The 53,546-nt window shown below is 42.9% G+C and carries 43 protein-coding genes, 1 tRNA gene and 1 pseudogene; 26 read left to right on the top strand and 19 right to left on the bottom strand.

Translation table 11 applies throughout. The features are described from left to right. Positions 1-122 precede the first annotated feature (122 nt). Genes ACEWB7_RS09775 through epmB form a run of 3 tightly spaced genes read right to left on the bottom strand, consistent with a single transcriptional unit; the run spans position 123 to position 5,041 of the window. Complete coding sequence (locus tag ACEWB7_RS09775; protein WP_411580674.1) at positions 123-2,282, bottom strand: EAL domain-containing protein; 2,160 nt, start codon at positions 2,280-2,282, stop codon at positions 123-125. Then, positions 2,264-4,009 (bottom strand): GTPase, encoded by a 1,746-nt coding sequence (locus tag ACEWB7_RS09770; protein ID WP_312316953.1) that lies wholly within the window; start codon positions 4,007-4,009, stop codon positions 2,264-2,266. The genes ACEWB7_RS09775 and ACEWB7_RS09770 overlap by 19 nt, the downstream gene beginning before the upstream one ends. 9 nt (positions 4,010-4,018) lie before the next feature. Further along, positions 4,019-5,041, bottom strand: coding sequence for an EF-P beta-lysylation protein EpmB (epmB, locus tag ACEWB7_RS09765; RefSeq protein WP_034702075.1), 1,023 nt, complete (start codon positions 5,039-5,041; stop codon positions 4,019-4,021). 378 nt (positions 5,042-5,419) lie between these two features. On the opposite strand from epmB, the gene efp reads away from it, so the two are divergent. The 9 genes from efp to ACEWB7_RS09720 all read left to right on the top strand — a co-directional run bounded on the left by efp (position 5,420) and on the right by ACEWB7_RS09720 (position 18,360). After that, positions 5,420-5,989, top strand: a complete 570-nt coding sequence (gene efp / locus ACEWB7_RS09760) for an elongation factor P (RefSeq protein ID WP_004782608.1) — start codon at positions 5,420-5,422, stop codon at positions 5,987-5,989. Between the two features lie 170 nt (positions 5,990-6,159). Further along, positions 6,160-8,259 carry a carbon starvation CstA family protein gene (locus tag ACEWB7_RS09755; protein ID WP_034702078.1) on the top strand — a complete coding sequence of 700 codons (2,100 nt, stop codon included), beginning with the start codon at positions 6,160-6,162 and terminating at the stop codon, positions 8,257-8,259. Positions 8,260-8,269: 10 nt separating this feature from the next. Beyond that, a complete protein-coding gene (locus ACEWB7_RS09750) occupies positions 8,270-8,572 on the top strand; it encodes a YbdD/YjiX family protein (RefSeq protein ID WP_004782606.1) in 303 nt (100 codons plus the stop codon). Between the two features lie 396 nt (positions 8,573-8,968). Further along, on the top strand, positions 8,969-9,919 hold the full coding sequence (locus ACEWB7_RS09745; RefSeq protein ID WP_312316957.1) for an AAA family ATPase: 951 nt from the start codon (positions 8,969-8,971) through the stop codon (positions 9,917-9,919). 12 nt (positions 9,920-9,931) lie between these two features. Further along, positions 9,932-10,837 (top strand): DUF58 domain-containing protein, encoded by a 906-nt coding sequence (locus ACEWB7_RS09740; RefSeq protein ID WP_034702081.1) that lies wholly within the window; start codon positions 9,932-9,934, stop codon positions 10,835-10,837. 11 nt (positions 10,838-10,848) lie between these two features. Continuing rightward, positions 10,849-12,846, top strand: a complete 1,998-nt coding sequence (locus ACEWB7_RS09735) for a DUF3488 and transglutaminase-like domain-containing protein (protein WP_312307538.1) — start codon at positions 10,849-10,851, stop codon at positions 12,844-12,846. A 47-nt stretch (positions 12,847-12,893) separates the two neighbouring features. Beyond that, positions 12,894-12,970: transfer RNA gene (locus ACEWB7_RS09730), tRNA-Val, on the top strand. 1,872 nt (positions 12,971-14,842) lie between these two features. Next, positions 14,843-17,080 (top strand): NADP-dependent isocitrate dehydrogenase, encoded by a 2,238-nt coding sequence (locus ACEWB7_RS09725; protein WP_034702083.1) that lies wholly within the window; start codon positions 14,843-14,845, stop codon positions 17,078-17,080. A 236-nt stretch (positions 17,081-17,316) separates the two neighbouring features. Then, a complete protein-coding gene (locus ACEWB7_RS09720; RefSeq protein WP_262735633.1) occupies positions 17,317-18,360 on the top strand; it encodes a metallophosphoesterase in 1,044 nt (347 codons plus the stop codon). Positions 18,361-18,403: 43 nt separating this feature from the next. Here ACEWB7_RS09720 and ACEWB7_RS09715 read toward each other — a convergent pair whose 3' ends face one another. Further along, a complete protein-coding gene (locus tag ACEWB7_RS09715) occupies positions 18,404-18,826 on the bottom strand; it encodes an OsmC family protein (RefSeq protein ID WP_034702088.1) in 423 nt (140 codons plus the stop codon). A gap of 147 nt (positions 18,827-18,973) precedes the next feature. Here ACEWB7_RS09715 and crp point away from each other — a divergent pair, with 147 nt between their 5' ends. The 4 genes from crp to clpB all read left to right on the top strand — a co-directional run bounded on the left by crp (position 18,974) and on the right by clpB (position 24,267). Then, a complete protein-coding gene (crp, locus tag ACEWB7_RS09710) occupies positions 18,974-19,681 on the top strand; it encodes a cAMP-activated global transcriptional regulator CRP (RefSeq protein ID WP_411580672.1) in 708 nt (235 codons plus the stop codon). 193 nt (positions 19,682-19,874) lie between these two features. Then, a complete protein-coding gene (locus tag ACEWB7_RS09705; RefSeq protein WP_004782522.1) occupies positions 19,875-20,924 on the top strand; it encodes an NADP(H)-dependent aldo-keto reductase in 1,050 nt (349 codons plus the stop codon). 144 nt (positions 20,925-21,068) lie between these two features. After that, the gene (locus ACEWB7_RS09700; protein WP_034702094.1) at positions 21,069-21,434 is read left to right on the top strand and encodes an antitoxin Xre/MbcA/ParS toxin-binding domain-containing protein; all 366 of its coding nucleotides are present in this window, start codon (positions 21,069-21,071) and stop codon (positions 21,432-21,434) included. 253 nt (positions 21,435-21,687) lie between these two features. Then, complete coding sequence (clpB, locus tag ACEWB7_RS09695; RefSeq protein WP_034702097.1) at positions 21,688-24,267, top strand: ATP-dependent chaperone ClpB; 2,580 nt, start codon at positions 21,688-21,690, stop codon at positions 24,265-24,267. A gap of 67 nt (positions 24,268-24,334) precedes the next feature. Here clpB and rlmKL read toward each other — a convergent pair whose 3' ends face one another. After that, entirely contained in the window at positions 24,335-26,539 is a 2,205-nt protein-coding gene (rlmKL, locus tag ACEWB7_RS09690; RefSeq protein WP_312316962.1) for a bifunctional 23S rRNA (guanine(2069)-N(7))-methyltransferase RlmK/23S rRNA (guanine(2445)-N(2))-methyltransferase RlmL, read from the bottom strand. A 657-nt stretch (positions 26,540-27,196) separates the two neighbouring features. Between rlmKL and ACEWB7_RS09685 the strand changes: the two genes are divergently transcribed. From ACEWB7_RS09685 to ACEWB7_RS09670, 4 genes are all read left to right on the top strand, one after another. Continuing rightward, complete coding sequence (locus tag ACEWB7_RS09685; RefSeq protein WP_034702100.1) at positions 27,197-27,529, top strand: hypothetical protein; 333 nt, start codon at positions 27,197-27,199, stop codon at positions 27,527-27,529. A gap of 222 nt (positions 27,530-27,751) precedes the next feature. Next, complete coding sequence (locus tag ACEWB7_RS09680) at positions 27,752-28,768, top strand: aspartate carbamoyltransferase catalytic subunit (RefSeq protein WP_034702102.1); 1,017 nt, start codon at positions 27,752-27,754, stop codon at positions 28,766-28,768. 10 nt (positions 28,769-28,778) lie between these two features. Next, on the top strand, positions 28,779-30,017 hold the full coding sequence (locus ACEWB7_RS09675; RefSeq protein WP_034702104.1) for a dihydroorotase: 1,239 nt from the start codon (positions 28,779-28,781) through the stop codon (positions 30,015-30,017). A gap of 193 nt (positions 30,018-30,210) precedes the next feature. Further along, positions 30,211-31,704: an OmpA family protein gene (locus tag ACEWB7_RS09670; protein ID WP_312316966.1), complete on the top strand. Its 1,494-nt coding sequence runs from the start codon at positions 30,211-30,213 to the stop codon at positions 31,702-31,704. Between the two features lie 57 nt (positions 31,705-31,761). Here the strand turns inward: ACEWB7_RS09670 and ACEWB7_RS09665 are convergent, their stop codons facing one another. The 8 genes from ACEWB7_RS09665 to ACEWB7_RS09630 form a co-directional block, all read right to left on the bottom strand. Beyond that, entirely contained in the window at positions 31,762-33,174 is a 1,413-nt protein-coding gene (locus ACEWB7_RS09665) for a short-chain fatty acid transporter (protein WP_034702106.1), read from the bottom strand. Between the two features lie 97 nt (positions 33,175-33,271). Next, positions 33,272-33,910, bottom strand: coding sequence for a CoA transferase subunit B (locus ACEWB7_RS09660; RefSeq protein ID WP_004782495.1), 639 nt, complete (start codon positions 33,908-33,910; stop codon positions 33,272-33,274). A 2-nt stretch (positions 33,911-33,912) separates the two neighbouring features. After that, entirely contained in the window at positions 33,913-34,617 is a 705-nt protein-coding gene (locus ACEWB7_RS09655) for a CoA transferase subunit A (RefSeq protein ID WP_034702109.1), read from the bottom strand. A 100-nt stretch (positions 34,618-34,717) separates the two neighbouring features. Then, on the bottom strand, positions 34,718-35,620 hold the full coding sequence (locus tag ACEWB7_RS09650) for a hydroxymethylglutaryl-CoA lyase (RefSeq protein ID WP_034702110.1): 903 nt from the start codon (positions 35,618-35,620) through the stop codon (positions 34,718-34,720). Then, the gene (locus ACEWB7_RS09645; RefSeq protein WP_034702113.1) at positions 35,617-37,611 is read right to left on the bottom strand and encodes an acetyl/propionyl/methylcrotonyl-CoA carboxylase subunit alpha; all 1,995 of its coding nucleotides are present in this window, start codon (positions 37,609-37,611) and stop codon (positions 35,617-35,619) included. The genes ACEWB7_RS09650 and ACEWB7_RS09645 overlap by 4 nt, the downstream gene beginning before the upstream one ends. Positions 37,612-37,630: 19 nt before the next feature. Next, on the bottom strand, positions 37,631-38,425 hold the full coding sequence (locus ACEWB7_RS09640) for an enoyl-CoA hydratase/isomerase family protein (RefSeq protein WP_180139268.1): 795 nt from the start codon (positions 38,423-38,425) through the stop codon (positions 37,631-37,633). Positions 38,426-38,437: 12 nt separating this feature from the next. Further along, the gene (locus tag ACEWB7_RS09635; RefSeq protein ID WP_034702118.1) at positions 38,438-40,039 is read right to left on the bottom strand and encodes a carboxyl transferase domain-containing protein; all 1,602 of its coding nucleotides are present in this window, start codon (positions 40,037-40,039) and stop codon (positions 38,438-38,440) included. Positions 40,040-40,074: 35 nt separating this feature from the next. Next, positions 40,075-41,247, bottom strand: a complete 1,173-nt coding sequence (locus tag ACEWB7_RS09630) for an isovaleryl-CoA dehydrogenase (protein ID WP_004782484.1) — start codon at positions 41,245-41,247, stop codon at positions 40,075-40,077. 146 nt (positions 41,248-41,393) lie between these two features. Here ACEWB7_RS09630 and ACEWB7_RS09625 point away from each other — a divergent pair, with 146 nt between their 5' ends. The 5 genes from ACEWB7_RS09625 (at position 41,394) to ACEWB7_RS09605 (ending at position 46,451) form a co-directional block, all read left to right on the top strand. Then, complete coding sequence (locus ACEWB7_RS09625; RefSeq protein ID WP_004782481.1) at positions 41,394-42,029, top strand: TetR/AcrR family transcriptional regulator; 636 nt, start codon at positions 41,394-41,396, stop codon at positions 42,027-42,029. A 99-nt stretch (positions 42,030-42,128) separates the two neighbouring features. Next, on the top strand, positions 42,129-43,817 hold the full coding sequence (locus ACEWB7_RS09620; RefSeq protein ID WP_034702124.1) for an AMP-binding protein: 1,689 nt from the start codon (positions 42,129-42,131) through the stop codon (positions 43,815-43,817). 242 nt (positions 43,818-44,059) lie between these two features. Beyond that, positions 44,060-44,731, top strand: coding sequence for a class I SAM-dependent methyltransferase (locus tag ACEWB7_RS09615; protein ID WP_034702126.1), 672 nt, complete (start codon positions 44,060-44,062; stop codon positions 44,729-44,731). Positions 44,732-44,793: 62 nt separating this feature from the next. Beyond that, positions 44,794-45,591: a thioesterase family protein gene (locus ACEWB7_RS09610; RefSeq protein WP_034702127.1), complete on the top strand. Its 798-nt coding sequence runs from the start codon at positions 44,794-44,796 to the stop codon at positions 45,589-45,591. An 83-nt stretch (positions 45,592-45,674) separates the two neighbouring features. Beyond that, positions 45,675-46,451, top strand: a complete 777-nt coding sequence (locus tag ACEWB7_RS09605; protein ID WP_034702129.1) for a Rossmann-like and DUF2520 domain-containing protein — start codon at positions 45,675-45,677, stop codon at positions 46,449-46,451. A 43-nt stretch (positions 46,452-46,494) separates the two neighbouring features. Here ACEWB7_RS09605 and trmB read toward each other — a convergent pair whose 3' ends face one another. Continuing rightward, positions 46,495-47,211: a tRNA (guanosine(46)-N7)-methyltransferase TrmB gene (gene trmB, locus ACEWB7_RS09600; protein ID WP_004782474.1), complete on the bottom strand. Its 717-nt coding sequence runs from the start codon at positions 47,209-47,211 to the stop codon at positions 46,495-46,497. Between the two features lie 150 nt (positions 47,212-47,361). Next, a complete protein-coding gene (locus ACEWB7_RS09595) occupies positions 47,362-48,807 on the bottom strand; it encodes a SulP family inorganic anion transporter (protein WP_312307566.1) in 1,446 nt (481 codons plus the stop codon). Between the two features lie 216 nt (positions 48,808-49,023). On the opposite strand from ACEWB7_RS09595, the gene ACEWB7_RS09590 reads away from it, so the two are divergent. The 3 genes from ACEWB7_RS09590 (at position 49,024) to ACEWB7_RS09580 (ending at position 50,701) form a co-directional block, all read left to right on the top strand. Beyond that, positions 49,024-49,635: a glutathione binding-like protein gene (locus ACEWB7_RS09590; protein WP_004782472.1), complete on the top strand. Its 612-nt coding sequence runs from the start codon at positions 49,024-49,026 to the stop codon at positions 49,633-49,635. Between the two features lie 157 nt (positions 49,636-49,792). Further along, the gene (locus ACEWB7_RS09585; RefSeq protein WP_034702134.1) at positions 49,793-50,374 is read left to right on the top strand and encodes an NAD(P)H-dependent oxidoreductase; all 582 of its coding nucleotides are present in this window, start codon (positions 49,793-49,795) and stop codon (positions 50,372-50,374) included. A 15-nt stretch (positions 50,375-50,389) separates the two neighbouring features. Continuing rightward, positions 50,390-50,701, top strand: a complete 312-nt coding sequence (locus tag ACEWB7_RS09580; protein WP_034702136.1) for a putative quinol monooxygenase — start codon at positions 50,390-50,392, stop codon at positions 50,699-50,701. Between the two features lie 42 nt (positions 50,702-50,743). Here the strand turns inward: ACEWB7_RS09580 and ACEWB7_RS09575 are convergent, their stop codons facing one another. From ACEWB7_RS09575 to ACEWB7_RS09560, 4 genes are all read right to left on the bottom strand, one after another. Next, a complete protein-coding gene (locus ACEWB7_RS09575; RefSeq protein ID WP_411580669.1) occupies positions 50,744-51,469 on the bottom strand; it encodes a hypothetical protein in 726 nt (241 codons plus the stop codon). A gap of 307 nt (positions 51,470-51,776) precedes the next feature. Next, positions 51,777-52,559: a thiazole synthase gene (locus ACEWB7_RS09570; RefSeq protein ID WP_034702140.1), complete on the bottom strand. Its 783-nt coding sequence runs from the start codon at positions 52,557-52,559 to the stop codon at positions 51,777-51,779. Positions 52,560-52,576: 17 nt separating this feature from the next. Continuing rightward, the gene (thiS, locus tag ACEWB7_RS09565; protein WP_005235073.1) at positions 52,577-52,774 is read right to left on the bottom strand and encodes a sulfur carrier protein ThiS; all 198 of its coding nucleotides are present in this window, start codon (positions 52,772-52,774) and stop codon (positions 52,577-52,579) included. 39 nt (positions 52,775-52,813) lie between these two features. Further along, positions 52,814-53,179, bottom strand: coding sequence for a DUF423 domain-containing protein (locus ACEWB7_RS09560; protein WP_004782466.1), 366 nt, complete (start codon positions 53,177-53,179; stop codon positions 52,814-52,816). Positions 53,180-53,340: 161 nt separating this feature from the next. On the opposite strand from ACEWB7_RS09560, the pseudogene ACEWB7_RS09555 reads away from it, so the two are divergent. Next, a pseudogene (locus ACEWB7_RS09555) lies at positions 53,341-53,546 on the top strand (IS3 family transposase); the annotation flags it as partial.

Below are 53,546 nucleotides of genomic sequence, written 5' to 3'. Positions count from 1 at the left end.
GCCCGGACTTAAATCCTATAGAAAAAATGTGGTCACGAGTAAAAATGATTCGCAATAAATTTAGAGTTAAAGATATTGATAAATTGTTTAAAGATTACTGTAATGATTTATTTAGTATTTAGCTATAGTACATCAATCAGATGATCCAGTTTTTTCTGGAAATAATCACCCTGAATAAAGCGGGCATCCACGTTCCAGGCATTCGCAAATAAGGTCATGTCATTCAGTTCACGAATCATGATATTCACTGGTTTGATTTCATTGTACGTGGTGATTTTTTCCTGTAACTGTTCAATTTCAGCATCATTGTTTAGCATCTTGGTCAGTTTGCTATCCAGACTCAGACCATTGATATCGAACTCACGTAGTAAGGTTTCACTATACATTGAGTGACCAAAGTTACGAATCGCAATCCGCGCACCATGTTCACGTAAAGTACGTAGATATTTCTGCGCATCCTGCTGGTTCATCAGGATATCTTCTTCTGAGAACTGTAAAGTTAAAGGATACTCGACTTTACTGCGAATAATGGTAATCAGTTTGGAAATAAACTCAGGGAAAGTACGGTCCTTAAATAGCACAGCACGGTTCAGGTTGACGATTAAACGGGCATCCGGATACTGGGTAATGAAGTTGTGCAACTGTTTGCTTGATTCAACCAGAATCCAGCGGTCCAGTTTAATAGACAATTCATCATCTTCATTGAGTTCCATCAAGGAAGAAATATCTTGCCATTTATTTTCAAAGATAAAACCACTAGTCACCTCATACATATAGAGGTTGGTATCTTCTTTATCATAGAGCTGTTGATATTTCAGATGAATTTCACCACGTTCCAGACATTCACGCAGTGATTTTAATACTGGAGAGGTTGTGAGTGGTACAGTGCTGACTGCTGGACTGACCGGTATGGACTCAGACGCTGGAATAACGGGTTCTGAAACCGTGAAGTCAATGCTCGGCATTGAAATCGATTCCTGAGTCGTTGCAGGAATATCCAGAACAAATTCAGACGTTTTTTGTGCTTGTGGTAAAGGAGTAGAGAAGGCCCGACCGACTAATTCATTACAATGGCTTTCATCACGCAACTCACCGTCAAGCAGGGTATAACCGATGCGTAGATTGAGCGGATAAGTTTGCTGATTCACTGTAATGAGCTGTGGTTTGGTTAATGAACCTAGTCCGACCAGTTTGGATTCCAGGATGTCTTGCGCATCTGCCTGAATGATCCCCACCAGAACGTCATGTTCCAGTTTGAAGAGCGGAATACGAACCTGATCTTTTAGAAATTTCTCAACTTCATGGAAGTAACCCATGTAGGTCGCCCAATCACCATTCAGGACTTGCGGCTCATACGCAGCAAAGGAGAAGGTGATCAATGCATTGGCTTTCGCCGGTTCACGATTAAGTTCACGCTTGAGTGACTGTAATGTGCTTGGTTTGTTGGCAACTTTTTCAGAAGAGGCACTCGCCTGAGTAGTCGCTGTATCAATCGTAATTTGTAGTGCATCTTCTTCAGCACTAGATGCCAGAAATTCCAGTTTTAATGGATTGGCAGCAGCAACATTTGGATTCGAAGAAGTAATATCAAAACGACCTAAATCAAACTGACCCTGAGAAATCTTTTTAAAGCGGGATTTAAAATCATTCAAATCTTGCGGCTGTAACAGGTCTAAAAGTGGCAGACCGATAATATCGTCCTCGCTTTTAAGGCCAAACAGTTTGAGATAATCGGCATTGGCCTGAATATGGATGCCTTCCTGAATGGTTGCGACTGCACGGTTACTATCTTCTACCAGTGATTGTGCCTGGCTTTGTGCAGTTTCCAGTTCTTCCATTAAATGGCGCTGGGCTTGCATGGTACGGCTAAAGGAAAGGGCACGCACCAGATTCAGGAAGAAGCGGTCTGGATAATCCAGATTCAGAATGTCAAAAATGCCTTTACGGATATATTGGGCATATTGTTCAGCCTGATAATCTTCTGGTTTTAACAAAAGAATAGGAAGGTCAGGTTGCTGCGAAAGTTGAACCAGACTTAAGGCCTGTTCATATTTCAGATCATACGCACGACCAAAAATAATCAGGTCCCAGTTAAAGTTTAACTGTTTTTCAAAAGATTGCAGATCATCAAGCAGAACGGCATCGACCTGATATTCATTGCTGGTTAAGAGATCACGGATTTGGTTATATCTAATTTGATTATCATCAATGATCAGTAAACGTGTTTCAGTACGTTTTAACTTTTTAGACAATAATGGATTTCTCACTTCAATGCTTCCCATAAATCGTGATTTCTAGTTTCATTCAATTGCTTATGTATAAAGTTTTCGATGACATCTTCTTCTTGATCATTTAATAATTCATAGTCAAAACGGATAAAACTTTGTGTAATGAGCTGTGCCTTGGTCAGGTAGATTCTGAGTTCTTTTTGGCCAAGTCGTAAATGAATGGTCTGTTTTTCCCTAAACATTTGTGAGCCAGAGACAATAATACTGGTTGAGACCTGATCGAGCTGGGTCATCTGTACCAGAATGGCCGGCTGATAATTGATACTGTGTTTGTCGGTACGGGCATAGACTGCGCAAGGGAACAGTTCCTGTGCCAGAATTTCCAGACCAATTTCCAGACTTTTATCTGCTGACTGTTTGATCCAGCGAATGACACCGCCACGCCACTGGCTTTGAGATTTTTCCTGAACCAGAATAAATTCGCCAGTTTTCAGATTGGCAGGTGTGATACCTGGCCATTTAATCCGGTAACCATTAACACTGATATCGAGAACTTCAGCGGTATGAATCTGTTTGGCTTCGCGATCGAGCGCTTTGATACTGCTGAATCCGCTTGGAACGGTATTATGCATTGAGCTGATAAAACTGCTTTCGCTCTGGAAACCATAATTGCCTTCCAGTTCCAGCGTTTCATTAAAGTTTTTACCCTTAGACAGATAAAAATGCGCCACCGTTAAGCCAAAGCAGATATTGATCTGTGCGGAATATTCATAACGTTCATGACGGCGTTCGACATTATTCGAAAGCAGGTTATAGATATGAAAATGCAGGGCAGGCGTCAGGAACAGCTTTTCATTACGTGACAGATACTGGGCATTTTTGCTTTGAGTACCGGTCAGGTGTTCCATCAGGTTTTGTGTCGAAATATAGAAACTTGGCTGGAAATGCTGACCCTGATGAGAATTTAATAAAGGTGGATGATCTTTGCTGGCATCGACCACATAACGTGATAGCGTGGTTTCTTTCGGTAGAATCTGAACCAGTTTCGCCCAGTCTGCACTACATAAATATAAGCCCTGAATTTCAGCAGGACGAATCTGATGAGTATTAAAAATATCTAGTAAGATCAGTCGTGCATAGGCTTGGGCAATATTCTGGATTTCGTGCTGGGTGCCAAGAACCTGATTGATGTTGGTCTGATAGAAATTATTTTCCATCGCACATTCAAGCAACTGATGTGCTGCCAACCACTGGCCGGCGCCAGGTGTGCTATACAGCATATGTTGTTGATAGAGCAGCAGGCTTAACTGTTGCAGACCATAGTAAATGGACACCATCCGGGCACTTTGCAGACTTTTCTTTTTGCCCAAGGAAAATAGTGAAAACTTTTGATGATTCAGCTGATGATTACAGCGTTTGGCAATATCTATATAGATTTTGGCAAAATAGCTGCGTAACAGCATAGCCAGCTCAATGATCTGGTCATTGCGATCCGTCGTGATCAGACCCTGATTGACGAAATGTTTCTCAAGACTGGCCAGAACATTTTCAAGGGTAGGGTGCAATACCTGGATCAGGTCAAAACGCAAGGTTTCCGCACATTTCAGTTCGGAAATTTCCAGTAAAGCACTGAACAGAGACTTGGATGAATTCCCCAATTGCAGGATTGAAATTCCTGCGACCCATTCCTGCAATGCTTTGGCATTTGTAGGACAAAAACTTAGCTGTTCTATGGTGAGTTCAGCCGTTGTCTGAAAAATGTCTGCAGTATGCTTACTCATCTTTATTATTTAACTCAAAAATGTTGAAACCCCAAAAAGCGGTGTCTTATTCTTCTCGCCCGCTATTTCTCGAACTAGTTTAGGAACCAGATACCCCGGTAGGTTCGCTAAAACTTCTGTATAAATCTCATTGATGTGCTCAGCAGGTAAATCAAAATGATGCGCACCTTTTACTTTATCAAGTACATGTAAATAATAGGGCATCACGCCAGCATCAAACAAGCGATAGCTTAAATCAACCAAAACTTGAGCAGAATCATTAACTCCTTTTAATAAAACTGCCTGATTGAGTACCGTGATCTGATGCTGAACCAGCTGATTAAGCTGCTTGCAGGTCAGGTCATCCAGCTCTGATGCATGGTTCGAGTGTACCACTAGAATAATACGTAGCCTACTGTTTTTTAACATGCTTAGTAGCTCTTCGTCGATCCGGTTTGGGATCACAATAGGAACTCGTGAATGTATTCTTAAAAATTTGAGATGTGGTACCGATTCTAGTCGTTCAATCCAGGTTTTTAATTTTCGGTTCGATAAGGTTAGTGGATCGCCACCACTCAGAATTACTTCATTAATATCCGGCTGGCTTTCCAGATATTGTTTGATATTGATCCAGTCCTCATTTTTAGGCAGGTTTTCCTGATAGGGGAAATGGCGTCGGAAACAGTAACGACAGTGGACAGCACAGGCACCAGTTAAAGTCAGTAAAAAACGTGACTTATATTTATGTAGAACACCAGGCTGCTGATTGGCTTGTTCTTCACCTAGGGGGTCGGTGACAAATCCCGGATGATCTTCCAGTTCCAGATGATGTGGCAACACTTGTAATAAAAGTGGATCTAAAGGATTGCCTGGCTGCATTCTGGAAACAAAAGCCCGTGGCACACGTAATTTAAAGGCCTGAGAGGCCAGAAGAGCACCAGATAACAGCTGATCTGGAGAAAGCTGTAAAATCTGTAGTAGTTCCTGTGGATCAGTGATCAGATCACTCAGTTGCGATTGCCAATTTGCTTCTTGATATAAATACTGTGTCATGCCGGAAGATCAAAAAAAGATGAAGGCGATAGCCAGAAGTGCGCAGTTTAGCAGTTTGTCTACAGATGGGAATGTGAAAGCTGGCTAAAATTTCTCTAAACACTATCAGTTTGCTATGGTATGCAAAAGCATAGAGACTTTTATATGCTTGGAAGACTGGTTGTGCACCAGTATTGGAATAGCTGATGCTAAGTTAAGCAGTGTCAGCAAGTTAAAACCGATTTTTTCGTTGCGACTTGGTGTATTGCTCATTTAGAATACGCAACATTAAATGAATGTGCATGTGGCAACTCATGTTCGTGTCAGACTTGCTAAATGACATTGCAACAGCCCATAGCATCAATAGCTTAAAGTTAGTAAGTTTGGAGTGAGCCAATCATGGCCTATTATTCTACGAACGATTTCAAGTCTGGCCTGAAGGTTATGCTTGATGGTAACCCATGTTCAATCATGGAAAACGAATACGTTAAACCAGGTAAAGGCCAGGCGTTCAACCGCGTTAAATTACGTAACCTTCGCAGTGGTAAAGTTTTGGAAAAAACTTTTAAATCTGGTGATTCTCTAGAAGCTGCAGACATCGTAGAAGTAGAAATGGAATACTTGTACAACGATGGCGAAATGTGGAACTTCATGGATCCTGTAACCTTCGAACAGATCGCTGCTGATAAAACAGCAATGGGCGATGCTGCAAAATGGTTAAAAGACGATTCAAATGAAAAATGTACTATCATGTTGTGGAATGGCGTACCTTTAACAGTAAGCCCACCAAACTTCGTAGTATTAAAAATTGTTGAAACTGATCCAGGTGTTCGTGGCGATACTTCTGGCGGTGGCGGTAAACCAGCGAAACTTGAAACAGGTGCAGTAGTACGTGTTCCATTATTCGTTCAGCAAGAAGAAAGCGTTCGCGTAGACACCCGTACTGGTGACTATTTAGAACGTGCATAATGGTCGGAAAATAGACTATTATCAAAGGGGATGACTAAAATCATCCCTTTTTTTATGCCAAAGTCTTAGAGGAATTCGAAAGGAACAAGCGTAAAGTCGCAAGGGAAAACAGCAGTACCTCGAATAAAAAAATCACGCTGATTTATATGCTTCACAAAATGAGGGATTGAATGGAAACTTTACAACAGAAGTCAACCATGACTTCGAAAATCATCTGGCTCCTGGTAGCCATAGTCGGGGCAGTCTCCTTCGGGATACTTGCACTCAGTCGTGGTGAGCATGTGAATGCAGTCTGGCTGGTACTGGCCGCAGCCTGTGTGTACAGCATCGCTTACCGTTTCTACAGTTTATTTATTGCCAATAAAGTTTTTGAACTGAATGCACGCCGTTTAACACCTGCCCATCGTCTGGGTGATGGTCTGGATTATGTGCCGACCAATAAAAGTGTGTTATTCGGTCACCATTTTGCCGCGATTGCCGGTGCGGGTCCTTTAGTCGGTCCAATCCTTGCAGCGCAGATGGGTTATCTGCCAGGCACGATCTGGTTACTGGTCGGTGTGGTACTGGCAGGTGCGGTACAGGACTTCCTGGTACTGTTTATTTCTACCCGTCGTGACGGCCGTTCACTGGGTGAAATGGCAAAACAGGAACTGGGTACCTTTGCTGGTATTATCGTGATGCTTGGTGCGCTGGGTGTGATGATCATCATCCTAGCAGTATTGGCGCTAGTGGTTGTCAAAGCACTGACCAATAGTCCATGGGGTGTATTCAGTATTGCCGCTACGATTCCGATCGCCATCTTCATGGGTATCTACATGCGATTTATCCGTCCGGGTAAAATTGCAGAAGTTTCGATCATTGGTTTCGTATTGATGATGCTTGGCATTATCTATGGTGAAAACGTTGCACAGCATCCATACTGGGGGCAGCTATTTACCTTAACGGGTACTGAGCTGACTTGGGCACTAATCATTTATGGTTTTATTGCATCGGTATTGCCCGTCTGGTTATTACTTGCACCACGTGACTATTTATCGACCTTCCTGAAAATTGGTGTGATTGCCGGTCTGGCGATTGGTATTCTGTTCGCGATGCCGGAAATGAAATTGCCAGCGATTACCAAATTTGTCGATGGTACAGGCCCAGTATTCGCTGGTTCAATGTTCCCATTCCTGTTTATTACCATTGCCTGCGGTGCGATTTCCGGTTTCCACGCACTGGTTTCTTCAGGTACGACACCGAAACTGGTCAACAACGAACGCGATATCCGGATAATCGGTTATGGCGGTATGTTGATGGAATCATTTGTTGCGATCATGGCTTTGATCTGTGCCGCGATTCTTGATCCAGGTGTGTACTTCGCGATTAACTCACCAGCAGCACTACTAGGTACAACCGTAGATACTGCAGCTGAAGCAGTACGTAATCTTGGTTTTGTGGTAACGCCTGAAGCGCTGACTCTCTTGGCTCAGGAAGTAGGTGAGAACTCGATTCTGTCACGTACGGGTGGTGCACCAACTTTCGCGATTGGTATGGCGCATATCATTACCGAAATCTTTAACAGCCGTGAAATGATGGCCTTCTGGTATCACTTTGCAATTCTGTTTGAAGCTTTATTTATTTTGACAGCGGTAGATGCGGGTACTCGTGCATGTCGCTTCATGGTTCAGGATACAGTTGGTATCGTGATTCCTGCGGTAAAACAATCTCATAACTTCTTCGGTAATATGCTGGGTACAGCCGTTGCTGTGGCTGGCTGGGGTTTCTTCGTTTATCAGGGCGTTGTTGATCCATTAGGCGGTATTAATAGCTTATGGCCACTGTTCGGTATTGGTAACCAGATTCTGGCTGCAATGGCATTGATTTTGGGTACTGTGATTTTGTTCAAGATGAAGAAAGAGAAATATGTGTGGGTAACCATTGTTCCAACCGTATTCCTGTTTATTACTTCAATGACGGCAGGCTGGCAGAAGATTTTCCATGAAAATCCAAAGATCGGTTTCCTGGCACAGGCAGAGCGTTTCAATACGGCAATTGCGAATAATGAAATTCTGGCACCAGCGAAAACCCTGGCTGAAATGCAGACTGTTGCAATGTCGAACCAGATCAACGCAGCACTTTGTGGTTTCTTTATGATCGTAGCGTTTGTAATGCTATTTGCTGCGATTGGCGTGATCCGTCGTGCCCTGGCGAGCCCGGTACCAACCGTAAATGAAGCCGAAGCAGTGTATCGCGATCCTGAAGAAATTCAGCCTGCAAAAGGGCATTAAGGAGCGGCGCATGAACTTGAAGTTTGCTAAAGGTGGAAAAGCGGTCATTTATAAGATCATCAAGATGACCGTAATGTCACAAAAAGACCTGATCCTGAACCCGAAAAACTGGTCACGGATTGCGACGTTGTGGCAGCGTTTACAGCAGAGTTTCCGCCTGATGGTGGGCGTGCCGGATTATCAGACTTATCTGGCGCATATGAAAAAGCACCATCCTGATCTGGAAGCGATGGACCCTAAAACATTTTATCGTCACTGTGTAGATTCGCGTTATCCATCTGCCGGTGGAGATATGAAGAAGTGTCCATGCTAATGGATGAATAAAATGAGCGCCTTTCGGGGCGCTTTTTTACGGGCAAATTTTAGGATTCAAACAAGATAAAACAAAATTATGATCTATTTTGACATTGGGAATTTAAATTTTTAAAAGTCTTTACCTTTTAGGTATAAAATCAAATCTCAAAGGTTTTTAATAGCCTGTTATTTCTAATAAATATGCCAAGGAAAATGCAATTTTTCTAAACTTTAATCTTAAAGTTTCAATTGGTTCTTATAGGAAATTTAATCTGCGTCATATAAAATTTCTAAAATTCCTAATTTATTCTGCAGAAATAAAGTCGGCAGATGACTGATCTTTGGGGAATTTTAAAAAACAGTGTATGTTAATCCTACAGCATGTTTTATTAGGGAAAATATTGTGATCTGGGGCATGAAACAAAAAGAAAAGCTGGATATTGCGCACAACAATGATGAGCTTGAACAGAAGCTGGCTGATTATGCCCCCAAGATTCAAAAATTTTTCCAAGAAATTAATGCGATTGTTCTGGATAAACATGCACAGACCAGATTAGCCCTATGCTGTCTTATTGCAGGCGGACACGTATTATTTGAAGATTTACCCGGTTTGGGCAAGACAACATTGGCAAGCAGCCTAGCCTATCTTACAGGACTGAAATTTCAGCGAATTCAGTTTACCAATGACATGCTGGCCAGTGATGTGATCGGTATCAATATGTTTAACCAGAAAGAACATCAATTCGAGTTTAAGCAGGGGCCTATTTTTACCCAGATTTTGCTGGCAGATGAAATTAACCGTTCCAGTCCCAAAACTCAGAGTGCCTTGCTGGAGGCGATGGAGGAAGGCTATGCCACTGTGGATGGGATACGTTATGCATTGCCTAAGCCATTTTGGGTAATCGCGACCCAGAATCCGTTATTTCAAAGTGGCACGTATGCCTTGCCTGAATCCCAACTTGACCGCTTTTTAATGCGTCTGTCTTTAAGTTATCCATCGCGACATGCTGAAAAATTGTTATTACAACAGGAATCCCGTTTTGCCTTGATCGCTAGCTTGGCACATGTATTTACTGAAAATGAAGTGCTGGAATTACAGCAATTGACCCAGCAGATTTTTATCAGTGAAGCGGTTCAGGAATATATGCTAGATCTTGCGGAAGAAACCCGTAAGAAACGCCAAGGCTTATCAACACGAGGTTTGCTGGCGCTTAAACGTGCAGCACAGGCGAATGCCATTATTCAGCAACGTAGCTTCGTAACTCCGGACGATGTACAAGCCGTTTTTGTGGCAGTCGCCGCCCATCGTCTGGGGCTGAGCGATGCAGAAACATTAAATGTGATGCAACAGGTCGCAGTCAGTTAAAGGAGTCCGCTCTTGGATAAAACCTGGCAAAACTGGCTGGCGAAACGCTTTCAATTTTCACAGCAAAAACGACTTTCTCAAAAGGATGTACTGGTCTTTATTTATCAGCAGGGTTATCTGTATCTGGTTTTGATTTTTATCACCTTTATTGCTGGCGTGAACTATGCCAATAACCTGATCTTAGGCTTCTGTTTTCTGATTAGTGCAGTGCTATGTGTCAGCTTCTATCTGACCTTTAAACAGTTGCATGATCTGGATATTGAAATGGTTGCTGAAGACGTCGGACAGGTAGGTCATGCACTCAATTTGCATTTTTATTTTCAGCAAGCCACAGCCCGGCCGCGTTATCTGTATATTAAGGCCGGCAATCAGCTGGAGAAAGTTTATCTGACTGAACAAAAGCAGCATTGGGTGCTGCCTTTTTATGCGGAACGTCGCGGTAAATTTGAGTATCCGGTGATTCAGATCTATTCGGTTTATCCTTTTGGTCTGGTTCGAGCCTGGACCTACCTTTATCATCATCAGTTTGCCTGGGTGGCACCCAAAGCCCAAAATAACACTTCGGAAAATAAGATTTATCAAAATAGCTTTGAACCGGATATGGATGAGTTCCGTGAATTACGAAATTATCAATCTGGAGACTCATTGCAGGCGGTTTCCTGGAAACAGTTTGCACGTGGGCAAGGCTTATATGTCAAAGTCTTTGAACAGTATCAGGATGAACATAGCATTGAGATTCATTATGAACATATGCCTAGCCAGTCGCATGAGGAGAAACTGGGCTTGATGATGGGACTGATTGAGCAATGTGAGCAGCAGCAATGTGCATATGCGTTGCATTTACCTCAGGCAGAATTGCAGCAGGGAGCAGGTGAAGAACAGTTACGTAAGGCCAAACAATTATTGGCTCAGGCATAACGGGTGAATCTATGATTGATGGAAAAATCCGAATTTCGATCGTCTTGACCCTAGGCTTGATCATCCTTGCCCAAGTAGCTTTCATCCCGGTGCTGCTCAGCATTATCTTTGTCATTAGCTTACTGTGTATCTGGATTTTTCTTAAACGGCAAAAGCCATTTCCTAAAATAGGAACTTTTCTTCTCACGGCCTTAGCATTAGGTAGTATTTATCTTAGCCACCAAAGTTTTATTGGAGTGGAGGCAGGTGTTGCAGTTCTTTCCACTTTTTTATTTGCCAAATCACTGGAAACGAAAAACCGGCGGGATCTGATTATCCTGTTTAATTTTGCGCTTTTTGTTGCGGCCAGTTCATTTCTATATAGCCAATCTTTTGGCATGGCTGTTGTGATTATTCTATGCTTATTGAGCTGTCTAATTGGCTTATACCGGATTCAGACCAGTGAGTTTCAGCAGAGTCAGCAATCACCACGTATAGCCTTACAGCAAGATGCCAAATATGTCGGCAGATTTGTGCTTTATGCTCTGCCGTTTTTTATTTTATTATTCATCTTCTTTCCGCGTTTGCCACCGCTTTGGCATATCCCAATTCCAGAAAATAAAGGTATAACCGGAATCGGTGACAGTATGTCACCGGGCGATATTGCTGAATTATCTCAATCTAATGCTCTAGCTTTCAGGATTATTGGTGATGTGAGTAAACTGCCGCCACGTTCAGAGTTGTATTGGCGGGCATTGGTGCTAGATGAATATGATGGACAGCGCTGGACCAGTAGCTTTATTAATCAGCAGCCTTTAATCCGTCAGCCTGGAGAAGTTGTTCCAGTATCCACATCAGGGTGGAATTACCAATATCTGGCTGCTGATCCTTCTGTGTTCTGGGTGATGGGGCTGGAAAAATCGATGCCTTTGGAACGCCGTTATTATAACCGTCAGGATTGGAGTATCGTACCAAGGCGTTTAACCCAACGGGTAGAACCGATTCATCTGCAGTGGCTAGGTAGTCAAAATACTGAAAGTATTTTACCGGCGCAATTTGTTCAGCGACTGAATACCCAGACTCAAGCCCATTTGGATACTCAGGCACAACAGTTGGCACAGCGTTTATATCTACAAAGTGGGAAGGATCCGCGACGTTATATCCGAACAGTTTTGAACTGGTACCAGCAAAATCATTTTGTATATACCCTGAAACCAGGTGTACTCGGCAAAAACCGGATTGATGAATTTCTGTTTAAATCACGGCAAGGTTTTTGTGAACACTATGCTTCCAGTTTTGTGATGCTGATGCGATATGTGGGAATTCCGGCTCGTGTGGTTACAGGTTATCAAGGTGGACAATTGGCACCCGATGGGAAAAGTTGGGAGGTTCGTCAGTTGGATGCTCATGCCTGGACAGAAGTCTGGATTGACCAAAGATGGCAGCGTTTTGATCCTACCGCAATGGTAGCCCCGCAACGTATTGATGATGGGATGCAAAATTTAATCTCGCAAGATGAGCGAGTATGGGCAAGTAATTCTGGTTGGACATCACACCGTAATATATGGCTGACCAAACTAAGAGTCTGGAGTGATTATGCAAGTTACCAATGGCAAAGTAAGGTCGTAGGCTATAATGCCGAATCACAGCAGGGCTGGTTAGCGAAACTGGGCCTAAGTCCAGTCTATTCCAGCGTAATTATTTTAATATCTGGTATTGGCATACTCGTACTGCTTTATATTTTAAAAATCTATTTTAAAAATCGGCAGTTACAGTCACCCTTTGATTACTCCATTCAGCAATTTAATCAGACTTTAAAAAAAGATTTAAAAAGACAACCTGCAGAGACTTTTCACCAATGGATGTTAAGGCTAGCTCAGCAAGTTCAGGATAAAGATCAGTCTGTATTTTTTGAAGCAATCAGACTATTTGAAAAATCAATTTATTCAGGCAGGGAATTCTCAGACCAAGATCTGAAACAATTCAAAGATTTGCTTAAAACTTGTACGTATATATTGAAAATTAAATGAAAAGACTTGTTTTGAGATCGAAAAATTTATAATATGCCAAGCATTCTAGGTGTATAGCTCAGTTGGTTAGAGCGCTACGTTGACATCGTAGAGGTCTCCAGTTCGAGTCTGGATATACCTACCAAGATTCAAAACTAATGTTATAAGGGTTCTAAGCGAAAACAGTAGCTTAAAACCCTTTTTTATGTCCAAAATAAAAATTACCCTTATGTGGATTATCTTTTAAAATAGCTGCTTTTTACGGATTATACGGCTTAATTTATGTCAAGGTTATGACAGGAATTTTGGAGATTACGTCATGAAACTACCTAAGCTAAGAAAAAGCAAAAGACAGGGCTTCCAAATATTCATTTTTATGACACTCGACATGAAGCACTCAACCCTTTGTGAATAATTAGAAATTATCGATTGATGTGCTGGCCCTGATCACTGGGCGTATATCAAGGTGCTTGTAAATACTTACTACATCCGGGATCGAAGATTTTGCTGACATGTTAGAGGCAGCATACGAAAAGCCTTATTCAGTTAATGGGGTAGGGTAACTATGTGGGTAGTGAGGCTGAGGATTTGTGTGTGATACGAGATTGTTAATCTTCAGTTATTGTAAAGTGATGACTTATTAGGTCAGTATTATTTGTATCATATATTATAGAAACTAATACATCATATATAGCAGTTAGCTCATCTAGGCTATTGAAAGCGCTCTTTCTATTTATACGCTTATACATATCAAAAGTATTTTTTTGAACTTCTTCGGCATGGTTAATTTTTTCTTTAGTGGGTGTAATTAACTTTCGAATATCACCTTCTATTACTTCGCTATTCTGATCGAGTGATTTGATAGACCCTTACGACAATTCTAATATTTTTTGTAAATTATTTATTTTTAATACGTTTTTATCCAAAGCTATGAGTAACATATTAACGGATTGTATTTTTAATTCAAATTTTCTTTGTTCATCTGCACGATCTTCCTATTTTTTTTGCAATTTTTATCTGTTCAATTATTTGTCTATAATCAAAAATTGCAGACTTAGCGCTAATATGCCTATCAGAATCTGAATCTGTCCTGAATTGCTCTTAGCCCTTGTCGAAAAACTAACTAAATAATCCAGCATAAAATAGACTTCTTGCGTTAGTCAAAATTTAAACAGCCCAAAGCTACATTTTATAAGGTTTTAGCTAATTCAAAAATTAGGTAAAACGATACTTTCGCAAGAGGTCTAATAAGTCCTTATTGTAAGTTAATCAGCATTCTACCCAAATTTAATTAGAAGATTCTTATTAATTAAACCAACGTACTGGCATCATCTAAAGCCTATTAAACCAATAAAACCAATTTTTTATTTGAATTACGGTCGATACATTTCCAGTGTTTGTAAAGGTAATTAAAAAAATGCACATAATTTAAACTGAAGAAAGAGTAGAACGGTGACTATTATTTAGGTTGTCTTAAGCCTTCAGGATCAACGATCAATTTATCAGTTGCAGATCATAAATTTCGATAGGAAAGAGCAGATCTGTTTCAATTCGCTTTTTAACCCGTACTTATGGAAATTACGGCCATTGATAATTTATTTTCATGATACCCAACATGTAGATAAAAATTGATGGCAAAAAACCGAATTAAGCACACATTAAGTTTATAGGTGAATTTGTTTGATTTTTAATTTAAGTAATTGAATTATAATGCTTAAATTATAGTTTTTGGTAAAATTAAGCAAAATTAGCAAATTAACCTTCTAATGCAAAAATCACATGGTTTGGCAATGTGCCAATTCGAAAAAAGGTTCATTTTCACGTAGAATACTGCTGTCGGTGAATCACACTGACGATCTATACGAATTTTTCAGGCAAAGTTGAATATGTATTGATATTCCTTTGACTAAGGTGCAACCAGCACCACTACTTTCAAAGTTTATTTAAGTAACCGGTTCGCTGAAATTAGGCCAAAAGCCTGATGATCAGAAACTCAATCCAAAGCAAGGGGCTATATATGGCTGGTGGAAAGTCAACAATCATTTACACACTGACCGACGAGGCGCCATTATTGGCGACTTACTCTCTACTGCCGATCATTGAGACCTTTACTAAGCCGGCGGGCGTTGAGATTGTTAAAACAGACATCTCTGTAGCCGCACGCGTACTTGCAGAATTCGCAGACTATCTAAGCGATGAGCAGAAAGTTTCAGATAACCTGGCAGAATTAGGTCGTCTTACCCAAGATCCAGATACTAATATCATTAAACTCCCTAATATTAGTGCATCTGTTGCTCAGTTGACGTCATGTATTAAAGAACTTCAGTCTAAGGGCTATGCACTGCCTGACTATCCAGAAAACCCGACTACTGAAGAAGAAAAAGCAATTAAAGCGCGTTATAGCAAGTGCCTAGGTTCAGCAGTGAACCCAGTACTTCGTGAAGGTAACTCTGACCGTCGTGCGCCGACAGCAGTGAAAAACTACGCTAAAAAACACCCCCATTCTATGGGTGAATGGAAACCTTGGTCACAAACTCACGTTTCTCACATGCAAGAAGGCGACTTCTACCATGGCGAAAAGTCTATGACTTTAGACCGTGCGCGTAATGTGAAAATGGAACTGATCACTAAGTCTGGTGAAACTATCGTTCTTAAGCCAAAAGTTGCGCTTCAAGACGGTGAAATCATCGACTCAATGTTTATGAGCAAAAAAGCGCTTTGCGACTTCTATGAAAAAGAATTAGAAGATTGTAAAGAAGCTGGCATCCTGTTCTCTTTACACGTTAAAGCGACCATGATGAAAGTGTCACACCCGATCGTATTCGGTCACTGTGTGCGTATTTACTACAAAGATGCATTTGAGAAACACGGTAAACTGTTCGACGAGCTAGGCATTAACGTAAATAATGGTATGGCTGGTCTTTACGAAAAAATCGAATCTTTACCGACTTCTTTACGTGAAGAAATCATTGAAGATCTTCACGCATGTCAAGAACACCGTCCAGCACTTGCGATGGTTGATTCAGCAAAAGGTATTACTAACTTCCATTCTCCAAACGACGTGATTGTAGATGCTTCTATGCCTGCAATGATCCGTACTGGCGGTAAAATGTGGGGTGCTGATGGTAAACCTTACGACTGTAAAGCAGTCATGCCTGAATCTACTTTCGCACGTATTTACCAGGAAATGATCAACTTCTGTAAATGGAATGGTAACTTCGACCCACGTACTATGGGTACGGTTCCTAACGTTGGTCTAATGGCTCAAAAAGCTGAAGAATACGGTTCTCACGACAAGACTTTCGAAATTCCAGAAGCGGGTGTTGCGAACATCACTGACCTTGAAACAGGTGAAGTGTTGATGTCTCAAAATGTGGAAGAAGGTGATATCTGGCGTATGTGCCAGGTGAAAGACGCACCGATCCGCGACTGGGTGAAACTGGCTGTGACTCGTGCACGTAACTCTGGCATGCCTGCTATCTTCTGGCTTGACCCGTACCGTCCACACGAAAACGAACTGATCAAAAAAGTTCAAACATACCTGAAAGACCACGATACTGAAGGCCTGGACATTCAAATCATGTCTCAAGTACGTGCGATGCGTTATACACTTGAACGTGTTGCTCGCGGTCTGGATACGATTTCTGTAACTGGTAACATCCTGCGTGATTACCTGACTGACTTGTTCCCAATCATGGAACTGGGTACTTCTGCGAAAATGCTGTCTATCGTGCCTTTAATGGCAGGTGGCGGTATGTACGAAACTGGTGCTGGTGGTTCTGCACCTAAACACGTACAACAATTGGTAGAAGAAAACCACTTACGTTGGGATTCTCTAGGTGAGTTCTTGGCATTGGCTGTTTCTCTGGAAGAAATGGGCATTAAAGAAAACAATGCACGTGCGAAACTGCTTGCGAAAACACTGGATGCTGCGACTGGTAAATTGCTTGACAATGACAAGTCTCCATCACGTCGTACTGGCGAGCTAGACAACCGTGGTAGCCACTTCTACCTAGCTAAATTCTGGGCTGAAGAACTTGTAGTGCAAGACGAAGATGCAGAATTGAAAGCGAAATTTGCACCGATCGCTCAATCTCTTGCTGAAAATGAAGAGAAGATCGTAAGCGAATTGAATGCAGTTCAAGGCCAATCTGTAGATATCGGTGGTTACTATGCAGTTGACCCTGCGAAAGTAAATGCTGTAATGCGTCCAAGTGCTACATTGAACCAAATCATTGAATCACTAAACGCTTAATCAGACTGTACTAGCTTTAAAGCTCGTAAAGTGAATAAAACCGGTGCTTAGGCGCCGGTTTTTTATTGTTTTTAGATATACATTTAGATAAGAAATGAAGAAAAGACATTCCAGTTAAGTTTCTGATCTATCATCATTTGATTAAATGATCGAGATGATTAAAAAATAATTCTGAACTTGTTATATTGATTACGCTATATTAAAAAAGGTTTTATTGACCTGGGTAGGGTAGAGCCATGAGTAATCAGATATTCATACAGCAGACTTTTGATGGTCCGGTGGATATTGTTGGCGATATTCATGGTGAGATTGATGCGCTACAACAATTGTTAGAAGTATTGGGCTACGATCTGCAAGGTCGTCATCCTGAACAGCGTAAACTGATTTTTGTCGGGGATCTGTGTGATCGTGGACCAGACAGTATCGCTGTCATCAGACAGGTTAAAACCTTAATAGAAAATGGCAATGCGCAATGCATTCTGGGTAATCATGAAATCAACCTGTTAACCGATACGCTACGGGAAGGCAATGGCTGGTTTTTTGGTTCACCGCATCAGGATGATCTCAAAACTTTTGATTCAGTTCAGGCTTCAATTCAGGATCGTGCATGGATTCTAGAATTTCTAAACAGCCTGCCTTTGGCTCTAGATGCACCCCATTTAAGAATTGTGCATGCTTGCTGGGATACGCAGGCAATTCAACAATTGAAATCTGTTCCTTTTAATTCAATCAGACAGGCTTATGATTATTTTGTCCTGAAAAATGAGCTTGAGTTGCAGACGTTAGGCTTTGATGAATATATCCAGAGCGAACAGCAGCAATATCAGGGGCAATTCAAGGATCCAGCAGCTAGCATTCCCTTATTAAAATATATCGCTGAGAAAGAGTTACGCGACCAGATGCAAAATCCGATTCGTACCTTAAGCTCAGGCGCAGAGAAAATTGCGCAACGTCCAGTCTATGCAGGGGGACGCTGGCGCATGATTGATCGTTTGCCATGGTGGGAGTGTTATACAGATACGATACCTGTCGTGATTGGCCATTATTGGCGAAACTTTAAAACCACCGAAGAAAAATCCGGTCTGTTTAAGCATATTGATGCCCTGCAATGGTTTGGACAGCAGCAGAATGTATTCTGTGTGGACTATTCAGTAGGCAGGCGTTATCGTGACCGACAGCAACAGGCTGAGTATGCTCATCATCTTGGGGCTTTAAGACTGCCTGAAAATCTGGTGATTTTTGAAGATGGCCAGCAGTATTTCACTCAAAAAATGACGTAAAAAAAGCAGCCACGAAGACTGCTTTTTTAATGAAATTAGCGGATCATTCCACTTCTACAATTTCAAAATCGTGGGTGATTTCGACACCACCATCAGACAGCATTTTGCTGGCAGAGCAGTATTTCTCAGCAGAAAGCTCTACCGCTTTAGCGACTTGTTTCTCTTTGATGCCTTTACCGCTGACCACAAAGTGTAGATGGATTTTGGTAAATACTGCAGGAATTGTATCGGCGCGTTCTGCTTTTAATTCACAGCGAACATCAGTAATTTCCTGACGTGCTTTCTTTAAAATTGTCACAATGTCAAAAGAAGCACAACCGCCCAGACCGGTTAAAATCAGTTCCATTGGGCGAGAACCACGGTTTTCACCGCCATATTCAGGTGAACCATCCATGATGATACTGTGACCACTTTGAGTTTTTGCTTCAAAAGCAACATTCTCTATCCAATGAACACTCGTTTGCATTGCAACTACCTAAAAAAAGCTATAAATTTACGAAGTAACTGTACACTAACATAAATTGGGTTGATAAGGAATTTCAATCCCACTGTGTGACAAGTTCACATTAGGTCTTGTGCGATCTATAAATTATCCATATTCGGAACTGTAAGCATGACTTCAAACTTTTCACAATTAAGCACAGACGCACTTTCGCCGGGGCAACTACCTGAATCAGTGAAAGCGTTATTAAAACGTGCATATATCAATCGCTATCCAAAACGTACCACGATCGTGGATGCAGGATCAGAATCTAAATCTCTGTATTTAATTCTGAAGGGGTCTGTGTCTATCATTCTTCGTGAAGATGATGAACGTGAGATTGTGGTCGCTTATTTAAATGCGGGAGACTTCTTTGGGGAAATGGGTCTTTTTGAAGTAAATCCACAGCGTACTGCAGAAGTGCGTACTCGTGATGTCTGTGAAATTGCTGAAATTACCTATGAAAACTTTCATGAAATTAGCAAACAATATCCAGATCTAAGCTATGCAGTTTTTGCCCAGCTGGTTCGCCGTCTGAAAAATACCACACGTAAAGTGACTGACCTGGCATTTATCGATGTGTCTGGTCGTATTGCACGTTGTCTGATTGACCTGTCATCTCAGCCAGAAGCGATGATCTTGCCAAATGGTCGTCAGATCCGTATTACCCGTCAGGAAATTGGCCGTATTGTTGGCTGTTCACGTGAAATGGTTGGTCGTGTGCTAAAAACTCTAGAAGAACAGGGCATGATTGAAGCCGATGGTAAGGCGATTCTGATTTTTGATGCATCGCTGGAAGAACCTGAAGTAGTAGCTGCTGGCGAGTTCGAGGACGAATAAGTCAAAAGCGTGATAAAAAGCAAATCTTCGGGTTTGCTTTTTTTATTCCTGTTTAAAAATTTCAGCCTGATTCAGAACATAACAAATTGGCACAAGCTTGTTAGAAAAGATGATTTAAGTCCGTCTTATAATTCCGCTAGGCTATAGCAGACTTGCTCTTGATAAATAACAGATAAACTTAAAGGATATTTTTATGCAATTCAGACCATTGGCGGATACGGGAATCTTATTGCCAGAAATCTGTTTGGGCACCATGACTTTTGGTGAGCAGAATACTCAGGAAGAGGCTTTTCAGCAATTAGACTATGCCTTGGATCAAGGTTTATATTTCTGGGATACCGCAGAGATGTATCCGGTGCCACCCAAGCCAGAAACGCAGGGTGCAACTGAACGCATTATTGGTAACTGGATTGCTTCACGTGGTGGTCGTGACAAACTATTTTTAGCTTCGAAAATTGCGGGCCCGTCACAAGGTGGTAGTCATATCCGTGATGGCCAGACCAAGTTCGTGGCTTCGGAAATTACATCAGCAATTGATAATTCATTGTCGCGTTTGCAAACTGATTATATCGATCTGTACCAATTGCACTGGCCACAGCGTGCGACCAATTTCTTTGGCAAGTTGGGTTATGGCAATGCAGAAGCTGCAGATGATCGTGCCGTAACGAATCTGGAAGAAACCCTGACTGCTTTGCATGACGAAATTAAGAAAGGTCGTATCCGTTATATTGGCTTGTCCAATGAAACACCTTGGGGCACCATGAAGTTCCTGCATCTGGCAGAGAAATTGGGACTTTCTAAATTTGTTAGCGTGCAAAATCCGTATAGCTTGCTGAATCGGACTTATGAAATTGGTATGTCGGAAATTGCCAAATACGAAGGTGTAGGTTTGCTGGCTTATTCTCCACTGGCATTCGGTTATCTGACTGGTAAATTCCGCAATGGTGCACGTCCAGCCAATGCACGTGTGACTTTATTTTCACGTTTTAGCCGTTATAGCAATCCGGAAAGCGAGTGGGCCGTCGAGCAGTATGCACAACTGGCTGAGCAGCATGGCCTGACCTTAACCCAGTTGTCACTGGCTTTCATTAAACAGCAGTTCTTCGTGACCAGTACTATTATTGGTGCGACCAACTTGGATCAGCTCAAGGAAAACATTCAGGCGTTTGACGTGAATCTTTCTGAAGAAGTCTTGCAGGGCATTGAAACCATTCACCGTCAGCAACCCAATCCGGCACCATAATTGTTCAAGTGTTCTCTTTAAATGCCCTTCAAGTGAGGGCATTTTTGTTTCAATAAAGGATCAAATTTAATGATAAACAACATAGCGAGAAAAGGATAAAGGCAGCATAATCAAAACAAGATTCATCAATAGGATTTAATAAAAATGAATAATGAAACGGATATTTCTAAATCCCAAGTATTAGCCAAAGCTATATTCAACTTAGCTAAACAGTTGCAATTGCAAGAATCCGAGCTTGCATTAGTTCTGGATCTATCTGAAGCAGAATTATCGTCAATCATAAATCAAAAAGAATTAGAACCAGATACTACCGCAGGTAAAAGAGCAATAACTTTAATCAATATCTATCAAGCGTTATTTGGTATGAATGGTGGGGATCTGAGCTGGATGCGCCAGTTTATCAATTCACCTAACAAGCTTTTGGATCAGCAAATACCAAGATCCTTGATGCAAACAGAATATGGTTTGAGTGCAGTATTGCGATTACTAGGACGCTTGCAACCGCACTAAAGGTCTTTCTCTATTTTCTACCCATCCGAAAAATAGCAGAGTAAATTAAATCAGATATTCATTATTGATCTTCACTTTAAAAATTCTACTTTCGCTCACTTGAAATATTTTCATTGAATACCAATATTAATACTGATAACTATTTCTTTTATTTAATTAAATTTTTGAAAAATATATAAAAAATTATTTGAAATTTTATTTCCAGCACCCATATATCCATCAAGTAGAAAATTTGTTGTGAGGAATAACAAGAATGCGTTTTGAGAAATTTACCAATCGCTTACAGCAAACCCTTTCCGATGCGCAATCTCTGGCAATGAGCAAGGATCATGCTGCCATTGAAGGGATTCACATCTTATCCACCTTGATGGAAGAAGCATCGAATGTGAGCTTGCTGCAACAGGCAGGAGCGAACCTGCGTGACCTGCAAAGCAAAGTACAAACTGCGCTGAACAATGTAGCTACGCTCGGTAATCCCTCTGCCGATATCAATATCAGTCAGGAAGCAGCCAAAGCCCTGCATCTGGCGGACAGTTATGCACAGAAAGCAGGAGATGAATTCCTGTCCACTGACTGGGTATTACTGGCACTTGCAGAAACGGGTGCAACTAAAACCTTATTAAATAGTGTTGGCGTAAAAACTGAAACTTTACGACAGGTCATTAATCAAATTCGAGGCGATGAAAAAGTCATGAGCAATAATCATGAAGATCAACGGGACTCACTGAATAAATATACGATTGATTTAACTGAACGTGCCATGGCTGGCAAACTGGACCCGGTGATTGGTCGTGATGATGAAATCCGTCGTACAATTCAGGTGCTGTCACGCCGTACCAAAAACAACCCGGTACTGATCGGTGAGCCAGGTGTCGGTAAAACTGCGATTGTCGAAGGTCTGGCACAACGTATTGTTAACGGTGAAGTTCCTGAAGGCTTGAAAGGCAAACGTGTATTATCACTGGACTTAGGTTCATTGCTGGCAGGTGCCAAATATCGTGGTGAGTTCGAAGAACGTCTGAAAGCCGTTCTGAAAGATCTGGCTAAACATGAAGGCGAAATCATCCTGTTCATTGACGAGCTGCATACATTGGTCGGTGCCGGTAAAGGCGATGGCGCCATGGATGCGGGTAACATGCTGAAACCTGCATTAGCGCGCGGTGAACTACGCTGTGTCGGTGCAACGACTCTGGATGAATATCGTCAGTACATTGAAAAAGATGCAGCTTTAGAGCGTCGTTTCCAGAAAGTGCTGGTGGATGAACCAAGCGTGGAAGATACCATTGCGATTCTGCGTGGTCTGAAAGATCGTTATGCAACTCACCATGGTGTGCAGATTCTGGATTCTGCAATCATTGCTGCGGCGAAAATGTCGCATCGTTACATCACAGATCGTCAATTGCCGGATAAAGCCATTGACCTGATTGATGAAGCAGCATCTCGTATCAAAATGGAGCTGGATTCTAAACCTGAAGCGCTGGATAAACTCGAACGCCGTCTGATCCAGTTGAAAATGCAGCTTGAAGCGGTGAAAAAAGATGCAGACTCTGGTGCGCAGGGCGAAGTGAAACACCTGGAAGAGCAGATTGCCACTGTAGAGAAAGAGTACAGCGAACTGGAAGAAATCTGGCGTGCCGATAAAGCGCTGGTAGCAGGCAACAAAGATATTCAGGTGAAACTGGATCAGGCTCGCATTGCGCTGGAAAAAGCCCAGCGTGAAGGTGATCTGGCTGAAGCAGCACGTTATCAGTATGGTGTAATTCCAGAGCTGCAAAAACAGCTGGAACGCATTGAAGTGGCTGAAGAAAGTGAAGCGCCAAAATTGCTGCGTGACAAAGTCACTGACAATGAGATCGCTGAAGTAGTCAGTGCTGCGACCGGTATTCCTGTAGCGAAAATGCTGCAAGGTGAGCGTGATAAACTGCTGCATATGGAAGAATTCCTGCATAACCGTGTTGTTGGTCAGGAAGAAGCCGTAGTGGCTGTATCTAATGCTGTGCGCCGTTCACGTGCTGGCTTGTCCGATCCTAACCGTCCAAGTGGTTCATTCCTGTTCTTAGGCCCAACAGGTGTGGGTAAAACAGAATTGACTAAAGCTTTGGCGAACTTCCTGTTCGACAGTGACGATGCCATGATCCGAATCGACATGTCCGAATTTATGGAAAAACATTCGGTGAGCCGCTTGGTCGGTGCACCTCCGGGCTATGTCGGTTATGAAGAAGGTGGTGTGCTGACTGAAGCGGTGCGCCGTAAACCATATAGCGTGGTGTTATTCGATGAGGTCGAAAAAGCGCATCCGGATGTATTTAACATTCTGCTGCAAGTGCTAGATGATGGTCGTTTGACTGACTCGCAAGGTCGTGTGGTGGACTTTAAAAATACCGTGATTGTGATGACTTCGAACCTGGGTTCACAGGATGTCCGTGAACTGGGCGATAAAGCAACTCGTGAAGAAGTCCGTACAGTGGTGATGAATGCGGTATCGGAACATTTCCGTCCAGAGTTTATCAACCGTATTGATGAGCTAGTGGTGTTCCATGCACTGGAAAAAGACCAGATCCGTGGTATTGCCGATATCCAGTTGAACCGCTTGCGTCAACGTCTGGCAGAACGCGATATGCGTCTGTCTGTGGATGACAGTGCTTTCGATCAGTTAATCGAAGCTGGTTTCGATCCGTTGTATGGTGCGCGTCCATTAAAACGTGCGATCCAGCAACGTATTGAAAATGGTTTGGCACAAAGCATCCTGGCAGGTGAGTTTGGCCCTGGTGATACTATCGTCGTTCGAGGTGAAAGCGGCGAGCTGGTCTTTGAAAAAATGAAACTCAGCTAATAGAAGTTCTCCTCGCAACAAAAAAACCCAGCCTAGGCTGGGTTTTTCTTTATCTTATATTCACACCTTACATTTTTGGATGAGTAATTTTCCAGGCACGGTGAATTTTCTGGTTACGCTTGAAGTCTGGACCAATGGTTTCATGCGTAATTTCTTCCACGTCATATAAACCTTCAATCATTTCATCCATTTCGAAACCACGGTAGTTGTTCGAGAAATACAACGTACCGTCAGTGGTTAAACGGTTCATGGCACGTTTCAATAAAGAGACGTGGTCACGCTGAACGTCGAAAGTCCCGTAGAATTTTTTCGAGTTAGAGAATGTCGGTGGATCGATAAAGATCAGGTCATATTGTTCATGACCTTCTTTCAGCCATTCAAAACAGTCAGATGCAAAGAATTGATGTTGTTGATCGGCATGGTATACAGTCAGGCCGTTCAGAACAAAGTTCTCTTTTGACCAGTTCAAATAAGTATTAGATAAATCGACACTGGTGGTACTCGCTGCACCACCTAAAGCTGCATGTAAGCTCGCCGTAGAAGTATAACTGTACAGATTCAGAAAGTGTTTACCTTTGGCTTCTTTGGCAATACGCAGACGCATCTGACGGTGATCCAGGAATAGACCGGTATCCAGATAATCGGTCAGGTTGACCAGAATCTTAGCTTGGCCTTCCTGTACGATAAAGCGCTTAGACGCTGTACTTTGTTTGGTGTACTGGTTCTTACCTTCCTGACGGGCACGAGTTTTAATAAAGATGGCATCACGGCCTAGACCAGTCACAGCACGAATCGCTTGCAATGCCAGGTTAAAACGCTTTTTGGCTTTTTCTGGATCAATTTTCTTCGGAGGCGCATATTCCTGCACATGCAGACGTTCGCCATACAGGTCGACTGCTACGTTAAAGTCTGGTAAGTCGGCATCATACAAACGCAGGCAGTGAATATTTTCTTTTACCACCCATTTTTTCAGGGTTTGCATATTCTTGGTCAGGCGGTTAGCAAATTCCATCGCACCTTCGATCGGCTCGAATTGTTGCGGCTGCCAGCTTTCCAGGAAAGGACGTGTGACTGCTGCCGGTTTTACTGTACCAAAACGGATATAGATTGGCAGTTTACCGTTCATCAAACGCAGAATTTGCGGGTCATTGAACGCCAAGACATCGGCCTGTTCCACCTGAGCAGCAATGACTGCCGCTTTCTGATTCGGGAAATTCTTTTGTAGCAGATTAGACAGACCCAGATACAAGGCACGGTTAGATGCCTTATCACCCAGACGCTCACCGTACGGCGGGTTGGTGACGAAGAAGACTTTTTTGCCTTCCGCCTGGAAATCTGGCCAGTCATTTAAAGTACGCTCTTCGATCTTGATCTGGTCAAGCGCAGATTCAAAACCTGCAGCAATAATGTTCTGTTTAGTGGCTTTTACCGCTTCCCAGTCGGCATCAAAGGCATAGAATTTTGGTAATGGGTTTTCTAGCGCAGCTTTATGACGTTCAGCCGCTTCAGCTTTAATCCCCATCCATAATTCATGGTCATGACCATTCCAGCCATTAAATCCGAAACGACGCACCAGACCCGGGGCACGGTCAGTCAGAATCATCAGTGATTCAATAATAAACGTCCCTGAACCACACATTGGATCAACCACAATATCCGGGTTGATGTCTTTCAGGCCGCCTTTTTGCAGGATCGCAGCCGCCAGGTTTTCCTTGATTGGTGCTTCAGTCATAAAGCGGCGATAGCCACGTTTATGCAGAGAATCACCAGATAAATCTAAACAATAAGTGTGTTCTTTTTTACCGGCCAGAATGTACATGGTAATTTCTGGCTGTTTGGTATCAATACTTGGACGTTTGCCCACAGCTTCCATAAAGGAATCGACGACACCATCTTTGGCACGTAGAGTTGCAAACTGGGTGTTGACCTTAATATCACGTTCAACGTGCAGACGAATCGCAAAGGTGCTTTGTGGTGCAAAAATCAGTGACCAGTCGAAGCTCATCGCACCTTCATAAAGCTCTTCTGCAACATCACGCGCATCGTGGGAGAATTCGATTTCATGCGTGTGAATTGGCATCAGGACACGAGAAGCCAGACGAGACCACATACAGATGCGGTAAGCATTTTCAAGCGTACCTTTGAAGGTCAGACGACCTGGGAAACGTTCAATATCCTGAACACCTAAACCTTTGATTTCTTCTTCTAATAAGGTTTCCAGACCATCGGCACAGGTGACCCAATAATTGCTTAAACGTGAAGAGGTATTCATAAAATAGAGAGACCGGAAAAGAATAAATAAAAAACTGCGCTCAGTTTAGCGTATTTTGCCTGTTAAAGCTTTGGAAATTTTTTAAATTCGAGCATATGTAGCCTAGTGTTACTCCTCCTAAAAAGCGCTAAATGTTGACTTAAAAAGTAAACTAAAAATTGACGAGAGATGTAAAATTACAAAATACCAAGAATGAAAATATTTTGAATAAAACTTTTATTTTACAGATGGATATGTAATGGGTATTAAACTAATTCGCAATCTAGATCTTCAATTGCGGCCATGTTGTATGTGTAGTTTAGAAAGATAAATAATCGGGTTAATGATGTGATGGATCTGATACAGGGTCGTTTATATACACCTCATGGCATCAGCATTACTTTAAAAAGTAAAAGCTAAAATTTGGTCATTCATGTTAAGTGATCGAAACTAAGAATTGACTAGCTAGACGAGGAGTGAATCTAAAACAAAAAAGACGCTGAGCTAATATTGCTCAGGGGTAGATCAGTTTTCATTCATATCAATTTATAACTCACATAACTTATTTATTAATTTTGGTACGTTTATTGCTCTATCTAATATCAATGAAGCTGTAATGCTGAGGGGAATCATTACAGCTTCATCTTTATTTTTAATTATTATTTCGGAGGGGTTTAGATGTTGGATCTTCAATTACGCAGGAATGAAGCATTTTCAATCGCTACCTTGATCTATGCACGGTTAAGACGAGTAACTGGGCGAGTGATTGATGCCATGTATCTTGCAGAAAATATCCACTATGCAAAGCATGTGATTGGGCTGGCAGAGCAGACTGAAGATCCTGAATTATTACATCTAATCAACCGTTTAAAAACCACTCTGGATTTATCGTCATTTTCAGAACTGCAGGCTGAAGAACAGGCGGAAAAGGAACTGATTTCTGTGGAACCAAGTGAAGAAGATATCTATCGCGCACAGGTTTCACATCATTATATTGGCGCATTGCGCTAATTGGGGGATTGGGTGTGGATGCTCCAGACTGAAGCACTCATGTTTAAATGAAAAACAAGCATATAGATAGACAGGTTAAATTATCTTATTGAAAAAATACATGGGAATTTAAATTTCCATTCTTATTACCGAGATGGTTTTTGTACAACCGAGCTCTTTATCAACTATAAAGATTCGCTAATCTCTGTATAATACGTTGACTTAACGTATAAGGAATCTCTCATGCACTTGGCGGCATTGCATACACCGAGCCAGATTCAACTCAACAAAGCAGGTAATCTTAAACATTTCCTGACCATCGAAGGTCTTTCTAAAGAAACTCTTACAAAAATACTGGACACTGCGTTGTCCTTTTTTAATGACCAAAATCAGCTGATCACCAATAATTTGCTCGAAGGCAAAACGGTGATGAACCTATTTTTTGAAAATTCTACCCGAACGCGTACTACTTTTGAGGCAGCGGCCAAACGTCTGTCTGCCAACGTGCTGAATATCGATATTGCCCGTTCAAGTACCTCTAAAGGTGAAACTTTACGTGATACCTTGTGGAATCTTGAGGCTATGGCGGCAGATATTTTCGTGGTACGTCATTCATCTTCAGGTGCAGCACACTTTATTGCCAAAGATGTTTGTCCGAATGTCGCTATTATTAATGCAGGGGATGGTCGTCATGCCCATCCAACTCAAGCGATGCTGGATATGCTGACTATTCGCCGCGAGACTAACAAAAAATTTGAAGATATGTCGATTGCTATTATTGGCGATATCAAGCATTCGCGTGTAGCACGTTCAGATGTGGCGGCACTGCAAACCTTAGGTTGTAAAGATATTCGCGTGATTGCACCGAATACGTTGTTGCCATACGGTTTTGATGACTACAGTGAAGATGTACGCCTGTTCAATAATATGGAAGATGGCATCAAAGACTGTGATGTGATCATTACCTTGCGTATTCAAAACGAGCGTATTGATTCGCCAGCGCTGTCTTCTCAGGCTGAATTCTATAAAATGTATGGCCTGAATAAAGAACGTCTTGCCCTGGCCAAGCCGGATTGTATCGTGATGCATCCAGGACCAATGAACCGCGGTGTGGAAATTGATTCCAGCATTGCAGACGGTCCACAATCCGTGATTCTGAAACAGGTCACTAACGGGATTGCTGTACGTATGGCGGTACTGGCACTGGCGATGCAGGGGCAGTTACAGGAACAGGGTTTGATTGAAGCGATTGCGGTATAAGGAATAAGTCATGACTATTGTAAAAATTGAAAATGTCCGTGTTCTAGACCCAATCCAAAACACTGATTCAGTCGAAACGGTTTATCTGGAAAATGGTAAACGTATTGCAGAAACTGCTAACGTCTCTGAAACCATTGATGGACAGGGCAAATGGCTGATGCCAACTATGGTGGACTTATGTGCTCGTTTACGTGAACCGGGCCAGCAGCAACACGGGACTTTAAAGTCTGAAGGTAAGGCCGCACGTGAAAACGGGATTCTGCATGTATTTACCCCGCCAGATTCCAAACCGATTGTGCAGGATAATGGTGCGCTGATTCATGGTCTGGTTGAAAAAGCTATGCTGGATGGTGGTATTTATCTGCAGGTGATCGGTGCACAGACTCAAGGTCTGCAAGGTCAGCAACCGGCCAATATGGCAGGTTTGAAAAAGGGCGGATGTACTGCGGTTTCTAATGCCAGTGCGCCGTTTGCCAATGATGATGTGGTATTGCGTACACTTGAATATGCAGCAGGATTGGACCTGACTGTAGTATTCTATGCAGAAGAGCCGCAAATTGCCAAAGATGGTTGTGTGCATGAAGGCTTTATTGCTTCGCGCCAAGGTTTGCCAATGATTCCATCGCTAGCGGAAACTGTGGCCATTGCCAAATACCTGCTCATGATTGAAGCAACTAAAGTACGCGCTCATTTCGGTTTGTTATCTTGTGGTGCATCAGTAGAACTGATCCGTATTGCTAAAGAAAAAGGTCTGCCAGTAACTTGTGATGTCGCAATGCACCAATTGCATCTGACTGACCATCTGATTGATGGCTTTAACTCTCTTGCACACGTGCGTCCACCATTACGTTCTGAATCTGACAAAGAATTACTGCGTCAGGGCGTAAAATCTGGTGTGATTGATGCGATCTGTACCCATCATGAACCCCTGAGCAGCTCTGCCAAAATGGCACCCTTTGCGGAAACACAGCCTGGCTTTACCGCGTTTGATACCTACGTACCGTTCGGTATCCAACTAGTGAATGAAGGCTTTTTTACGCCGTTGGAATGGGTGGAGAAAGTCACAGTTGCTCCTGCGAAAGTCGCCAGTATGTTTGAGCGTTGGAAAGCGGAAGCAGGCTGGGTACTGGTTGATCCAGAACAGGAGTGGACATTAAGCAAAGAAACGATCGTTTCTCAAGGTAAAAATACACCACTGCTCAATCAAAAAGTGAAAGGTAAAGTGCTGCAAACTTTTATTGCTGCATAACACTTACATTTCGCGTTTACAAAAAGTCAGCTTCGGCTGACTTTTTTATATCTTAAATAAAATACTAGAAAAGTTAGCCCTACATAAACAGTGAAACTTTATGATATCAGTACAATTATTAACATTCCAAAGAGGGTGGGTCGCTACACTGATTAAATATTAAACATTATAAATCAGAATAATGGTGATCTTGATGAATACAGATTTAATTGAACGTTTAAAGAGTGATGTGACCGCCATTGTGCTGCAAGGTGAAACAGAACATCTATTTGCCAAGGATCAGGCCTTAGCCCAATTCTATCCTGTATTGTTAAGTATTCTTCGTGCAAGACCGGCCTGGATTGAAAGTCTGGGTCAGCAACTTAATCCCAAGATTGATGAATTATTTAATAATAATCCGACCCTAAAACAACAATTCCTGGCTCAGTTAGATTCAACTGCACCTCAAGATGAAATTGAACAGACCCTGAACCGGGCAATTGTTCCAACCATGAATTTCTTGCAGGCAGAAGCAGGTGCACCCACTGCTGAAGCAGTAGGCCATTTGTTAGATACCCATGCAGACTCGATTCAACGGGCATTACCAGTATGGGCCGGTCCTATACTGGCATCTTTAGGCGTATCTCCGCTGGCAGGACAAAATCTGAACCGCGCACCGGGTCTGGCTTCCGAACCGGAAGCAGAACCAGTACTGACTGAAGAGAAAAAGGCAGTGGTGTTCTGGCCTTTTATTCTCCTCGTGATTATTGCTGCAATTATCTTATTATTCTTCCGTGGATGCCTGCGTGATGATGATCCGGATGAATTACGAAATGCTCAGGCAGTAAGCGAAGCTGCTGCAACAAATCCTGCAATTCTAAAAATCAGCACCGGTAGTCAGGGTGAAATTGTCAACTGTCAGGTACAGATGAATGATCCGAAATATATGCAAATTCTGCAAAATGAAATTAAACAGATCTTTAATTACAGTATTGGCTGTGGCGCAGTAGCCAATGAAAATTACCACTCAGAATTTATTGATCAGGATACAATTCCATCCGTATTAAAATTACTGCAAGGCATGTCAAATGTGACTTTGACTTGGGCAGGTAATCAGGTGTCTGTACAGGCAGCGAACAGTGCAGATGCACAGCGTCTGGCGGGTCAGATTCGTGGTCTGGCTAAAAATGTAGAAGTTGTGATCCAAAAAACAGTTGATATGGATGAGGCGATCAATACAGCCAATACCGAGGCAAAAAAAGCTTTAGACGAACTTCAGATGGAAAATATTGAGGCGTTAGATGTTGCAACTGCCTTAAACCTGCAAATTATTCATTTCGCGACAGGTTCCACCGAAATTCCTGAAGTGAATAAAAGCTTGCTGGATCAGACCGCAGCTTTATTACAATATGCCAAAGATGTACGTCTAACCGTGATGGGCCATACTGATACGGAAGGCAGCAGCACTCAAAATCAGGAGCTGTCTTTAAAACGTGCTCAAGCCATTGTGAATTATCTGGTGCAGAAAGGGGTGAACCCGGCGCAGTTACAACCAGTAGGTATGGCGGCGAATCAGCCTGCTCAATCGAATGCGACTTCGAACGGTCAGTATCAAAACCGTCGTGTAACTTTTGAAGTTATGAGTACTGAAGATGGTCGTGTCCATACTGTAGATAATGAAGGCGTAGTTGAAAAGAAAGCCAGCTAAATAATTCTTTCATCATAAAAAAGGACGAATGATTCGTCCTTTTTTATTTATTATGAATTAAGAGAAGACAGGTGGGGTATAAGTCAAAGTTCTTCCGAGGAACCAGAGTAAGAACAGTACCAACGGAAGATGAAAGACCAGTTGTGTCACTGTAAAGCCAATTACATCTTTAGCCTTTAATTTCAAGATTCCCAGCATGGGGAGCATAAAGAAAGGATTGATCAGATTGGGTAAGGCTTCGGCTGCATTATAGATCTGGACAGACCAGCCCAGATGTACTTTCAGGTCATGTGCGGCCTGCATCACATAAGGCGCTTCAATAATCCATTTTCCTCCACCAGAAGGAATGAAGAAGCCTAGAATCGCAGAATAAATTCCCATAACGATGGCAAAGGTTTCCTGCGACGCAATCGACACGAAGAATTCGGCGATATAATGTGACAGGGAAAGATCAGCAGAATTCAGGGCATTGGTCATCATAAAGGCAATACTGCCATAAAGCGGAAACTGGATCAGCACCCCTGAAATGGCCGGCACAGCTTTGGATACGGCATTGAGAAAATTACGTGGTGTACCATGTAGGGCTACACCTAAAATCAGAAAGATAAAGTTATAAGTGTTTAAGCTGGAGATTGCCAGAATCGGATTGCTCTTGGAAAACTCGTTAAACATCCAGACCAGACCCATAACCACAATCAGAATACTTAAGATTGGCGAGTTTTCAAGCCAGTCACCTGGCCGTTTATGGATCACGGTTTCAGTCTTTTCTTCTTCAATCTGGATCGGGAAGTGATCAATGGTTTTAATATGATTGCCTTTGGGCGCAGACCAGTAGGCAATGGCAATCGAGGCGATGATCAAGACTGCTGTCATAATCATGGATTGCGGCAGGAAAATCGTTTCAGTAAATGGAATCACACCAGTCAGATTATACAGAGGTTCTGGCAGGCTGGATTTGTTGGCCTGTAATTGTGCGGCAGATGAGCTGATACCGAGCGCCCAGGTTGCACCCATCCCAATAATCGCTGCTGCGGCAGCTGCACGGTAATCCATATTTAGCTCTTTACGCTGTGCCAAGGCAATCACCAAAAGTGCAGTTAGCACTGTACTCATCGCCCAGTTAATCAGGGAAATCAGTAGACTAACCGTAGCGACGAGAACGATGGCTCCACGTCCAGAATGAGGAATGCGCGCCATTTTCTGAATCAATAATTGCATCGGTTTGGAAACCGAAACTACATAACCGACCACGATCAGCATACACATCTGTAAGGTAAAGGGAATCAGACTCCAGAATCCGTCACCAAATGAAATCGCGACGTCTTGTGCCGGTGCACCAATGCCAATCGCAGCAATTGCAACGATAATGACACCAAGTAGGGCAAAAATATAAGAGTCTGGAAACCATTTTTCAGACCAGTCGCTGACGCGCATGGCAAAGCGCTGCAAGATATTTTGTTGAGTTTGCATGATTAAAATCCATTTATTCTGCTTTCGTTATTAAGAAGTGGCTTTCTTCAGCCAAAAAGAAACCCTTAAAAATTTTCATTTTAAGGGTTGGGAACAATCAGGCTGCTTTACGGAGTAAAGGCACACCGGTGACTTTCTGAATTTCATCAAAACTGACATCGGGTGCCAGTTCTACAAGTTGAATACCTTCAGGTGTGACATCCAATACACCTAAGTCAGTAATAATCCGGTTCACTACAGCCTGGCCAGTAAGCGGAAGACTACATTGTGAGACAATTTTAGGCGTACCATCTTTAGCGCAGTGTTCCATCAGCACCACAACTTTCTGTACGCCTGCAACCAGATCCATGGCACCACCCATGCCTTTGACCTTCTTGCCCGGAATCATCCAGTTGGCCAGATCACCATTTTCTGAGACTTCCATAGCACCCAGAATGGCGATATTGACATGACCACCACGAATCATGGCAAAGGAGTCGGCACTGGAAAAGAAAGAAGCACCTTTGCGGGCAGTTACCGTCTGTTTGCCAGCATTGATCAGGTCGGCATCTACAGTATCTGCCGTTGGAAATTCTCCAATACCCAACAGGCCATTCTCAGACTGTAACCAGACATTGATATTTTCCGGAATATAGTTGGCCACTAAGGTTGGCAGACCAATACCCAGATTCACATAGAAACCGTCTTCAAGTTCCTGTGCGGCGCGCTGCGCCATTTCATTACGTGTCCAAGCCATGATCAAGCCTCCGCCTTTAAAGTCATCTGTTCAATCCGTTTTTCTGGTTGGGTATTGAGTACAATCCGGTTCACATAAATGCCTGGAAGATGAATTTCATCTGGATCAAGGGCACCGATCTCGACAATTTCTTCGACTTCAGCAATGGTCACTTTACCAGCCATGGCACAGACCGGATTGAAGTTCTGGGCAGTTTTACGGAAAATCAGGTTACCAGCTTTATCGGCCTTATAAGCTTTAACCAAAGCTACATCAGCAGTTAAGGATTCTTCCAGAATATAAGACTTGCCATTAAACTCACGGACATCTTTACCTTCAGCGATAACGGTTCCAACACCGGTCGCGGTATAGAAAGCGGGAATACCTGCACCACCGGCACGTAATTTTTCAGCTAAAGTTCCTTGAGGGGTCAGTTCAACTTCGAGTTCCCCGCTTAAGTATTGGCGTTCAAATTCCTTGTTCTCGCCCACATAGGAAGAGATCATTTTTTTAATCTGTTTGGTTTCCAGCAATAGCCCCAAGCCAAAGCCATCGACACCGGCATTATTGGAAATACAGGTGAGACTTTTGGCACCGGTTTCTTTTAAAGCTGCAATTAGGGCTTCTGGAATACCACATAGACCAAAACCGCCTACCGCCAAGGTATCTCCATTCTGAACCACGCCGTCTAAAGCGGCTTTTGCACTGTCATACACTTTATTTGACATTTTTACCTCGATTTATTCTTCTCTTGCAGATCTCTTTCATCTAAAGATCTGCTGATTTCTATCCATGAGGACTTATAGAGTGTCCGGCTATTTTAAGTTTTTAAGCACAGGCTTTTTGCCAATAGGTATTGGCATAATTGGATGGATTATTGCGTTGTAATACCTCGCTGATATTACGGCTGGCCTGCATCAAAGCATCCAGTTGAATACCGGTTTCAAAGCCCATCTTGGAGAGCAGGTAATACAGGTCTTCAGTTGAAACATTGCCGGAAGCACCTTTGGCATAAGGACAGCCACCGAGACCGGCAATAGAGGAGTCAAATACCCGAATCCCTTGCAGCAATGACTGGTAAATATTAGCGATGGCCATGCCATAGGTATTATGAAAATGACCGGCTAGCACTTTACTATCAATTTCTGAAAGACAGGCATCCCAGACGTTCTTCACGCGATCCGGAGTTGCCGTACCAATGGTTTCACCTAATGACACTTCATAGCAGCCCATGTCTAGTAGACGCTGTGTAACTTTGACGACCTGCTTCGGATCAATTGCACCTTCATAAGGGCAGTCCACCATACAAGAGACATAGCCACGCACCTTGACATCATTTGCTTTGGCAGCTGCCATCACATCTGCAAACTTCTCAAAGCTTTCATCAATCGAGCAGTTGATATTCTTGTGGGTAAAGCTTTCAGAAGCTGCGGTAAATACCGCAACTTCTTTACAATCCACAGCCAGCGCTGATTCAAAACCTTTCATGTTTGGCGTCAGCAAACTGAACTGGATATTCGGATCTTTAGGCAAGCTGGCAAATAGCGTATCGCTATCTGCCATCTGTGGAACCCATTTGGCTGAAACACAGGAGCCGACCTCAATCGCCTGCAAACCTGTTTTCATCAGGTCCAGAATCAGATTTTTACGGTCATCTAGTGTTAAAGATGTTTTTTCGTTTTGCAGGCCATCGCGTGGCCCGACTTCTACGATTTTAACGAAATCTGTCATGCAACTTCCTCCGCTAGAGGCTGAAACTCAACCAGTTCATCACCGGCTTTAACCTGATCACCTTTCTGGAAGTATGAGTTTGCGATAATGCCATCATGCGGAGCGCGAATGGTATATTCGATCTTCATTGCTTCCAAGGTCAGCAGTACATCGTCTTTTTTCACTTTGTCATTTGCCGCGACCAGAACCTGAGTAATCACGCCAGGCATTGGCGCAGTCAAGTTATTTTCAGTCCCTTGTTCATCCTGGTTATTAAAGTCATTTTTCAAATAATTGAACTTGTAGCTTTGACCATTCTGGAACAGGGTAATGCCATGCTCAGTCTGACTAAATGCCAGTTTCTGCTGCTGACCCGCAAGATTTAACTGGAGTAGGTGTTGATCAAGCAGCTCACCCTGGATGGTAAGTGTCTGGCCTTCATAATTTGCCAGGAAACTATTTTCTAGCGCTTTAAAGCTCACCACACGTAAAACGTCATTACATTGTAATTTAATTGTGTAGCTATTTTGCTGATTCAGACGCCAAAATGCCTTTTGCTGCCAGACTGGATTATTGCTAGTCGGGTTTTGAGCCAGACGCGATAACAGTTCAACCAAGGCTGCAGTGACCACTAATTCTGCACTGATATCAGCAGATGGTTTGAGTAGGAACTCTTCTTCACGTTGAATCAAGCCAGTATCGAGATGGGCATTTTTAAATGAATCACATAATACTAAGCGATCAAGAAAAGCGATGTTATTGCCAAGACCATCGACATGAAACTGACCCAAGGCATGATGCATCTGGATTAAAGCAGCTTCACGGTTTTTGCCCCAAACAATCAGTTTGGCAATCATCGGATCATAATAGGTGCTGATTTCATCACCTTCGACAATGCCACTATCCACACGCACGCTGTCATTTTGTTCTGGATAGTGCAAATAGCTGATCTGACCGATGGCAGGAATAAAACCTTTTTCTGGTTCTTCGGCATAAACACGGGCTTCCAGTGCATGACCGTGTATCTGTAATTCATGCTGCTGTTTCGGTAAAGGTTCACCGAACGCTACACGTAACTGCCATTCCACCAGATCCTGACCGGTGATCATTTCAGTGACTGGATGCTCAACCTGCAGACGGGTGTTCATTTCCATGAAGTAAGCAGTACCGTCTTGCTCAACGATGAACTCGACTGTACCGGCACCGACATAATTTACAGCACGTGCAGCATCAATTGCGGCTTGGCGCATCGCCTCAAGTTTGTCTTCTGGCATTTTAGGTGCAGGTGCTTCTTCCAGAACTTTCTGGTGACGACGCTGCACGGAGCAATCACGTTCAAACAGATGCACATAATTGCCATGTGTATCACCAAAGACCTGAACTTCAATATGGCGTGGCTGCACGACATAGCGTTCAATCAGCACATCTTCATTGCCGAAGCTGGAACGTGCTTCGCTTTTACAGGAAGCGAGTGAACTCAGGAAATCTTCACTACGCTCGACCAGTCGCATGCCTTTACCGCCACCGCCAGCACTAGCCTTGATCAGTACTGGATAGCCAATACTGTCAGCTTGTTGTTTCAAGAAATCGGCATCCTGATTGGTACCATGATAGCCGGGGGTTAAAGGTACACCAGCTTTTTCCATTAAGGCTTTAGAGGTCGCTTTCAGACCCATTGCTAAGATCGCATCCACTGGCGGACCAATAAAGACAATGTTGTTATCCTGACAGGCCAGGGCAAACTGGTCATTTTCAGACAGGAAACCATAACCTGGATGAATGGCCTGAGCACCGGTAGTTTTTGCTGCCTGAATAATACGTTCAATCTGTAAATAACTTTGTGCAGCAGGCGATTCACCAATATGGATGGCTTCATCTGCCAGTTTGACATGCTGTGCCTGTGCATCGGCATCGGAATATACGGCAACGGTGGCAATCCCTAACTTTTTCGCTGTACGAATCACACGGCAGGCAATTTCACCACGATTGGCAATTAAAATCTTTTCAAACATCCTACGATCCTTCTTGTTGTTATGCCGTGGTCTTGATCCAGGCCGGGCTTTGTTTGTTTAAAAATGCATTTAGTCCATTTTTCGCCTCATCTCCCTGGCGAACATGGGCAATATGCTGTGCGGTTTTAAGCAGCAGATCTTCAGTCAGAACCTGCTGATCGACCAGTTGAATCAGCTGTTTTGAAGCGTTTTGCGCTGCTGGTCCACCGAGTAAGAGCGCTTCAACAATCTCATCAATTTTGCTGTCGAGCTGTTCTGGTGCCGTCACTTCATGTGCCAGACCAATGGTTTTCGCCTGTTCAGCTGAGATTCGCTCAGCAGTCAGGAAATAGCGTGACGCCTGACGGGCACCGATCGCACGAATTACATAAGGACTAATGGTGGAAGGAGCCAATCCTAAACGGACTTCCGATGTGGCAAACTTGGCATCGGTGCTGGCGATACAGATATCACAAGCGGATGCCAGACCCATACCACCACCAAAAGCAATACCATGGACACGGGCAATCGTCGGTTGTTTTAATGTCGCCAGACTTTGTAGCATTTTTGCCAGTTTTAAAGCATCAGCTTCATTGTCTGCCTGTGAGGCCTGACCGGCCTGTTTCATCCAGTTCAGATCCGCACCCGCAGAGAAGCTTTTGCCTCGGCCTGCCAGAATCACTACACGTACATCATCACGCTGATTTAAAGACTGGAAACAGGCATGTAGCTCTTCAATGACTTGGGTATTAAACGCATTGTGCAGTTCAGCCCGGTTAATCCAGACCGTTGCCACCTGATTCTGCTGTTCGAGCTGTAAAAATTGATAGTCCATTTTTGTCACCTCTTACATGCGGAACACGCCGAATTTGGTTGGCTGAATTGGCGCATTCATCGCTGCAGCCAGACTTAGGGCCAGGACTTCACGCGATTGCGCTGGATCAATGACACCGTCATCCCATAAGCGCGCAGAAGCATAATAAGGATGGCCTTGACGTTCATATTGATCACGAATCGGCTGTTTAAACTGGTCTTCTTCTTCAGCTGACCAGGTTCCACCTTTTTGCTCAATCTGATCGCGTTTCAAAGTCGACAATACGCTAGAGGCCTGTTCACCGCCCATCACTGAAATACGCGAGTTTGGCCAGGTCCACATAAAGCGTGGCGAGTAAGCACGGCCACACATGCCATAGTTACCGGCACCAAAAGAACCGCCAATCACCAGAGTAAGTTTAGGCACATTGGCTGTCGCGACGGCCATCACCAGCTTGGCACCATTTTTGGCAATACCTTCATTTTCATACTGACGACCCACCATAAAGCCGGTGATGTTTTGCAAGAAGATCAGCGGAATATTGCGCTGGGTACATAGTTCAATAAAATGTGCGCCTTTTTGCGCAGACTCGGAAAATAGAATACCGTTATTGGCAATGATTCCGACTGGCATTCCATAAAGCTTGGCAAAGCCAGTCACTAGGGTAGTCCCGAAACGTGCCTTGAATTCGTCAAAGCGTGAGCCATCGACAATACGCGCAATCACTTCACGGATATCAAACGGTTTACGGGCATCGCTTGGCACAATGCCGTACAGCTCTGAACTGTCAAAACGCGGTGCTTCGATTTCATCTGCAGTTTTATTTGGCTTTTTGTTCAGGTTCGCCACAATGTTGCGGGCAATGGCAATTGCGTGTTCATCATTTTCTGCCAGATGATCGGCAACCCCAGATAAACGGGTATGTGCATCACCACCACCCAGGTCTTCACTGGAAACCACCTCGCCGGTAGCTGCTTTTACCAGAGGAGGGCCACCCAAGAAAATAGTACCCTGATTGCGCACAATAATGGTCTCATCTGACATTGCTGGTACATAAGCACCACCGGCTGTGCAGCTACCCATCACCACTGCAATCTGGGCAATACCTAAACTCGACATACGTGCCTGATTGTAAAAGATACGGCCGAAGTGATCACGATCCGGAAATACTTCATCCTGTAAAGGCAGATAAGCACCGCCAGAATCGACCAGATAAATACATGGCAAATGATTCTGCTCGGCAATTTCCTGGGCACGTAAATGCTTTTTCACCGTAAGGGGATAATAAGTACCGCCTTTGACTGTGGCATCATTGGCCACGATCATGCAGGTTACACCATTCACCTGACCCACACCAGCAACTACACCTGCTGCAGGAACATCATCCTGATAAACCTGATAGGCAGCCAGTTGACCGATTTCCAGAAAAGCCGTGCCTGGATCAATTAAATGATTAATCCGTTCACGCGGCAGTAATTTGCCGCGATCCAGATGTTTTTGGCGGGCATTTTCTCCGCCACCCAAGGCAATTTTTTCTACTTTCTGTTTAAGGTCATTCACCAGTTGCAGCATGGCAGCCTGGTTGGTCTTAAACTCTTCACTACGTATATTGATTTTGCTCTGTAACTGATTCATGACGAACATCCTTGTTTTATTCTAAGTGTTAATGTTTAGGCTGTTTCGTTGAAGAGCTCACGGCCAATAAGCATGCGGCGGATTTCGGAAGTTCCGGCGCCAATTTCATAGAGTTTGGCATCGCGCCATAAACGGCCTGCAGCAAATTCATTGATATAACCGTTCCCACCTAGGGTCTGAATGGTTTCACCCGCCATCCAGGTGGCTTTTTCAGCGGCATATAAAATGGCACTGGCAGCATCTTTACGTAGGCTACGGCTATGGTCGGCCTTGTCACATTCAGCACCAACGGCATACACCAGTGCCTTACATGCCAGCCAGGTAGAGTACATGTCAGCAATTTTGCCTTGCATCAACTGGAATTCACCCAGTGCCTGACCAAACTGTTTACGGTCATGAATATAAGGAATCACGGTATCCATGCAGGCATCCATAATGCCCAGTGGACCAGCACTGAGAACCGCACGTTCGTAGTCCAGACCACTCATCAGCACTTTAGTTCCATTGCCGACACCGCCAAGGACGTTTTCTTTAGGAACTTCGACATTGTCAAAAAACAGGGGATAAGTATTGGAACCACGCATACCCAGTTTGTCTAAATGAGTGCCGTGACTAAAACCTGGCATATTTTTCTCAACCAGGAAGGCGGTCATGCCTTTGGCGCCAGCTTGTAAATCGGTTTTGGCATAGACCACAAGTACATCAGCATCGCCGCCGTTGGTGATCCACATCTTGGAACCGTTGAGTAGATAATGATCACCTTTATCTTCAGCTTTCAGTTTCATGCTGACCACATCTGATCCGGCATTCGGCTCAGACATTGCTAATGCACCGACATATTCGCCAGAAATCAGTTTTGGCAGATAACGCTGCTTTTGTTCTTCATTACCATTTCGCTTAATTTGGTTTACACATAGGTTAGAATGGGCGCCATAGGACAAACCAATGGATGCTGAAGCACGGGAAATTTCTTGCATGGCAATAATATGGGCCAGATACCCCAGATTGGTACCGCCATATTCTTCACTGACCGTTAAACCAAGTAGGCCCATATCACCAAATTTTTTCCAGAGGTGAGCCGGGAATTCATTGTCACGGTCAACTTGCTGGGCAATTGGGGCAATTTCCTTGGCGCAAAATGCGGCCACTGAATCACGAAGCGCAATAAGAGTTTCATCCAAACCGAAATCTAAGCTTTGTAAATTCATTCTTCATCCATCCTGAGATTATATTTGTTGTGTCCAAAAGCATTTTTGTTGTGCTTGTTTTTTTAACATACAACGAAAAATTAAAAAAGTGAACCTATATTCACAAAATGATTTACAATTCATTTTATCTGGTTGAGAATAAGATTATGAGTTATAAAAGATCATCACTGATGCAGGAACGAATGGAACAAAATCGTTTGTCGATTTTACAGTCTGCTCGTGAACTGATTACTCAAGGGGGCTTTAAAGAGGCGTCGATTCAGGCGATTGCAGAACGCGCAGGCGTTTCTACAGGGCTGGTATATCGATATTTTGAGAACAAAAGCCAGATTTTGATTGAAGTTTTGTCGGCAGCGATTCAGCATGAAGTGGGAATTCTTGTTTCCATTGCCGGGTCAGATTTATCGCCAAAACTAAAATTGCAAAAATCTGTTACAACTTTTGTGAAACGTGCCATGAATAGTCCCCAGTTGGCGTATTCACTTATGTTTGAACCGGTTGATCCGGAAATGGAACATGAGCGTTTTCGCAGTAAACAGCTGCTTAAACAAAGCATTAAGGAAATCCTGGCCGAAGGAAAGGTGAATGGAGAGTTCGAGTTTGAAGATTTAAATACGGCAGCTTTGGGTGTGGTGGGTGCCATGACCTTTGTCGTGATTGAACCTTTGAATCCGTCCCGTAATGTGATGTTTGATCAGAACTACAAGGATCACTTTGTCAAACAGATTGCCGATTTTTGTGTTAACGCAGTACATCGACAGGAGGGAAATTCAGCAGCATAGACACACAAAAAACAGGCACATAGACAAGGTCGTCGTGGTCATAAAACAATTAGTAAAGTTGAAAAATCAGAATTACAAAGAATCAAGGAGATCGATTCAATGACACAAGTACGGTTAAGCTATGCCTATGGAACCAGCAGCCAGCCTTTATTAGGCATGACGATTGGTGGAAAATTTGATCAGGCTTGCGAGCAGTATGCAGATCGCGATGCAGTCGTCAGCATGCATCAGAACATACGCCTGAGTTATCGGCAGCTACAGGATCAGGTCAATGCCTTTGCCTGTCAGCTGCTGAAATTGGGTATGCAAAAAGGTGACCGTCTGGCAATCTGGTCGCCGAACTGTGTGGAATGGACTATTACCCAGTTCGCAGCTTTCAAGGCAGGCATTATTCTGGTTAACCTGAATCCGGCCTATAAAAGCAATGAGCTGGAATATGTCCTGAATAAAGTGTCCTGTAAGGGACTGGTCATTGCATCGCAGTTTAAAACAACGGACTATCAGGAAATCCTGACCAAAATTGCACCTGAATTAAAACAGGCTCAAAATAAATTACTGAATGCAGAGCGTCTCCCACATTTAAAGCATGTCATTAAAATTGATGAGCAGCAGCATACTGGTATTCATCGTTTTCAGGATTTAATGCCTACACCAAGTGCTCAAGAACTGGAACAACTGCAACAGATCTCTACTGATTTGCAGTTCGATGAAACCATTAATATCCAGTTTACGTCAGGCACTACAGGTAACCCTAAGGGTACAATGCTGACCCATAACAATATTTTAAATAATGGTTACTTCGTCGGTGAAGCGATTCACTTAAGTCCGGAAGACCGTGTCTGTATTTCTGTTCCACTATTCCACTGCTTTGGCATGGTAATGGGCAATCTGGCCTGTATTACCCATGGTTCAGCCATGATTTATCCGTCTGCCGTATTTAATCCGCTGGAAACCTTAAAAGCTATTCAGCAGGAAAAATGTACGGCAGCTTATGGCGTACCGACCATGTTTATTGCTGTGCTGGAACATGAACAGTTTGACGATTTTGATCTGTCTAGCCTGCGTACCGGCATTATGGCGGGTAGCCCATGTCCGCAGGAAATTATGCAGCGTGTAATTGAACGCATGCATATGTCCGAAATTACCATTTGTTATGGCATGACTGAAACAGCACCAGTAAGTGCCCAAAGTTCTACAGAAGACAGTGTTGAACGTCGTGTCAGTACAGTTGGCCGTGTCCATCCACATCTGGAAGTTAAAATTGTCGATGAAAATGGTAAGGTGGTGCCGCGCGGTCAATTGGGTGAACTGTGTGTGCGGGGTTATTCCGTGATGCTCGGTTATTGGGAAGATCAGGACAAGACGCAGGAAGTGATTGATGCAGCACGCTGGATGCATACCGGTGATATTGCTGAAATGGATGATGAAGGCTTTGTCAAAATTAAGGGACGTATCAAGGATGTGGTCATTCGTGGCGGTGAAAACCTGTTCCCGAAAGAAATTGAAGATTTCCTTTACACCCATCCAGCGGTGTCAGATGTGCAGGTGATTGGCGTGCCAGACCATAAATATGGTGAAGAGCTTTGTGCCTGCATTATCCTGCATGAAAATGACCCATGTACCGAAGAAGCCCTCCGTCAATATTGTGCTGAGCATATTTCTCACAATAAAGTGCCGCGTTATGTGCGTTTCTTCCATGAATTCCCGATGACAGCTTCAGGCAAGGCACAGAAGTTCAAGTTGCGTGAATTTATGCGTGAAGAATTAAATTTAAAAGAGATTGCTTAAATTAATTAAAGCTAAGTTTAAATAGTATTTGATCAGATGACCTGGCGGCATGGATGCCGCCGTTTCATTGTATGGCAAGGATGCCATATCAATGAAACAGAGGGGTTTGGTTACTTTGCCCAGTCAAAGTAACGAAGCACCTGCACAATGGAAGAAGAATCCATCTTGCAAATTGAGGTCATGTATTTAGCAATTTCTTTAAATAGATAAAAATCTATTTCTATATAAATCAGAGTAAACAGATGGCAAAAAACTTTCACAGTGAAGTGGTGGTCGCCAGTTATGATGATCATATCCGTAAACTGATTCCTGGCTATGAACTGGTGCATCAGCAGATTGAAGCAATACTCAGTACTGAGCTTCCAGAAAATGCACATATCCTGATCGTGGGTTGCGGTACTGGTTATGAACTATCTTATTTATTGCAACAGCATCCAAACTGGACATTTACTGCGATTGATCCTTCCGCTGCAATGCTTGAGCAGGCAAGGAAGCAGCTGGCTTCTATTGGCGCTGAACAACGAGTTCAGTTTATACAGTGCACCACTCAGGAACTGGATCAACAAAATTCATTCGATGCTGCACTCGCTATTTTAGTCGTCCATTTTATTCCTGAACCTCAGAAATCTGATTTTTTTCAGGCTATCTATCAGAGCCTTAAAGCTGGCGGGATCGGATTGACCTATGATCTGATGCAACCAGAAGATGAGAATGAATTAAAGGTAATGCAAAAAATGGCACAGCAAACCGGACTTAGTGTGCAGCAAAGCGAAAATATGCTGGCCAGATTGCAGCAGGACTTTTTCCTGATTTCAGTAGAAGATTCAAATGAACTTTTAACAAAAGTCGGATTTAAACAGCGCAAAATTTATAGTCAAATCATGAATTATTATGGTTTTTTACTCAGAAAATAAAGATCATGAAACTTTATATGAATTTTAAAGTTTAAGAGAATAATCAAGGAAGTTTAAGAATAATGTCAGCATATTATAGTTTGATCCAGCGCGAGCAGCATACAGATGGCAGTAATACTGCCTATTATCGTTCCAATATTCATGCTCAAGGTGCGTGGAATCCTCATGAACAGCATATGGCACCGGCAACCGGTATTCTATGTGTTGAACTGGAACAGTTTCAGCCTAGATCAGAAATGCGCATTGGCCGGGTTGGACTGGATATTTTTGGGCTGATTGCATTTGGTGAATTTTCTATTACTACACGCATGATCCGTCCTGGCAAAACTATTGAATTGATTGAGGCAGAAATGTGTGCCAATGGAAAAACCTGTATTGTTGCACGTGCCTGGAGGATGCTGACTTCAGATAGCCGGGCCATTGCAGGTATCGAAGATTTTCCGATTGAAAGCCCTGAGTTTTTACCGGTTTGGGAGGGTATGAGTTGCTGGCCGGGTGGTTATATTCAAAGTATTGAAACCCGTGCACATACCGACCATCGTGCAGGTAAAGGTATTGTCTGGCTTAGAAATTCATTGGATATGGTAGAAGGACAACTGACTACAGATTTTAGTCGTTTACTCGGTATGGTCGATACCGCGAATGGCATTGTGCCACGTCAGGATCCAAATGCGGGCTGGGGATTCCCGAATCTGGATTTGCAGATTCATATGCACCGTCTGCCGCAAGGTGAATGGCTGGGGCTGGAAGTGGTGCAACAGTATGGTGAAGATGGGATTGGTCTCACCAGCGGTGTGCTGCATGATATTCACGGGCCTTTCGGTCGCAGTGAACAGATTCTGACCTTACGAAATTTCTAAAACTGATTTAAAAGCAAAAGGATGAATTGATTCATCCTTTTTTTATTGGCATGCTGTGCGCAATGGTTCAGGAATATTGATGAATGCGGATTAGTATTATTGGGGCAGGGCGTGTGGCTTATCATCTTGCCCATGCATTGTCAGCACAACATGAAATTGTACAGATCTACAGCCGGACTCTGGATAAAGCACAGCAACTGGCTGATCAATTTAAAGCGCAAGCCATCGCTCAACCTGAAAATCTGAATCAGGATATAGACTTGATGATCATTGCCGTGAGTGATCAATCAATTGCTGAGGTCATCAGACAAGTCTATTTTTACTTGCAAGATGTGCTGATTGTCCATACTTCAGGCAGTTCTCACCTGAATGTTCTAGCAGATGTACATGCAAAGTCTGGCGTCTTTTATCCATTGCAAACCTTTAGTCTGGAACGTGAAATTGACTGGGAAAATACGCCTTTATTTATTGAAGCGTCTGAGCCAGAAGATCAAGAAATCTTAACTCATTTAGCAAATAGCCTAAGCAAACGAATTTATCAATATAGTTCAGACCAACGTTTGAGCTTACATCTGGCTGCAGTGTTTGCCTGCAATTTTAGCAACTACTGTTATGACATGGCCAAGCAGATTGTGGATGCACAGCAGGTAGACTTTAGCCTGCTTTATCCATTGATTCTGGAAACAGCCAATAAAGCGACGAAAAATGATCCTCGTCAGGGGCAGACTGGACCTGCGATGCGTGGTGATCAGAATATTCTGAATATACATCAGCAGATGCTAGAGCAGTCTCAGCGACAAGACTTGGCAAATGTATACAACTTACTCAGTCAGCAGATTTTAGAACGCCATCAGAGCTAATAAAAAAAGCGCTGAATAATCAACGCTTTTTAGGCTTATAGATTTAAGAAATTTTCTTAAAGATAAAGTCATTAATCTTGTGGCCAGCTTCGATCCCGCGACGTTCAAATTTGGTCTGTGGGCGCCATTCAGGACGAGGGTAGCTGTTTCCTTTACCCGCCAGGTTTTCTAAACGTGGACGTTCTTCCAGAACTTCCAGCATCCACTCAGCATACGGTTCCCAGTCTGTTGCAGCATGGAAAGTACCGCCAAGTTCTAGTTTTTGTTCAACCAATGGCATGCGGTCATGAGATACAAAACGGCGTTTAAAGTGACGTTTTTTCTGCCATGGATCAGGGAAATACAGCTGAACGGTGTTGATGCTATTGTCTGGCATTTCACGAAGTACCTGAATCGCATCAGCATCCAATACACGTAAGTTCGTCACGCCAGCCATACCTGCTTCATACACGCACTGCGCAATACCCGGTACATGCACTTCGATTCCGACAAAGTTACGCTCAGGATTCGCTTTCGCCATGAGAACCAGAGAGCGGCCCATACCAAAACCGATTTCGACAGTCAGCGGACGTTCAGGATGCTCAAAATGCTGACGCAAGTCACCCACCGGATATTCCAAAATTAAGTGACCATATTGTTCAAGCGCAGTACGTTGAGAGGTATTTAATGGCGCTGAGCGGCGCATAAACGTCACAATTTCACGGTGCTCGCTTAAATTGTCCAGCTCCACGACTTGCTGGTCTAATTGATCGTTCGACATAATTTTGGCAAATCTAAAAATTCAGAATGCGGTATTTTAAGTCCTGAGCGGTGCAAGTCAAACTTTTCTCGGTATTTCTCCATAAAAATCGAGCCAGAGATCTCAGACAAAATAAAAGAGCCAATCGGCTCTTTTAGAGATCAAGTTTGATTAGGTACTAAAACGGTCGATCAAAGTGCTACTGGCTTCATTTAAACCAATTACAGTCACGTCTATGCCTTGGGCTTTAAACTTCTGGATGACGTTATTGAGCATATTTACTGAAGTCACATCCCAGACATGCGCATGTGTCAGATCCAGCTCAACATGGTCCAGCTTTTCCTTAAAATCAAAGAATTGATAGAACTTTTCAGTACTACTAAAAAAGATCTGTCCAGAAATCACATAGCTGCGTGAATTGGGCTCATGCAAATAAGTCGAGACATGTACAGTTTTTTCCAGCTTATTAATAAAGAACAGAGCAGAGAGCAATACACCGACAAATACACCGAGTGCCAGATTATGAGTAGCAAGCACGACAATAATCACCGCAATCATCACGGTATTAAATTCTAGTGGATGCTTGCCAAACTGTTTGATTGCACCCCACTGGAAGGTAGTAAATGACACCATAATCATAATGGCAACCAGCGCAGCCATAGGAATATAAGCCAGCCAGTCTTTCAGGAAGACCACCAGACACAGTAAAAACACGCCAGCTACTAATGTCGATAGACGGGTACGTGCACCTGAAGAAACGTTGATAATCGACTGACCAATCATGGCACAACCGGCCATTCCGCCCATAAAACCGCTGACAATATTGGCCACACCCTGACCACGACATTCCTGATGTCGGTCACCTTCAGTTCCAGTAACTTCATCAATCACTGTAGTGGTCATCATACTTTCAAGCAGACCTACAGTGGCTAGAGTAAAGGAATAAGGCAGGATAATCTGCAAAGTTTCCAGATTCAGTGGAATTTCTGGAAGAAGAAAGACTGGCAAGGTATCTGGAAACTGTCCCAGATCGCTCACAGTACGCATATCTGCACCAAGCAATAACGCAAGTGCGCTCAGTACGACGATACAGATCAGAGGCGATGGAATCGCTTTACCGATTTTCGGGATATAAGGAAACAGATAGATAATTGCCAAACCTACTAAAATGAACAGATAAGCCGTACTGTCCATCCGGTGAATTTCCGGGATTTGTGCCACAAAAATCAGGATCGCGAGGGCATTCAAGAAACCATATACCACAGCCTGCGACACAAAACGCATCAGCTTGGCAACTTTAAAAAAGCCCGCAATCACCTGAATGATTCCGGTCAGAATCGTGGCTGCAAGCAAGTATTGCAATCCATGATCCTTGACCAGCGTAATCATCAATAGTGCCATTGCACCTGTAGCCGCAGAAATCATGGCAGGACGACCACCGAAAAAGGCAATGGACACGGCAATACAGAAAGAGGCATATAAGCCGACTTGCGGATCGACACCGGCAATCGCAGAAAAGGCAATAGATTCAGGAATCAGGGCGAGTCCAACCACCAAACCTGCCAGTACATCAGTCCGGATATTGGAAAACCATTCTTCTTTTTTCAGGTTAATCACGAAATATCATCTAAATTTTGAGAACCTGCGTATCTTAAACAGATACAGATAAAAATCTACACAAGATTGACTTGCAAAAGCCTGTAAATTCCTCAATATTGAATATGTAACTGTGCTGAATCACAGTTACGCTTTTTTGCAATTTACAGGTTTGATCACTTGAAAGTTTGTCAGAAGCGATTTAAAACATTGAGAAGTGTATAACAAGGATCAGAAATGAAGCTTTACTATTCGCCAGGCGCGTGCTCTTTGGCAGCTCATATTATTTTAAATGAAATTAATGTCGATTTTGATTTGGAACGTGTTGACTTAAAAACCCATAAAACAGAAAAAGGTGCAGATTATTACGAAATTAACCCAAAAGGTTATGTACCAGCATTAGAAATTAATCCGGGTTTAATTCTTACAGAAAATGTTGCAATTTTACCGTTTCTTGCTCAACACGATCCAAAACAAGATCTGATTCCACCTTCTGGCATGGGACGTGCCAAAGTGCTGGAGTGGTTAGGTTATCTCAATTCAGAACTGCATGATGCTTATGCTGTATTCTTCACTGGAAAATTATCAGATGAAGCCAAAGAAAAAGCATATGCAGAAATTGACCGTTTATTGAGTTATATCGATAAGGCGATTGGTGAATCGGACAATGATTATCTGGTCGATGATAATTTCGGTCCGGCAGATGCTTACCTGTTTGTTCTCACCAACTGGTCGAACCAGATTGAACATGATCTGAGTCCATATAAAAATATTATTCATATCCGTAATAAGGTTGCAGAACGTCAGTCTGTACAGATTGCAATGCGTGATGAAGGTTTGATTCCTTAATACTAAAATTTTGAAAAAGCGTCATAAGGCGCTTTTTTTATTGCTTCCAAAGTAATTGTTGATATTTAGTCAATAATGATTTGCAAAATCACTGCTTTTTAGCAATAAGCAGAGTCTATATAGTGCCTGCATAAATTTTTAGTTTCAGGTTCTTTCCATGAAAAATATTTTATTAATTAATGGCGCAAAAGCTTTTGCCCACTCAAATGGTCAGTTAAATGATACTTTGGCCGAACTGGCTCAAGAAGTATTAACAAAGCTGGGGCATCAGGTTGAGGTAACTCGTGCTGACAATGAATATGATGCAAAAGCAGAAGTAGAAAAATACCTTTGGGCAGATACGGTCATTTACCAAATGCCAGGCTGGTGGATGGGTGCGCCGTGGCCAGTGAAAAAGTATATTGATGATGTTTTTACCGAAGGGCATGGCAGCCTGTATGCAAATGATGGTCGCTCACGTTCAGATGCTTCAAAAAAATATGGCTCAGGTGGCCTGATTCACGATAAAAACTATATGTTATCTCTTACCTGGAATGCACCGATGGATGCGTTTACAGATACCGAGCAGTTTTTTCATGGCGTGGGTGTAGATGGCGTTTACCTACCTTTTCATAAAGCCAACCAATTCCTGGGGATGCAGGCTTTACCGACATTTATTGTGAATGATGTAATTAAAGCCCCTGAAGTTGAAGCGTATATCGCACAGTATCGTGAACATTTAACTCAAATTTTTGCTTAATCAGGAGATATGACCATGCTAACCGTTATTGCTGAAATCATCTGTCATTCGGAACAAGATATGAAAACAGTGCTGGATTCATTTAACAACATCCGCGCACAGGTATTACAAGAGCCAGGCTGTCATCTTTATGATGTCTATATTGATCATCCAGAGATTGAGAGCCGATTACAGACCAAAGTGCCTTTTTCAATCATGATGTTTGAAAAATGGGAAAGCATCCAGCATCTGGAAACCCACATGCATAGTGTAAATATGCAGCAGCATGCTAAGGCCACTAAAGGTGCGGTTGCGAGTGTAAAGATTCGAATTTTAGAAGCACTTTAAGCTGTAATTCTCAGTTTGAAAGAGTTTGTGATATTTAATTTTTTATTCGAACTCTTGTGGCTGATTAAATTGAACCTGTTCAAGTTTCAGTGCGTAGCGGTGTTTTAAGGTGGACCATTGAACTTTGGCAGGTTGAGTCTGTTCTGCAAATTCATTTTCATCTGTTGTAGTTTTTACCTTGCCTGTTAAAAAGTTAATGCTTCGTGCTGTACTCTCACCCGAAGCACGGTGAAAATCATCTACATCATAGCCGATCAGCTTAAAAGCATTATTTTGGTATCGGAATGTATAAGTATGATTGGTGACATACCATGAACCACAACTTAGCCAGTAATGTAAATGAACCCGAAGTACACCTTTTTGAATGCTTAAGGCTTCGGATTCACCAAGTGGATCAGTGAGGCAAGGCGACTCTACATCACCTTCGGTTGGCAAAGTAGTATTGCTAGCTGCAAGCTGATAACCATTTGCCTGCTTGAATAAAATCAAAAGTTTTCGTTTGTTTATATTCAGAACATCATTACCTAAACCCGCATTTGCAACGAGATTTTCGGGATTAGTATCTTCAATAATCAGTGCGAGGTCCGCTTGACCGTCCTGATTTAAATCACCTTGCGCTTTTTCTAAAATTTTCCAGTTTTTCGGAACAAAAGATTGATAGTTTGAATGTAGAGAACTGCCTATCTGAGGTGTTGCACATGCACTTTGTGTAAATGCTATACACAGCAGGGTGCTAAATAGGAAAGGCAGTTTGATTTGATGAAGCATCGGTTTAAATTCCTTTTATTTATAATTTTATTGATGGTCAAAGCTGAGTGATAAGTTTAACCAACAAGGTTAAGTCATCTCTTTGAATAATGAATAGGTATTTATGGTGAACTGTAAAGCTTTTTATAAATTCAACTATTAGATATTAACTTTCTATTTGAAATAATCCAAATCAAGACGTGAATTTTTAATATTTAATTTTCAAAGTTGACCTGGGTATCTAAATTTAAAAGTTCAGGAGTTTGCTAGAAACTCCTGAACAGATCGACATGATTTAAATAATTTTTTGGGCCTCTAGCCTCGATTATTATTTAAAGAAATAACCGGTTTCAGGTGAGCTGGCATTGGCCATGCGTTTGCGTGGCATACGTCCGGCAAGAAATGCTTCACGACCTGCTTCAACTGCCTTACGCATCGCAGAGGCCATCAAGACCGGATTTTGTGCTGCTGCAATCGCCGTATTCATCAGTACGCCGTCACAGCCCAGTTCCATGGCAATCGCTGCATCACTGGCAGTACCGACACCCGCATCAACCAGCACAGGCACTTTGGCATTTTCTTTAATGATTGAAATGGTGTGTGGATTCAGAATCCCTAGACCTGAACCGATCAGACTACCCAAAGGCATGATTGCTACGCAGCCCATACTTTCCAGTTCTTGTGCCACGATCGGATCATCTGAGGTATAGACCATGATTTCAAAACCGTCATCAATCAGGGTACGCGCCGCTTTCAAGGTCTCGGTAATATTTGGATAAAGGGTCTTTTCATCGCCCAGTACTTCCAGTTTTACCAGGTTATGACCATCCAGCAGTTCACGTGCCAGCATACAGGTACGTACTGCGCTATTAGCATCAAAACAGCCCGCAGTATTTGGCAAAATGGTGTATTTTTCTGGCGGAACCACTGAAAGCAGGTTCGGTTGGTCTGGATGCTGACCAATATTTACCCGGCGAATAGCAACCGTTACAATTTCTGCACCGCTGGCCTGAATGGCCTGATCTGTTTCATTTAAATCTTTATATTTGCCTGTGCCTACTAAAAGACGAGACTGGAATTGGCGTGAACCGATCTGTAATAAATCTTGCATAATTGTTCCAAGTGTTATTAGCCGCCACCGACTGCGTGAATAATTTCTATTTTGTCCGCTTCGCAAATGGGCGTTTCACCCAATCTGCTTTTAGAAATAATCATTTCATTGACCTCAACTGCAAAGCGCTTACCCTCAAGCGCCAGACTTTGAACCAGTTCCAGCAGGTTCTTGCATTGAGTTTCTTGTTGTTCGCCATTAATATACACTAACATCTTGGCAACCCTCCATGATTATTGATTAAAGCATCAGACCTATTTGAGGTATTTTACGGCATTCCAGGCCAGAATTAACCAGCCAGCAATCATTAAGGCACCACCAATTGGTGTAATTGCACCTAAACCGCGCGGTAGACCCAGTGCCATGACATAGAGTGAGCCACAGAACAGGAAAATTCCCGCCTGAATCAGGAGAAAACTCCATTTGATTGGCAATTCAGGAATCACTCTGCTGATCACTGCTAGAATAAGTAAGCCAAGAGCATGGTAGAAGAAATAATCTGTGGCCGTTTGCCACCAGGTCAACTGTGCTTCAGTCGCTCGAGTCTTTAAACCATGGGCACCAAATGCGCCGAGCATGACTGCAAGCGCAAGATTCAGTGCTGAAATCGCAATCCACATTTGAATTGATCTTCTCAATAAAGTTTGCGCTTAACCTTAGCATAAAAGCCAAGGCTGAAACACGGCATTAAAAAACAAAAAAGCCTTCATGTGTGAAGGCTTTTTCTTAAGATTAGTATGTCCCGTCCTGAAATAAGTTTACACCTTAAGAGACTTATTTTATGGAACATGCACAAGAACAACGAGTTAAACGCACACAACGTGATTATAGCTTCGCCTTTAAAATGATGGTTGTACATGAAGTAGAAAAAGGGCAAATTACTTATAAACAAGCTCAGGCAAAATATGGTATTCAAGGAAGATCAACTGTGCTGGTATGGTTACGCAAGCACGGACAACAGGACTGGACTTCGAATATGCCGACTTC

It is taken from the genome of Acinetobacter sp. NIOH-H-8 (assembly GCF_046635365.1).
In the GTDB taxonomy this organism is placed as follows: Bacteria; Pseudomonadota; Gammaproteobacteria; order Pseudomonadales; family Moraxellaceae; genus Acinetobacter.
This window is presented reverse-complemented; position numbering and strand designations above follow the sequence as displayed.

Bases quoted from the DNA above. Each gene is read 5' to 3' on its own strand.
- ACEWB7_RS09775 (WP_411580674.1), bottom strand. From the start codon at position 2,282: ATGGGAAGCATTGAAGTGAGAAATCCATTATTGTCTAAAAAGTTAAAA.
- ACEWB7_RS09770 (WP_312316953.1), bottom strand. From the start codon at position 4,009: ATGAGTAAGCATACTGCAGACATTTTTCAGACAACGGCTGAACTCACC.
- epmB (WP_034702075.1), bottom strand. From the start codon at position 5,041: ATGACACAGTATTTATATCAAGAAGCAAATTGGCAATCGCAACTGAGT.
- efp (WP_004782608.1), top strand. From the start codon at position 5,420: ATGGCCTATTATTCTACGAACGATTTCAAGTCTGGCCTGAAGGTTATG.
- ACEWB7_RS09755 (WP_034702078.1), top strand. From the start codon at position 6,160: ATGGAAACTTTACAACAGAAGTCAACCATGACTTCGAAAATCATCTGG.
- ACEWB7_RS09750 (WP_004782606.1), top strand. From the start codon at position 8,270: ATGAACTTGAAGTTTGCTAAAGGTGGAAAAGCGGTCATTTATAAGATC.
- ACEWB7_RS09745 (WP_312316957.1), top strand. From the start codon at position 8,969: ATGAAACAAAAAGAAAAGCTGGATATTGCGCACAACAATGATGAGCTT.
- ACEWB7_RS09735 (WP_312307538.1), top strand. From the start codon at position 10,849: ATGATTGATGGAAAAATCCGAATTTCGATCGTCTTGACCCTAGGCTTG.
- ACEWB7_RS09725 (WP_034702083.1), top strand. From the start codon at position 14,843: ATGGCTGGTGGAAAGTCAACAATCATTTACACACTGACCGACGAGGCG.
- ACEWB7_RS09720 (WP_262735633.1), top strand. From the start codon at position 17,317: ATGAGTAATCAGATATTCATACAGCAGACTTTTGATGGTCCGGTGGAT.
- ACEWB7_RS09715 (WP_034702088.1), bottom strand. From the start codon at position 18,826: ATGCAAACGAGTGTTCATTGGATAGAGAATGTTGCTTTTGAAGCAAAA.
- crp (WP_411580672.1), top strand. From the start codon at position 18,974: ATGACTTCAAACTTTTCACAATTAAGCACAGACGCACTTTCGCCGGGG.
- ACEWB7_RS09705 (WP_004782522.1), top strand. From the start codon at position 19,875: ATGCAATTCAGACCATTGGCGGATACGGGAATCTTATTGCCAGAAATC.
- ACEWB7_RS09700 (WP_034702094.1), top strand. From the start codon at position 21,069: ATGAATAATGAAACGGATATTTCTAAATCCCAAGTATTAGCCAAAGCT.
- clpB (WP_034702097.1), top strand. From the start codon at position 21,688: ATGCGTTTTGAGAAATTTACCAATCGCTTACAGCAAACCCTTTCCGAT.
- rlmKL (WP_312316962.1), bottom strand. From the start codon at position 26,539: ATGAATACCTCTTCACGTTTAAGCAATTATTGGGTCACCTGTGCCGAT.
- ACEWB7_RS09685 (WP_034702100.1), top strand. From the start codon at position 27,197: ATGTTGGATCTTCAATTACGCAGGAATGAAGCATTTTCAATCGCTACC.
- ACEWB7_RS09680 (WP_034702102.1), top strand. From the start codon at position 27,752: ATGCACTTGGCGGCATTGCATACACCGAGCCAGATTCAACTCAACAAA.
- ACEWB7_RS09675 (WP_034702104.1), top strand. From the start codon at position 28,779: ATGACTATTGTAAAAATTGAAAATGTCCGTGTTCTAGACCCAATCCAA.
- ACEWB7_RS09670 (WP_312316966.1), top strand. From the start codon at position 30,211: ATGAATACAGATTTAATTGAACGTTTAAAGAGTGATGTGACCGCCATT.
- ACEWB7_RS09665 (WP_034702106.1), bottom strand. From the start codon at position 33,174: ATGCAAACTCAACAAAATATCTTGCAGCGCTTTGCCATGCGCGTCAGC.
- ACEWB7_RS09660 (WP_004782495.1), bottom strand. From the start codon at position 33,910: ATGGCTTGGACACGTAATGAAATGGCGCAGCGCGCCGCACAGGAACTT.
- ACEWB7_RS09655 (WP_034702109.1), bottom strand. From the start codon at position 34,617: ATGTCAAATAAAGTGTATGACAGTGCAAAAGCCGCTTTAGACGGCGTG.
- ACEWB7_RS09650 (WP_034702110.1), bottom strand. From the start codon at position 35,620: ATGACAGATTTCGTTAAAATCGTAGAAGTCGGGCCACGCGATGGCCTG.
- ACEWB7_RS09645 (WP_034702113.1), bottom strand. From the start codon at position 37,611: ATGTTTGAAAAGATTTTAATTGCCAATCGTGGTGAAATTGCCTGCCGT.
- ACEWB7_RS09640 (WP_180139268.1), bottom strand. From the start codon at position 38,425: ATGGACTATCAATTTTTACAGCTCGAACAGCAGAATCAGGTGGCAACG.
- ACEWB7_RS09635 (WP_034702118.1), bottom strand. From the start codon at position 40,039: ATGAATCAGTTACAGAGCAAAATCAATATACGTAGTGAAGAGTTTAAG.
- ACEWB7_RS09630 (WP_004782484.1), bottom strand. From the start codon at position 41,247: ATGAATTTACAAAGCTTAGATTTCGGTTTGGATGAAACTCTTATTGCG.
- ACEWB7_RS09625 (WP_004782481.1), top strand. From the start codon at position 41,394: ATGAGTTATAAAAGATCATCACTGATGCAGGAACGAATGGAACAAAAT.
- ACEWB7_RS09620 (WP_034702124.1), top strand. From the start codon at position 42,129: ATGACACAAGTACGGTTAAGCTATGCCTATGGAACCAGCAGCCAGCCT.
- ACEWB7_RS09615 (WP_034702126.1), top strand. From the start codon at position 44,060: ATGGCAAAAAACTTTCACAGTGAAGTGGTGGTCGCCAGTTATGATGAT.
- ACEWB7_RS09610 (WP_034702127.1), top strand. From the start codon at position 44,794: ATGTCAGCATATTATAGTTTGATCCAGCGCGAGCAGCATACAGATGGC.
- ACEWB7_RS09605 (WP_034702129.1), top strand. From the start codon at position 45,675: ATGCGGATTAGTATTATTGGGGCAGGGCGTGTGGCTTATCATCTTGCC.
- trmB (WP_004782474.1), bottom strand. From the start codon at position 47,211: ATGTCGAACGATCAATTAGACCAGCAAGTCGTGGAGCTGGACAATTTA.
- ACEWB7_RS09590 (WP_004782472.1), top strand. From the start codon at position 49,024: ATGAAGCTTTACTATTCGCCAGGCGCGTGCTCTTTGGCAGCTCATATT.
- ACEWB7_RS09585 (WP_034702134.1), top strand. From the start codon at position 49,793: ATGAAAAATATTTTATTAATTAATGGCGCAAAAGCTTTTGCCCACTCA.
- ACEWB7_RS09580 (WP_034702136.1), top strand. From the start codon at position 50,390: ATGCTAACCGTTATTGCTGAAATCATCTGTCATTCGGAACAAGATATG.
- ACEWB7_RS09575 (WP_411580669.1), bottom strand. From the start codon at position 51,469: ATGCTTCATCAAATCAAACTGCCTTTCCTATTTAGCACCCTGCTGTGT.
- ACEWB7_RS09570 (WP_034702140.1), bottom strand. From the start codon at position 52,559: ATGCAAGATTTATTACAGATCGGTTCACGCCAATTCCAGTCTCGTCTT.
- thiS (WP_005235073.1), bottom strand. From the start codon at position 52,774: ATGTTAGTGTATATTAATGGCGAACAACAAGAAACTCAATGCAAGAAC.
- ACEWB7_RS09560 (WP_004782466.1), bottom strand. From the start codon at position 53,179: ATGTGGATTGCGATTTCAGCACTGAATCTTGCGCTTGCAGTCATGCTC.